Origin of the sequence: Thermus albus, from assembly GCF_022760855.1 — a bacterium.
GTDB lineage: Bacteria > Deinococcota > Deinococci > Deinococcales > Thermaceae > Thermus > Thermus albus.
This window is the reverse complement of record NZ_JAKTNR010000011.1, coordinates 1-54546: the sequence shown is the minus strand read 5'-3', so window position 1 is coordinate 54546 and position 54546 is coordinate 1. Positions and strand designations below refer to the sequence as shown.

At 65.0% G+C, this 54546-nt stretch carries 52 protein-coding genes and 1 pseudogene (1 of these 53 only partly in view); 23 read left to right on the top strand and 30 right to left on the bottom strand.

The window, feature by feature from the left end:
- From L0D18_RS10420 to L0D18_RS10385, 8 genes and pseudogenes are all read right to left on the bottom strand, one after another.
- Positions 1 to 156 (bottom strand): annotated as a pseudogene (locus tag L0D18_RS10420) (aminotransferase class I/II-fold pyridoxal phosphate-dependent enzyme) (it extends 842 nt beyond the left edge of the window).
- A 189-nt stretch (positions 157 to 345) separates the two neighbouring features.
- Complete coding sequence (gene paaZ, locus L0D18_RS10415) at positions 346 to 2349, bottom strand: phenylacetic acid degradation bifunctional protein PaaZ (protein WP_341474594.1); 2004 nt, start codon at positions 2347 to 2349, stop codon at positions 346 to 348.
- A gap of 76 nt (positions 2350 to 2425) precedes the next feature.
- Positions 2426 to 2881, bottom strand: a complete 456-nt coding sequence (paaD, locus tag L0D18_RS10410; protein WP_243028887.1) for a 1,2-phenylacetyl-CoA epoxidase subunit PaaD — start codon at positions 2879 to 2881, stop codon at positions 2426 to 2428.
- Entirely contained in the window at positions 2875 to 3633 is a 759-nt protein-coding gene (gene paaC / locus L0D18_RS10405; protein ID WP_243028884.1) for a 1,2-phenylacetyl-CoA epoxidase subunit PaaC, read from the bottom strand. The genes paaD and paaC overlap by 7 nt, the downstream gene beginning before the upstream one ends.
- Entirely contained in the window at positions 3626 to 4144 is a 519-nt protein-coding gene (locus L0D18_RS10400; RefSeq protein ID WP_243028882.1) for a phenylacetic acid degradation protein, read from the bottom strand. The genes paaC and L0D18_RS10400 overlap by 8 nt, the downstream gene beginning before the upstream one ends.
- A gap of 8 nt (positions 4145 to 4152) precedes the next feature.
- Positions 4153 to 5124, bottom strand: a complete 972-nt coding sequence (gene paaA, locus L0D18_RS10395; protein WP_243028881.1) for a 1,2-phenylacetyl-CoA epoxidase subunit PaaA — start codon at positions 5122 to 5124, stop codon at positions 4153 to 4155.
- The gene (locus L0D18_RS10390; protein WP_243028879.1) at positions 5111 to 5701 is read right to left on the bottom strand and encodes a TetR/AcrR family transcriptional regulator; all 591 of its coding nucleotides are present in this window, start codon (positions 5699 to 5701) and stop codon (positions 5111 to 5113) included. The genes paaA and L0D18_RS10390 overlap by 14 nt, the downstream gene beginning before the upstream one ends.
- 68 nt (positions 5702 to 5769) lie before the next feature.
- A complete protein-coding gene (locus tag L0D18_RS10385; protein WP_243028877.1) occupies positions 5770 to 7146 on the bottom strand; it encodes a PucR family transcriptional regulator in 1377 nt (458 codons plus the stop codon).
- A 144-nt stretch (positions 7147 to 7290) separates the two neighbouring features.
- On the opposite strand from L0D18_RS10385, the gene hpaI reads away from it, so the two are divergent.
- From hpaI to L0D18_RS10320, 13 genes are all read left to right on the top strand, one after another.
- Positions 7291 to 8178, top strand: coding sequence for a 2,4-dihydroxyhept-2-ene-1,7-dioic acid aldolase (gene hpaI, locus L0D18_RS10380; protein WP_243028876.1), 888 nt, complete (start codon positions 7291 to 7293; stop codon positions 8176 to 8178).
- Positions 8175 to 8915, top strand: coding sequence for a fumarylacetoacetate hydrolase family protein (locus L0D18_RS10375; protein ID WP_243028874.1), 741 nt, complete (start codon positions 8175 to 8177; stop codon positions 8913 to 8915). Before hpaI ends, L0D18_RS10375 begins: the two co-directional genes overlap by 4 nt.
- On the top strand, positions 8912 to 10462 hold the full coding sequence (hpaE, locus tag L0D18_RS10370; RefSeq protein ID WP_243028873.1) for a 5-carboxymethyl-2-hydroxymuconate semialdehyde dehydrogenase: 1551 nt from the start codon (positions 8912 to 8914) through the stop codon (positions 10460 to 10462). The genes L0D18_RS10375 and hpaE overlap by 4 nt, the downstream gene beginning before the upstream one ends.
- Before the next feature lie 4 nt (positions 10463 to 10466).
- A complete protein-coding gene (gene hpaB, locus L0D18_RS10365) occupies positions 10467 to 11918 on the top strand; it encodes a 4-hydroxyphenylacetate 3-monooxygenase, oxygenase component (protein WP_243028872.1) in 1452 nt (483 codons plus the stop codon).
- A gap of 17 nt (positions 11919 to 11935) precedes the next feature.
- The gene (gene hpaC / locus L0D18_RS10360; protein ID WP_243028870.1) at positions 11936 to 12400 is read left to right on the top strand and encodes a 4-hydroxyphenylacetate 3-monooxygenase reductase subunit; all 465 of its coding nucleotides are present in this window, start codon (positions 11936 to 11938) and stop codon (positions 12398 to 12400) included.
- Entirely contained in the window at positions 12388 to 13344 is a 957-nt protein-coding gene (hpaD, locus tag L0D18_RS10355; protein ID WP_243028869.1) for a 3,4-dihydroxyphenylacetate 2,3-dioxygenase, read from the top strand. Before hpaC ends, hpaD begins: the two co-directional genes overlap by 13 nt.
- A gap of 101 nt (positions 13345 to 13445) precedes the next feature.
- Entirely contained in the window at positions 13446 to 14618 is a 1173-nt protein-coding gene (locus tag L0D18_RS10350; RefSeq protein ID WP_243028867.1) for an ABC transporter substrate-binding protein, read from the top strand.
- 3 nt (positions 14619 to 14621) lie between these two features.
- A complete protein-coding gene (locus L0D18_RS10345) occupies positions 14622 to 15599 on the top strand; it encodes a branched-chain amino acid ABC transporter permease (protein WP_243028866.1) in 978 nt (325 codons plus the stop codon).
- Positions 15599 to 17353, top strand: coding sequence for a branched-chain amino acid ABC transporter ATP-binding protein/permease (locus L0D18_RS10340; RefSeq protein WP_243028864.1), 1755 nt, complete (start codon positions 15599 to 15601; stop codon positions 17351 to 17353). The genes L0D18_RS10345 and L0D18_RS10340 overlap by 1 nt, the downstream gene beginning before the upstream one ends.
- A complete protein-coding gene (locus L0D18_RS10335) occupies positions 17350 to 18078 on the top strand; it encodes an ABC transporter ATP-binding protein (RefSeq protein WP_243028862.1) in 729 nt (242 codons plus the stop codon). Before L0D18_RS10340 ends, L0D18_RS10335 begins: the two co-directional genes overlap by 4 nt.
- Positions 18075 to 18446: a hydroxyphenylacetyl-CoA thioesterase PaaI gene (paaI, locus tag L0D18_RS10330; RefSeq protein WP_423247905.1), complete on the top strand. Its 372-nt coding sequence runs from the start codon at positions 18075 to 18077 to the stop codon at positions 18444 to 18446. The genes L0D18_RS10335 and paaI overlap by 4 nt, the downstream gene beginning before the upstream one ends.
- The gene (locus L0D18_RS10325; RefSeq protein ID WP_423247904.1) at positions 18443 to 19783 is read left to right on the top strand and encodes a phenylacetate--CoA ligase family protein; all 1341 of its coding nucleotides are present in this window, start codon (positions 18443 to 18445) and stop codon (positions 19781 to 19783) included. Before paaI ends, L0D18_RS10325 begins: the two co-directional genes overlap by 4 nt.
- 2 nt (positions 19784 to 19785) lie before the next feature.
- Positions 19786 to 20214, top strand: coding sequence for a thioesterase family protein (locus L0D18_RS10320; protein ID WP_243028860.1), 429 nt, complete (start codon positions 19786 to 19788; stop codon positions 20212 to 20214).
- A gap of 21 nt (positions 20215 to 20235) precedes the next feature.
- On the opposite strand, the gene L0D18_RS10315 is transcribed toward L0D18_RS10320, so the two are convergent.
- Both L0D18_RS10315 and L0D18_RS10310 read right to left on the bottom strand, forming a co-directional pair.
- Positions 20236 to 22161 (bottom strand): cobyric acid synthase, encoded by a 1926-nt coding sequence (locus L0D18_RS10315; protein ID WP_423247903.1) that lies wholly within the window; start codon positions 22159 to 22161, stop codon positions 20236 to 20238.
- Between the two features lie 104 nt (positions 22162 to 22265).
- Positions 22266 to 23252 carry a pyridoxal phosphate-dependent aminotransferase gene (locus L0D18_RS10310; protein ID WP_243028858.1) on the bottom strand — a complete coding sequence of 329 codons (987 nt, stop codon included), beginning with the start codon at positions 23250 to 23252 and terminating at the stop codon, positions 22266 to 22268.
- Here L0D18_RS10310 and L0D18_RS11930 point away from each other — a divergent pair.
- Positions 23251 to 23382, top strand: a complete 132-nt coding sequence (locus L0D18_RS11930; RefSeq protein ID WP_279232342.1) for a hypothetical protein — start codon at positions 23251 to 23253, stop codon at positions 23380 to 23382. The genes L0D18_RS10310 and L0D18_RS11930 overlap by 2 nt on opposite strands.
- A gap of 53 nt (positions 23383 to 23435) precedes the next feature.
- Positions 23436 to 26054, top strand: coding sequence for a pyruvate, phosphate dikinase (ppdK, locus tag L0D18_RS10305; RefSeq protein WP_243028857.1), 2619 nt, complete (start codon positions 23436 to 23438; stop codon positions 26052 to 26054).
- Positions 26055 to 26213: 159 nt separating this feature from the next.
- Here the strand turns inward: ppdK and L0D18_RS10300 are convergent, their stop codons facing one another.
- The 12 genes from L0D18_RS10300 to L0D18_RS10245 form a co-directional block, all read right to left on the bottom strand.
- Entirely contained in the window at positions 26214 to 26966 is a 753-nt protein-coding gene (locus tag L0D18_RS10300) for a LamB/YcsF family protein (protein ID WP_243028856.1), read from the bottom strand.
- Between the two features lie 12 nt (positions 26967 to 26978).
- Positions 26979 to 27671 carry an MBL fold metallo-hydrolase gene (locus L0D18_RS10295; RefSeq protein WP_243028854.1) on the bottom strand — a complete coding sequence of 231 codons (693 nt, stop codon included), beginning with the start codon at positions 27669 to 27671 and terminating at the stop codon, positions 26979 to 26981.
- A gap of 1 nt (position 27672) precedes the next feature.
- The gene (locus L0D18_RS10290; RefSeq protein ID WP_243028852.1) at positions 27673 to 28974 is read right to left on the bottom strand and encodes a TRAP transporter large permease; all 1302 of its coding nucleotides are present in this window, start codon (positions 28972 to 28974) and stop codon (positions 27673 to 27675) included.
- Positions 28971 to 29456 carry a TRAP transporter small permease gene (locus L0D18_RS10285; protein WP_243028850.1) on the bottom strand — a complete coding sequence of 162 codons (486 nt, stop codon included), beginning with the start codon at positions 29454 to 29456 and terminating at the stop codon, positions 28971 to 28973. Before L0D18_RS10285 ends, L0D18_RS10290 begins: the two co-directional genes overlap by 4 nt.
- Positions 29453 to 30409 (bottom strand): TRAP transporter substrate-binding protein, encoded by a 957-nt coding sequence (locus tag L0D18_RS10280; protein WP_243028848.1) that lies wholly within the window; start codon positions 30407 to 30409, stop codon positions 29453 to 29455. Before L0D18_RS10280 ends, L0D18_RS10285 begins: the two co-directional genes overlap by 4 nt.
- Positions 30410 to 30432: 23 nt before the next feature.
- The gene (locus tag L0D18_RS10275) at positions 30433 to 31443 is read right to left on the bottom strand and encodes an ABC transporter substrate-binding protein (RefSeq protein WP_243028846.1); all 1011 of its coding nucleotides are present in this window, start codon (positions 31441 to 31443) and stop codon (positions 30433 to 30435) included.
- 13 nt (positions 31444 to 31456) lie between these two features.
- Positions 31457 to 32230 (bottom strand): ABC transporter permease, encoded by a 774-nt coding sequence (locus L0D18_RS10270; RefSeq protein ID WP_243028844.1) that lies wholly within the window; start codon positions 32228 to 32230, stop codon positions 31457 to 31459.
- A complete protein-coding gene (locus L0D18_RS10265; RefSeq protein ID WP_243028843.1) occupies positions 32217 to 32990 on the bottom strand; it encodes an ABC transporter ATP-binding protein in 774 nt (257 codons plus the stop codon). Before L0D18_RS10265 ends, L0D18_RS10270 begins: the two co-directional genes overlap by 14 nt.
- 161 nt (positions 32991 to 33151) lie before the next feature.
- Entirely contained in the window at positions 33152 to 33949 is a 798-nt protein-coding gene (locus tag L0D18_RS10260; RefSeq protein ID WP_243028842.1) for an ABC transporter permease, read from the bottom strand.
- Positions 33942 to 34877 carry an ABC transporter permease gene (locus tag L0D18_RS10255; protein WP_243028841.1) on the bottom strand — a complete coding sequence of 312 codons (936 nt, stop codon included), beginning with the start codon at positions 34875 to 34877 and terminating at the stop codon, positions 33942 to 33944. The genes L0D18_RS10260 and L0D18_RS10255 overlap by 8 nt, the downstream gene beginning before the upstream one ends.
- Positions 34878 to 36341 carry an ABC transporter substrate-binding protein gene (locus L0D18_RS10250; RefSeq protein ID WP_243028903.1) on the bottom strand — a complete coding sequence of 488 codons (1464 nt, stop codon included), beginning with the start codon at positions 36339 to 36341 and terminating at the stop codon, positions 34878 to 34880.
- Between the two features lie 37 nt (positions 36342 to 36378).
- The gene (locus L0D18_RS10245; RefSeq protein WP_243028840.1) at positions 36379 to 37581 is read right to left on the bottom strand and encodes a M20 family metallopeptidase; all 1203 of its coding nucleotides are present in this window, start codon (positions 37579 to 37581) and stop codon (positions 36379 to 36381) included.
- Between the two features lie 56 nt (positions 37582 to 37637).
- Here L0D18_RS10245 and L0D18_RS10240 point away from each other — a divergent pair, with 56 nt between their 5' ends.
- Complete coding sequence (locus L0D18_RS10240) at positions 37638 to 38432, top strand: SDR family NAD(P)-dependent oxidoreductase (RefSeq protein WP_243028838.1); 795 nt, start codon at positions 37638 to 37640, stop codon at positions 38430 to 38432.
- Between the two features lie 136 nt (positions 38433 to 38568).
- Here the strand turns inward: L0D18_RS10240 and nagA are convergent, their stop codons facing one another.
- Genes nagA through L0D18_RS10225 form a run of 3 tightly spaced genes read right to left on the bottom strand, consistent with a single transcriptional unit; the run spans position 38569 to position 41360 of the window.
- The gene (gene nagA / locus L0D18_RS10235) at positions 38569 to 39636 is read right to left on the bottom strand and encodes an N-acetylglucosamine-6-phosphate deacetylase (protein ID WP_243028837.1); all 1068 of its coding nucleotides are present in this window, start codon (positions 39634 to 39636) and stop codon (positions 38569 to 38571) included.
- A gap of 9 nt (positions 39637 to 39645) precedes the next feature.
- Positions 39646 to 40686, bottom strand: a complete 1041-nt coding sequence (locus tag L0D18_RS10230; RefSeq protein WP_243028836.1) for an anhydro-N-acetylmuramic acid kinase — start codon at positions 40684 to 40686, stop codon at positions 39646 to 39648.
- Complete coding sequence (locus tag L0D18_RS10225; RefSeq protein WP_243028834.1) at positions 40683 to 41360, bottom strand: GntR family transcriptional regulator; 678 nt, start codon at positions 41358 to 41360, stop codon at positions 40683 to 40685. Before L0D18_RS10225 ends, L0D18_RS10230 begins: the two co-directional genes overlap by 4 nt.
- 53 nt (positions 41361 to 41413) lie before the next feature.
- Here L0D18_RS10225 and L0D18_RS10220 point away from each other — a divergent pair, with 53 nt between their 5' ends.
- Positions 41414 to 42394, top strand: coding sequence for a serine hydrolase domain-containing protein (locus L0D18_RS10220; RefSeq protein WP_243028832.1), 981 nt, complete (start codon positions 41414 to 41416; stop codon positions 42392 to 42394).
- Entirely contained in the window at positions 42391 to 43260 is an 870-nt protein-coding gene (locus L0D18_RS10215; protein WP_243028831.1) for an N-acetylmuramic acid 6-phosphate etherase, read from the top strand. Before L0D18_RS10220 ends, L0D18_RS10215 begins: the two co-directional genes overlap by 4 nt.
- Here the strand turns inward: L0D18_RS10215 and L0D18_RS10210 are convergent.
- Positions 43257 to 43943, bottom strand: a complete 687-nt coding sequence (locus L0D18_RS10210) for a gamma-glutamyl-gamma-aminobutyrate hydrolase family protein (RefSeq protein WP_243028828.1) — start codon at positions 43941 to 43943, stop codon at positions 43257 to 43259. The genes L0D18_RS10215 and L0D18_RS10210 overlap by 4 nt on opposite strands.
- Positions 43944 to 44033: 90 nt before the next feature.
- Here L0D18_RS10210 and L0D18_RS10205 point away from each other — a divergent pair, with 90 nt between their 5' ends.
- Positions 44034 to 46172 carry an alpha-amylase family glycosyl hydrolase gene (locus tag L0D18_RS10205; protein WP_243028826.1) on the top strand — a complete coding sequence of 713 codons (2139 nt, stop codon included), beginning with the start codon at positions 44034 to 44036 and terminating at the stop codon, positions 46170 to 46172.
- Between the two features lie 356 nt (positions 46173 to 46528).
- Positions 46529 to 47470, top strand: a complete 942-nt coding sequence (locus L0D18_RS10200) for an AI-2E family transporter (protein ID WP_243028901.1) — start codon at positions 46529 to 46531, stop codon at positions 47468 to 47470.
- Here L0D18_RS10200 and L0D18_RS10195 read toward each other — a convergent pair.
- The 4 genes from L0D18_RS10195 to L0D18_RS10180 all read right to left on the bottom strand — a co-directional run bounded on the left by L0D18_RS10195 (position 47467) and on the right by L0D18_RS10180 (position 52153).
- Positions 47467 to 49344: an amino acid transporter gene (locus tag L0D18_RS10195; RefSeq protein ID WP_243028825.1), complete on the bottom strand. Its 1878-nt coding sequence runs from the start codon at positions 49342 to 49344 to the stop codon at positions 47467 to 47469. The genes L0D18_RS10200 and L0D18_RS10195 overlap by 4 nt on opposite strands.
- A complete protein-coding gene (locus L0D18_RS10190; RefSeq protein ID WP_243028823.1) occupies positions 49341 to 50459 on the bottom strand; it encodes an ABC transporter permease subunit in 1119 nt (372 codons plus the stop codon). Before L0D18_RS10190 ends, L0D18_RS10195 begins: the two co-directional genes overlap by 4 nt.
- A gap of 330 nt (positions 50460 to 50789) precedes the next feature.
- A complete protein-coding gene (cbiB, locus tag L0D18_RS10185) occupies positions 50790 to 51638 on the bottom strand; it encodes an adenosylcobinamide-phosphate synthase CbiB (protein WP_243028821.1) in 849 nt (282 codons plus the stop codon).
- On the bottom strand, positions 51635 to 52153 hold the full coding sequence (locus tag L0D18_RS10180; protein WP_243028820.1) for a histidine phosphatase family protein: 519 nt from the start codon (positions 52151 to 52153) through the stop codon (positions 51635 to 51637). Before L0D18_RS10180 ends, cbiB begins: the two co-directional genes overlap by 4 nt.
- Before the next feature lie 26 nt (positions 52154 to 52179).
- Here L0D18_RS10180 and cobT point away from each other — a divergent pair, with 26 nt between their 5' ends.
- The 3 genes from cobT to cobO are packed head-to-tail and all read left to right on the top strand — an operon-like array spanning position 52180 to position 54438.
- A complete protein-coding gene (gene cobT, locus L0D18_RS10175; RefSeq protein WP_243028819.1) occupies positions 52180 to 53193 on the top strand; it encodes a nicotinate-nucleotide--dimethylbenzimidazole phosphoribosyltransferase in 1014 nt (337 codons plus the stop codon).
- A gap of 4 nt (positions 53194 to 53197) precedes the next feature.
- Positions 53198 to 53896 (top strand): adenosylcobinamide-GDP ribazoletransferase, encoded by a 699-nt coding sequence (locus L0D18_RS10170; RefSeq protein WP_243028818.1) that lies wholly within the window; start codon positions 53198 to 53200, stop codon positions 53894 to 53896.
- On the top strand, positions 53875 to 54438 hold the full coding sequence (gene cobO / locus L0D18_RS10165) for a cob(I)yrinic acid a,c-diamide adenosyltransferase (RefSeq protein WP_243028817.1): 564 nt from the start codon (positions 53875 to 53877) through the stop codon (positions 54436 to 54438). The genes L0D18_RS10170 and cobO overlap by 22 nt, the downstream gene beginning before the upstream one ends.
- Positions 54439 to 54546: the final 108 nt, after the last annotated feature.

The window sequence follows — 54546 nt, the reverse complement described above, 5'->3', positions numbered from 1 at the left end:
GAGGGGATCGGGGTAGCGGCTTGGGTCAACTTTTTGGAGAAAGTCTAGAATTACAGAGTTAGGCCCGAGGGCGTTGGCGTTGGTGGAAAAGTCGTACACGGGTTCAGGCCCCCCGTCGGGGCCGCCGTGGACGGGTTTGAGGACGTCGTCCAGCATACCTACCCCAACTCTAGGACTTTAGGCCACAGGGAACAGGGGTCTGGCTTCCTTTCCGGACCGGCCGGGGAAGAACCGGCCCGGCCATCGGCCCCGGCTGCCGATATCCACCCCGGTGAAGCGGGTGGTCTCCTTGAGGGCTGGGGGGGTCCGGGTACCCCAGTTGGGTTTCAGCCTTTTTCCTATTTCCTAGGGGCCCGGCTTACGGGCTACCAAGGTGAGAAGGGTGTAGGTGGCCACCTGTTTCCCGTCCTGGTTCTGCACCTCCACCGCCCACTCCACCACCCCTGTTTTCTCGTCTCGTGGGCGCTTGGACTTGACCGTTAGGCGGGCTTCCAGGCTGTCCCCGATCCCCACGGGTTCGGTGAAGCGGAGGCCCTCCAGGCCGTAGTTAGCCAAGACCGGCCCCGGGGCAGGGTCCACGAAAAGCCCTGCCGCCGCCGCCAGGACGAAGTACCCGTGGGCCACCCGCTTACCGAAGAGGCTCTCCCTGGCGGCGATCTCGTCGGTGTGGGCGTAGAAGTGGTCCCAGGATAGGTGGGCGAAAAGGGAGATATCTGCTTCCGTCACCGTGCGCCGGTGGGTCTTGAGGGTCTCGCCGATTTCCAACTCCTCATAGTATTTGCGGAAGGGGTGGACCTGGGCGGGCTTTTCCGCCCCCTTGGCGTACTCCCCGGTGAGGACCTGAAGGGTGTGGGGATCGGCCTGGAGCGCCACCCTGGCCAGGTGCCGCTTTACGGAAAGAAGCCCCCCGAGCTCCTCCCCGCCCCCGGCCCGTCCCGGCCCCCCGTGGAGGAGGCGGGGCAAGGGGGAGCCGTGGCCGGTGGAGGCGGCGCTGTTCCTCCGGTTAAGGATGTGCAACCGCCCCACTTCCCCGGAAAGCCCCAGGAGGTAGAAGCGGGCCTCCGCGGGGTCCGGGGTGGCCACGGTGGCCACCAGCATCCCTCCTCCCATGCGGGCTAAGCGCAGGGCCTCTTCCCGGTCCCGATAGGGGAAGAAGGTGGCCACGGGGCCGAAGGCCTCCACCCGGTGTAGGGCCTCGGCATAAGGGTTCTCGGCCAGGAGGAGGGTGGGAGGAAAGAAGGCCCCGTCCTGCCTTCCCGGATGCTTCCAGTACACCCGGGCTCCGGCTTCCAGGAGGCTCTGCACCGCCTTTTCCACCTCCGCCTTCTGCCCTAAGGAGGCTAAGGGGCCCAGCTCCACGCCCTCCTCCCTGGGGTCGCCCAGCTTGAGCTCCTCCAGGTGCCTGCGGGTGGCCTCGAGGAGGGCTTCCAGCCGCCCTCCCGGAACCAGGACCCGCCGGATGGCCGTGCACCGCTGCCCCGCTTTGATGGAAAGCTCTTGGGCGATCTCTTGAGCCAGCCTAGCCAGCTCCTCTTCTCCTGCCTCCTCCCCCAGGATGGCAGCGTTTAAGGAGTCGGTCTCCGCGTTGAGAAGGACGCCCCTTTCCATGAAGGCGGGATGGCGCCTCAGGGTGTCGGCGGTGGCTTTGGAGCCGGTGAAGTACACGCTATCCCGGTAGTCCAAGGCTTCTAAGGTATCCCCCAGGCTTCCTGCCAGGAACTGGAGGCTCCCCTCCGGCAACACCCCGGACTCCAGCATGAGCCGCACCAGCCCTTCGGCCACGTGGGCGGTGGGGGTGGCCGCCTTGGCCAGGGTGGGCACCCCCGCCAAGAAGGCAGGCGCAAACTTCTCCAAAAGGCCCCAGACGGGGAAGTTGAAGGCGTTGATCTGCACGGTGATCCCCCCCTTGGGCCCTAGAAGGTGACGCCCCTGGAAGGAAAGGTCCCGGCTTAAGGGGATGGGGTCTTCCTCCAGCAGGAAGTTGCCTTCAGGGAGGTTCCGGGCCAAGGAGCTGTAGGCGTAAAGGACCCCGATCCCCCCATCCACGTCGTACCAGGCATCCCGCCTCGTGCCCCCGGTGGTGGCGTAAAGTCGGTAGAGCTCCTCCTTCCGCTCGCTCAAGTACTGGGCCAAGGCGCGAAGCCTTCTTCCCCTTTCCGGGAAATCCAAGGCCAGGAGGGCCTTTCCTCCCACCTCCCTCCCCCAGGCCACCGCCTCCTTAAGGGGCAGCCCTTGGGCGGTGACATGGGCCAGCACCTCCCCCGTGGCGGCATCCCGCAGCGGTACCCCTTCCCCCTGGCCTTCCCGCCATTCCCCCATGAGGTAGCTTCTAACCTTTTTTCCTGGCACGAACTCCTCCCCGTGTGGTCTAGGCTCTTGAGGAGCCCTTCTGCCCTCCTACTTGGAGGGGAGGGGCTCCCCTCTATCAGACGGTCTTGAAGGCCTCAAACACCTCCCCACAGGCGGCGCACTGGTAGAGCATCTTGCACAAGGTGGCCCCAAAGGGGTTTTTCAGATCCACCCGCTGGCTCCCGCACCGGGGGCAGAGGGGGGGGTTATCCATAAGGGGCAAGGGCATGGGAGGGGCGATGCCGTAATCCCGCAGCTTGGCCTTGGCCTCCTGGCTCATGTCCTCTGTGCTCCAGGGGGTCTTGGTCTCCACCACCTCTACCTCTTTGGCCCCTGCTTCCCGCAAGGCCTTCGCTATCTCCTCCCGGATGAGCCTAAGGGCGGGGCAGCCGGAGAAGGTGGGCCGGAAGCGGACCCTGACCCTTTCCCCTTCCACCTCCATCCCCAGCACCATCCCCATCTCCACGATGTTGAGGACGGGGATCTCCGGGTCTTTTACCCCCTTTAGGGCCTCCCAGTACCGCTCTACCATGCCTTGGCCTCCGGATCCCAGCGGGCCACGGACTGCATTTCCGCCAGGAGGGACCAAAGGTACTCCGTATGCTCCTGACGGCTTTTGGGCACGTACCCACCCTGAGGAGGTCTGAGCCCTACCCTCTCCAGCTTGGTCCCCACCTCCTCTAGATAAGGGGCCTCCAAGGCGCGCAGGTCTGGCAGGATACCCACCTCCACCAAGGCCTCATCCGTGGGCAGGGGCTTGAAGAGCTGGCGAACGTAGGGGAAAAGGATGTCTAGGGCCTCCTGGGCGCGGCGGTGGGACTCCTCGGTGCCCTGGCCTAACCGTTCTAGCCAAAGGGAGCTGTGGCTCAGGTGGAAGCGTTCCTCCTTTAGGACGCGGCTTGCCGCCTCAGCCAAAGGGGAATAGCCGCTTTTTACGGCCTCCTTGAGCCACAGGTTTTCGTAGGCATCAAATAGGTATTGGCGCACCATGGTGAAGGCCCAGTCCCCTTTGGGAAGCTCCACCAGGATGGCGTTTTGGTACTCCAGGGGGTCGCGGAAAAAGACCAGGCGGTCGGGGTCGGAGCCATCCAGCTCCTGCCTGAGTTCCAGCCAGACCTTGGCGTGGCCCAGCTCGTCTTGGGCCAGGTTGGCGATGGCGATGTCCTCTTCAAGGATGGGGGCATGCCCCACCCACTCGGAAAGGCGTTGGGCTAGGACCACCTCGTCATCGGCCCAGGCGGTAAGCCGGGCTATGAGGGCATCCTTCAGGTAGGGATCAAGCATCCTCCACCCCCTTGGCGGTGATCAGGCCATAGTAGCTCTGCAGGCGGTAGGTTTTCTCCCTGGCCGGGGCGAACCAGCTCTCCACCACCTCCTCCGTGGGTTCCGTGCCCACCACCAGGCGTTCCGGGACCGTCCAGAAGGCTACCCCTTGGACCTGGAGCAGGGCTTGGACCACGGCATCCTCGGGGCTTTGAGCCAGAAAGCGGCCCACCAGGTCCCCATAGACCATGCTCCGGCGGTGGCTGCGCTTGGCAAAGACCCAGTAGGCCTCCTCGGGTCCGCTTTCCCTACCAGGGGCGAGATCCTTTAGGCCCTCCTGGGAGACGTGGAAAAAGGCGTCCGCGGGGGCCACGAAGAGGGCATAGGCGGAAGGCCGCCTTACGAACACGTGCCGGGCCACCAGGAGGGCATGCTGGGGATCGGCGGCGTGCACCGAGCCCACCATCTGTGGGGGGCTATTCCTGGTGTCCTGCTTGATCACCTCAAACCGGGGCCACTCGGTTCCCCACATGCCTCCTCCTAGTCGGCGGCCTGGGCCAGCTGCCGCCTGCCAAAGGCCTCGAGGGCTTCCCGCACCCAGCGGCCTTCCTCGTGGGCCCTTCTGCGGGCCAGAAGCCGATGCCGGTTCATGGGGCCTTCCCCGTTGATGACCTTCCAGAACTCGTCCCAGGGGATAGGACCGTGGAGCCAGTTGCCCGTTTTTTCGTCGTAGCGAAGGTGAGGATCGGGAATCTTCAGGCCCGCCTCCAGGAGCTCCGGAACGTGTTCGTTCAAGAATTCCTGGCGCACCTGGTCGTTGGTCTTGGTCTTGATGCCCCAGCGGAGGAGGAGGGGGGTGTGGGGGGAGTCGGTGTCGTGGGGCCCGGCCATCATCAGGGTGGGCCACCACCAGCGGTTTAGGGCGTCTTGGACCATCTGGCGCTGCTTCCTGGAACCCTTAGCGTAGAGGAGAACCGCCTCCTTGCCCTGCTTGTGGTGGAAGGTTTCCTCGGCGCAGATGCGCACCATGGCTCGGGAGTAGGGACCGTAGGAGCACTGGGCCAGCATGGTCTGGTTCTTGATGGCCATCCCATCCACCAACCAGCCAATGATGCCCACATCCGCCCAGGTCAAGGTGGGGTAGTTGAAGATGTTGGAGTACTTGGCCTTTCCGGAGAGGAGGGCCTCCACCATCTCCTCCCGGGTGATGCCCAAAGTTTCCGCGGCGTGGTAAAGGTACTGGCCATGCCCGGCCTCGTCCTGGACCTTGGCCAACAGGAAGAGCTTCCGCCTTAGGGAAGGGGCCCGGGGGATCCAGGCGCCTTCGGGAAGCATGCCCACCCATTCGCTATGGGCGTGCTGGGAGATCATGCGGATGAGCTGGCGCCGATACTCCGCGGGCATCCAGTCCCCGGGCTCGATCTTCTCCCCCCGGGCGATGCGGGCCTCAAACTCCTCTAGCCTCTCCCCGTAGTCGGGGTCCTCCGGGTAGCCGATCCTAAGCTTCACCATCCGCGCCTCCTTTGTTGCCTAACTCCACGCCAAGGGCCCTCAGGATGAGGGTGGCGTAGGCTTCCGAAAGTTTCTCCAGGGATAAGGGTCCATCGGGTCGGTACCACTGGTACGTCCAGTTGAGGGCGGAGAGCACAAAGAGGGTGGCCAGGCGCACGCTGGGCACGTGGAAAACCCCTTGCTCCACCCCTTCTTGGATGATCCCTTGCACCCCTTCCTCGTACTTCCGACGCAGGGCCTTGGCCTCCTCCAATAGGGGAGGGGAGAGGTGCTTCCACTCGTGGAAGAAGACCGTGGCCCGGGGGAGCTCTTCGGCAATGACCCTCAGGTGCCCCTGCACCAACCCCTTAAGCTTGGCCACCGGATCGCCCTCCAGGGAATCCAGGACCGCTAAAAACCGCTCTGCCGCACGGCGCACCACCTCTATGAGGAGCTCCTCCTTGGAGGCGATATGGGCGTAGAGGCTTCCCCCCTGGAGGTTCAGCTCCTTGGCCAGGTCCCGCATGCTGGTGGCATGGTAACCCCGCTGGCTGAAGAGGTGGCTGGCTATGCTGAGGATCTGCTCGCGCCGTTCCATGGCTAACGGTCGTTTGTTAGGTTAGCACACCCAAAGGGAAGGGACAAGTGTCCCGAAACACAATTTCCCTAGCCGGCCAAGAGGCTTCTGGCCCTCAAGGCCAGGTGCACCTGAGCCAGGATCTCGGGCCGGGACAAAGGGCCAAGGGTTTCTTCCAACCGTTTCAGCCGATAGCGCAGGGTGTTGGGGTGGATGTGGAGGGCCCGGGCGGCCTCCTCCACGCTTCCCGAGGCCATGTAAACCTCGAGGGTCCGCAAGAGCTTTGGAGGCAAGGGAAGATAGCGTTCCACCAAAGCCCTTAGATCCTCGGGGGACTGCTGCAGGAGGACAAAGGCCACCGGATCCAAGCTGGAAAAGGACAAGGCCTCGCCTCCCCGGGCCGCCTTGAGGGCGATGAGGGCTTCCCGGTAAGCGTTTTGCACCTCTTCTCCCGTCGCATGAACCGCGGAATACCCCAGGCGGCTTCCCGCAGGCAGGGCGGCCAGGAGGCTTTCCGCTTCCTTCTTGGGATTGTGCACCTGCCACATGGCCACCAAGCGGTTTCCCCGGGTGGTGAGGAGGTAGGGGACCCCAAGCCGGTCAAGAAAGGTGCCGGCACGGCGTCGCAGCTCTAGGGTGGCCTCGCGCCTTCTCTCTTCCGCCAAACGGTGGCGCCCGGGAACCCCGGGGGGCTCCACCAAGGCCAGCACCCACTCCACCCCTTCCGTGAAGCCGAAGGCAAAAAGCCTCTCCGGCTCCGCCTCCCCCAGGATTAACCCCTCCAGCAAAGCCCCGCCCAGGGACTCTTCCCGCATTCTGTCTAAGGAGCGCTCCAGTCCCCTTACCCGAAGGATCCGGGCAGCCACCTCTAGAAGGCCGCGGGCTTGTCGCAAAGCCTCCGTCTCCCCATAGGCCACCAGCACCCCCTCCCCCGCTTCCAAGGCCACCCACCCTCGGCCTTCCCCCGGCTCCCTGGGGTGTTGGGGGGGCACGGGACCGGCGAATCCCAGCACCTCTCCCCAAGGGGCTACCCGGGCCAAGGGGAGGTTGGTGGCTTGGTAAAGGATCTCTAGGAAAGGGCGTTCCGGAAGCTTCACCAATAGGTCCAAAACCCCCACCAGGCCCATCCCCCCGCCCAGATGGAAGAGGCGCAAGGCCAGGGCCTTGGCCAACTCCTCCCGGCGAAGCCATGGGGGATGGGCCGCAACCCCAAGCCCCTCCCGGCGGGCATAGTCCAGAAGCTCAGGATCCGGGGAAGGGATGAGGAAGCCCGAGGCGGTGCGGTAGCGCCAGAGGTTCCCTTCGGGGCGGAAGAGGACCAGGGCTCCCTCCAGGGGTAAAAGGGGGCGGGGTTCCTCCAGGAGGTAGAGCACCGGCCGCTCTGCGGGGACCAGGACCTCGAGGCCCAGGTCTTGAACCAGGGCTTGGAAAGCAATGGAGGTTTTGCCAGATTCAAGGGTTGCCATTGTCTATTCCCACAATAGACCCCCCAGGCCACCCGGGAAAGAGGGTGGCCTTTGGGCCTCTGTACAAATCCAAGCCCATAATTGGTTTTTCCCCCAGTTGGCCCCACCCCCTCGGCCCCGCATCCTAAAGGGGAAAGGAGGGCCATGTTTCAAGGTTCCATTCCCCCTTTGCCCACGCCCTTCCGTAAGGGCCGCCTGGACGAGGAAGCCTTGCGCCGCCTCGTGGAGAGGGTTATCCAAGGGGGTTCCCACGGCCTCAGCGTGGGGGGGACCACCGGGGAGCCCGGAACCTTAACCTTGGAGGAGAGGAAGCGGGTCATAGAGGTGGCCCTGGACCAGGTGGCGGGCCGGGTTCCCGTCATCCCGGGGACCGGGGCCCTCAGGCTGGAGGAAACCCTGGAACTCACCCGCTTCGCCCAGGAGGCCGGGGCCCAGGGGGCCATGGTCATCGTCCCCTACTACCTGAAGCCCAACCAGGAGGGGCTATACCGCTACTTCGCCGAGGTGGCGAGGGCGGTGCCTGACTTCCCCTTAATCCTCTACAACATCCCGGGCCGAACCGGGGTGGAGATCGCCCCCAAGACCGTGGCCCGCCTGAGGCGGGAGTTTCCCCACATCGTGGGGCTCAAGCACTCCTCCAAGGACCTGGAGTACCTATCCCAGCTCTTCCAGGAGGCGGGCCGGGACTTTCTCGTTTTTTGCGGCCTGGAAAGCCTCACCCTGCCCATGATGAGCCTGGGGGCGGTGGGGACCATCGCCGCCACCGCCAACTGGCTGCCCCAGGAGGTGGCGCGGCTCACGGAACTGGCCCTCAAGGGGGATTACCAGGGGGCGAGGGAGCTCCACTACCACCTCCTCGAGGCCAACGAGGCCATTTTCTGGGATACCAACCCCATTCCTCTAAAGACGGTGCTTTCCTGGATGGGCCTCTTGGAGAAGGAGTGGCGCCTCCCCTTGGGCCCCACCACCCCCGAGGTGGAGGCCAGGCTAAGGGCCATGGCCCAGCGCTACGGGCTTTTGGAGGGGGCATGAAGCTTTGCCGCTTTATCAGCAAGGGCCGGGTCCACCAGGGGGTCTATCGGGATGGCCTCCTCCTGGACGAGGCAGGGGAGGCCCACGACCCCGAGGGGGTCACCTGGCTCCTTCCCTTTACCCCCGGCAAGGTGATCGGGGTGGCCCTGAACTACGCCGACCATGCGGAGGAGCTGGGCCTATCCCGCCCCGAGGAACCGGCCCTTTTTTGGAAGCCCAATAGCAGCCTCCTCCCCCACAAGGGGGTGGTGCGCTACCCCAAGGGGGTAGAGTTCATGCACTACGAGGTGGAACTGGCGGTGGTGGTGGGCCGGCCCATGCGCAAGGTAAAGGTTAAGGATGCCCTGGACTACGTCCTGGGCTATACCATCGCCAACGACCTGGTGGTGCGGGACTATGTTTCCAACACCTTCCGGCCTCCCATCCGGGCCAAGGGGCGGGACACCTTTGGCCCTCTTGGACCCTTTCTGGTGGTGGGGGGGGTGGAGGACCCTCAGAACCTCACCTTAAGGGCCTATGTGAACGGGGAGCTTCGCCAGGAGGGGCACACCTCGAGGATGCTCTACTCCGTGGCCGAGCTTTTGGAGTACATCTCGGAGTTCATGACCTTGGAACCCTACGACGTCATCCTCACCGGCACCCCCAAGGGCATAAGCCGGGTGGGGCCAGGGGATGTGATGCGGCTGGAGATCGAGGGCCTCGGGGCCCTGGAAAACCCCATTGAGGAGGAGGCATGAGGTACCAGGACCAGGTGGCGGGTATCCCTTGGGAGCGGATTGAGGCGATCAGGGAGGCCCTAAAGGGCTATACCGCTCTCCATTTCATCGGCGGGAAGTTCGTTCCTTCGGAAAGCGGCGAGACCTTCCCCACCCTAGACCCCTCCAACAACCAAGTCCTCTCCCGGGCGGCCCGGGGTGGGGAAAGGGAGGTGGACCGGGCGGCCAGGGCGGCCCACGAGGCCTTCCCGAAATGGAGCCGCACCCCAGCCCGGGAGCGGAAGCGCTACCTCCTGAGGATCGCGGAACTTCTGGAGAAGCACGCCGACGAGCTCGCCGTGGTGGAAGCCCTAGACGCCGGGCAGGCCTTGCGCATCGTGAAGGCCCAGGTGGCCCGCTCCGCGGAGAACTTTGCCTTTTACGCCGAGTATGCGGAGCACGCCATGGAAGACCGCACCTTTCCCGTAGACCACGACTGGCTCTATTACAGCCTGCGGGTCCCGGCGGGGCCGGTGGGGATCATCACCCCTTGGAATGCTCCCCTTATGCTTTCCACCTGGCGGATCGCCCCCGCCTTGGCCTTCGGGGACACGGTGGTCCTGAAGCCTGCGGAGTGGAGCCCCTTAACCGCCAGCAAACTGGCGGAGATCGTGCAGGAGGCGGACCTTCCCCCTGGGGTCTTCAACCTGGTGCAGGGGTTTGGCGAGGAGGCGGGGGCTGCCCTGGTGGCCCATCCCCTGGTTCCCCTCATCACCCTCACCGGGGAGACGGAGACCGGGAAGGTGGTGATGCAAAACGCCGCTAAGCACCTGAAACGGCTTTCTTTGGAGCTTGGCGGGAAGAGCCCGGCCTTGGTCTTTGCCGATGCTGATCTGGAGCGGGCTTTGGATGCGGTTGTGTTCCAGATCTACTCCTTCAATGGGGAACGGTGCACGGCCAGCTCCCGCCTCCTCGTGGAGGAGGGCATCTTTGAGAACTTCGTGGAAAGGGTGGCGGCAAGGGCCCAGGCCATCCGGGTAGGCCATCCCCTGGACCCTGAGACCGAGGTGGGGCCCCTGATCCACCCCGAGCACCTGGAGAGGGTCTTGGGTTACGTGCGCTCGGGCCTCGAGGAGGGGGCCAGGCTCCTCGCGGGGGGGAGAAGGGCCACCTCCTCCTTCCGCGGGGAGGACCTCTCTTTGGGGAACTACCTGGAGCCCACCCTCTTCGTGGGGGAAAATCACATGAAAATCGCCCAGGAGGAGATCTTTGGCCCCGTCTTAGTGGCCATTCCCTTCAAGGACGAGGAGGAGGCCCTTAGGAAGGCCAACGATAGCAGGTATGGCCTTGCGGCTTATGTCTTTACCCGGGACCTGGAGAGGGCCCACCGCCTGGCCCTGGAGCTTCAGGGGGGCCTCGTTTACCTGAATAGCCACAACGTGCGCCACCTTCCCACCCCCTTTGGCGGGGTTAAGGAGAGCGGGGACCGGCGGGAAGGGGGGTTGTACGCCCTGGAGTTCTACACCGACCTCAAGGCCGTGGGGCTTCCCTTAAAGCCCCCCCACGTGCCCCAGTTCGGAAAGAGGTGAGAGGATGGCGAGGACAGGAGCGGAATACCTAGAGGCCTTAAAGGAGCGCCCCCCAAACCTCTGGTACAAGGGGGAGAAGGTGGAGGATCCCACCACCCACCCGGTTTTCCGGGGAATCGTGCGCACCATGGCGGCCCTTTATGACCTCCAGCATGACCCTCGGTACCGGGAGGCCCTCACCTACGAGGAGCAGGGCAGGCGGCACGGGATGAGCTTCCTCATCCCCAAGACCAAGGAGGACCTCAAGCGCCGGGGCCAGGCCTACAAGCTTTGGGCGGATCAGAACCTGGGGATGATGGGCCGCAGCCCCGACTACCTCAACGCTGTGGTCATGGCCTATGCGGCCAGTGCCGAGTACTTTGGGGAGTTTGCGGAAAACGTGCGGAACTACTACCGCCACCTGCGGGACCAGGACCTGGCCACCACCCACGCCCTCACCAACCCCCAGGTGAACCGGGCCAAGCCCCCTTCCGCCCAGCCCGACCCCTATATCCCCGTGGGGGTGGTGCGCCAGACGGAAAAGGGGATCGTGGTGCGGGGGGCCAGGATGACCGCCACCTTCCCCCTGGCGGACGAGGTCCTCATCTTCCCCTCCACCCTTCTAAAGGAGGGGCCGGGCAGCGAGAAGTACGCCATCGCCTTCGCCCTGCCCACCTCCACCCCGGGCCTCCACTTCCTCTGCCGCGAGGCCTTGGTGGGGGGGGATAGCCCCTTTGACTACCCCCTTAGCAGCCGCCTCGAGGAGATGGACTGCCTGGTGATCTTTGACGATGTCCTGGTGCCTTGGGAGCGGGTCTTCATCTTGGGGAACGTGGAGCTATGCAACAACGCCTATGCCGCCACAGGCGCCTTAAACCACATGGCCCACCAGGTGGTGGCCTTGAAGACCGCCAAGACCGAGGCCTTCTTGGGGGTGGCGGCCCTGATGGCCGAGGGGATCGGGGCCGATGCCTACGGCCACGTGCAGGAGAAGATCGCGGAGATCATCGTCTACCTGGAGGCCATGCGGGCTTTCTGGACCCGGGCGGAGGAGGAGGCTAAGGAGAACGCCTTTGGCCTCTTGGTGCCTGACCGGGGGGCCCTGGATGGGGCAAGGAACCTCTACCCCAGGCTCTACCCCCGTCTTAGGGAGATCCTGGAGCAGATCGGGGCCAGCGGCCTCATCACCCTGCCCTCGGAAAAAGACTTCCAGGGGCCTCTAGCGCCTCTGTTGGAGAAGTACTTGCAAGGGGCCAGCCTGGAGGCTAAAGAGCGGGTGGCCCTCTTTCGCCTGGCGTGGGACATGACCCTCTCGGGGTTTGGGGCGCGGCAGGAGCTTTACGAGCGCTTCTTTTTCGGCGATCCGGTGCGCATGTACCAGACGCTTTACAACGTCTACGACAAGGAACCCTACAAGGAGAGGATCCGCACCTACCTTAAGGGCGCGCTTTCCGTGTTTGCCGAGGTGGGTGCGTGAGGGAAAGGGGCTTGGTCATGCGCGGGGAGGACCTTAGGGAAGCCTTCAAGGAGGCCTTGAGCCGCTTTGCCGCTGGGGTCACGGTGGTCTCGGCCCGCTTAGGGGAGGAGGAACGGGGCATGACCGCCACCGCCTTCATGTCCCTTAGCCTCGAGCCTCCCCTGGTGGCCTTGGGCATCCACGAAAAGGCGAGGCTTCTGCCCATCCTGGAGGCCTCCCGGGCCTTCACCGTCAGCTTTCTGAGGGAGGGGCAGGGGGCGGTTTCCCAGCACTTTGCCGGCAGACCCCAGGAGGGGGTGGGCTTGGTGGAGGGGAGGGTGGAAGGGGCCCTGGCGGTTTTGCGCTGCCGGTTGGAGGCGGTCTACCCCGGGGGAGACCACCGGCTTGTGGTGGGCCTTGTGGAGGCCATTGAGCTGGGGGAACCGGGCCTTCCCTTGGTGTACTTCGGCCGTGGCTACAGGAGGTTGGTATGGCCATCGTGAGGGTAGGGTTCATTGAGCTTTGGGTTAAGGACCTGGAGAGGAGCCTGGAGTTTTACCAGGGGCTTTTGGGTTTCCGCCTGGAGCATAGGGAGGAAAGAAGCGCCTACCTGCGGGGTTACGAGGAGCGGGAGTGGAGCCTGAAGCTCACCCAAGGGGCCTTCCCCGCCGTGCGCAGCCTGGGCTTTAAGGTGGACGAAGAGGGGGTGGACCAAGCCCTGGCCTGGGCGGAAAGGGAGGGGCTTCCCCACCGTTTGGAGACCGACTGGGGAAGGCCCAGGATGCTCCGGGTCCAGGACCCCTTTGGCTACCCCTTGGTCTTCTACCATGGGGCGGAGAAGCTTCCCCGCATCCTGCAGGAGTATCACCTCTACCGGGGGCCGGGGATTTTGCGCATAGACCACCTAAACCTCTTTTCCCCCGAGGTGGAAAGGGCTACCCGCTACTACCAAGAGGCCATGGGCTTCCGCCTCACCGAGTACACCGAGGACGAGGAGGGAAGGCTTTGGGCGAGCTGGCTTCACCGCAAGGGGAACGTTCACGACGTGGCCTTCACCAACGGGGAAGGCCCCAGGCTCCACCACTTCGCCTACTGGCTTCCCGACCCGATGGCCATCCTTAGGGCGGCCGACATCCTGGCGGGGGCCCGGAGGACGGACCAGATCGAAAGGGGTCCGGGGCGGCATGGGATATCCAACGCCATGTTCCTCTACCTTAAGGACCCGGACGGGCACCGTATAGAGCTTTACACCTCCGACTACCTCACCGTGGACCCCGACCTGCCCCCTGTGCGCTGGAGCCTGAACGACCCCAGGCGCCAGACCCTTTGGGGGCACAAGACCCCAAGAAGCTGGTTCCTGGAGGGCAGCGCGCTTCTGGACCTCGAGGACCGGCCCTTGCCCACCCGTCCCTCTCCGTTGGCCGGCATCCCCGAGCACGTGACCTAGTTGACGGGACAGATGTCCCTAGGTAGACTGAAAGGCAAACGGTCGTTAGTTAGACCCAATCCGGGCCTTGCCCGGTGGGAAAGGGACAAGGAGGGAAAAGCATGAAACGATGGTTGGCAGCCCTGTTGGTGTTGGCCCTTTCGGCCATGGCCCAGGAGGTTCTGAAGGTGGGGGTGGTGGTTTCGGCCACCGGCCCGGCAGCTTCCTTGGGAATCCCCGAGCGCAACACCTTCCTCATGCTCCAGGAGATGCTGGACCGGACGGGAGGTGTGGCCGGGCGCAAGGTGCAGTTCATCATCCTGGACGATGCCTCCGACACCACCCAGGCGGTGCGCAACACCCGGCGGCTGGTGGAGGAGGGCGTGGTGGCCGTGATTGGGACCACCACCACCCCGGCCTCCTTGGGCATGATCCCGGTGGTGGCCGAGGCCAAGGTGCCCATGATCTCCCTGGCAGCCAGCAAGGACATCATCCACCCCGTGGACGCCCAGCGCTTCTGGGTCTTCAAAACCCCCCAGACGGAGGAGCTCATGGCCCGGGCCATCGTGGCGGACATGGTGGCCCGAGGGGTGAAGACCGTGGGCTACATAGGCTTCAACGATGCCTATGGGGAAGGCTGGGCCCGCTTCTTTGAGGCCGAGGCCAAGGCTAAGGGCCTCCAGGTGGTGGCCAGCGAGCGCTACGCCCGCACCGACACCTCGGTGACCGGCCAGGCGCTGCGCCTTGTTGCTCGTCGGCCCGATGCTGTCCTTATCGGGGCCAGCGGCACGCCCGCCGTTTTGCCCCAGCGCACCTTGAAGGAGCGGGGGTACGCAGGCCTCATCTACCAGACCCACGGGGTGGCCAACCCCGACTTCCTGCGGGTGGGGGGTAGGGACGTGGAGGGCACCCTCCTGCCCGCTGGCCCCATCCTGGTGGCGGAGCAACTTCCCGGCACCTTCCCCAGCAAGCGGGTGGCCCTGGACTACATCCAGCGCTATGAGGCCAAGTACGGCATCGGCAGCTACTCCACCTTCGGGGCCCACGCCTGGGATGCCTGGCTCATCCTAAAGCCTGCCCTGGAGCGGGCCTTGAAGCGGGTGGATCCCGCCAAGGACCTGGCTTCCTTCCGCGCGGCCCTGCGGGACGAGATCGAAGCCACCCGGAACCTGGTGGCCAACCACGGGGTTTTCACCTTCAGCAAGGAGGACCACCTGGGCCTGCGCTTTGAGGACGCTGCGGTGATGGTCCGCATTGAGGGAGGCCGCTGGAAGCTGGAGCGCACCTTCCGCTAAGCCATGGACGTCACCATCCTCAGCTTCCTACTTCTGGACGGTCTGCAAAACGGGGTGGTCTACGGCCTTTTGGCCCTTTCCCTGGTCCTGGTCTTCGCCGTCACCCGGGTGATCCTGGTGCCCATCGGGGAACTCCTCATGTTTGCTCCCCTTTCCCTGGTGTGGCTTTTGGAAGGGGAGCTTCCCGGTACCCTGTGGCTGGCCCTGGCCCTGGGGGGGGCCTGGGCCCTCATGGCCCGGGGCCGGGGGGCCCTTCTGCCCCTTTTGGGAGGGGTGGGGCTTTTCCTCCTTTTCCTGGTAGCCCAGGGCAGGCCCTTTTTGGCCCATGGGGCGGTGGTGCTCCTGGTGGTCTACCTGGGGGTGGCCACCTATAGGGTCTTCTTCCAGCCCATGCGGGGGGCCACGGTGCTTTCCCTCCTCATCATGGCCGTGGGCCTGCACGTGGCCTACCAAGGCCTGGGCCTGGTTTTCTTCGGCCCCGAGCAGTTCCGTCCCGCCCCCCTCCTTTCCGGGGAGGTCATGGTGGGCCTTTCCTGGCAAGGGGTACTGGTCCTCCTCTTCGCCGCCTTGAGCCTGGCGGGCCTTTACCTCTTTTTCCGCCTTTCCCTCTTCGGTAAGGCCCTTTTGGCGGCAGCAGAGAACCACCTGGGGGCCAGGCTGCTGGGGATTCGCCCAGAGGAAGCGGGAATGGTGGCTTTTGCCATCGCCAGCATGTTGGCGGCCCTTTCCGGACTCCTTCTGGCTCCCCTTATCAACGCCGCCTACTTCATGGGCTTCATGCTGGGGCTTAAAGGGTTCGTGGCGGCCATCCTGGGGGGGCTTGCCAGTTACCCGGTGGCCTTCTTGGGGGCGCTTCTCGTGGGACTATTTGAAAGCTTTACCAGTTTCTACGCCAGCGCCTACAAGGAGGCCTTGGTCTTCCTACTCCTGGTGCCCGCCCTTTTCTACCAGAGCCTGAGGGCTAGGACGGTGGAGGAGTGATGCGCTACCTTTGGTTTTTGTTGCTCCTTTTGCCCTTGGTACTCTCGCCCTTTCCCTACTACCTCACCCTGCTGAACTTTTTCGCCCTCTCGGCCATGGTGGCCCTTTCCCTTTACGTGCTCACGGGCTTGGCGGGGATGACCAGCTTCGCCCAGGCGGCCTTCATGGGGATGGGGGCCTATGCCACAGCCCTTTTTACCCTTAAGCTGGGGCTTTCTCCATGGCTGGGACTTCTGGCGGGGTTGTGGTCGGCGTTTCTGCTGGCTTTGGTCCTGGGGGGGCTTACGGTGCGGCTGAAGGGCCACTTCCTGCCCCTTTCCACCATCGCCTGGCAGGTGGCCCTGTACATTCTGGCGGGGAACCTGGTGGGGCTTACAGGAGGGCACACCGGGCTTACCGATCTCCCCCCGTTGGGCCTCTTCGGCATCCCCCTGGACACGGGCCTTCGCTACGCCTTCCTTACCCTTTTCCTCTTGGTCCTCCTGATCCTGGCCCTCTACAACCTGCGCCATAGCCGCATAGGCCGGGCCCTTTTGGCCCTGAGGGGGGATGCCCTGGCGGCAGCCAGCTTCGGGGTGGATCCGGCAGCCCTCAGACTCAAGGCCTTTTTGCTCTCCGGGACCATCGCTGGCCTGGCTGGTTTTCTTTACGCCCACTTCCTGCGCTTTGTCAATCCCACGCCCTTTTCCCTCGAGGCCTCCATCAAGTACCTGGTGATGGCCGTGGCGGGAGGGGTGGGGAGCATTCCCGGAGTGCTTTTGGGAGCAGCTTTTTTCACCGGCCTCGAGGACTGGCTGAAGGACCTCCTGCCCCTTTTTCTGGGGCGGCAGGGGAACTACGAGACCATCGCCTACGGCCTCATCCTGGCCCTGATCCTCATCCTGGCACCCAAGGGCCTTTGGCCTATGCTGGAGCGGTTTTTACCCAAGAGGGGCCTCGGGGTACCCAAGGCGGAACCCTTTCCCTTGAGGAGCCCGGGTGGTCCCAGGGGTGAGGTGGTCTTGGAGGTGGCGGGTCTAACGAAGGCCTTTGGCGGGCTTTTGGCCGTGGCTGGCGTTTCCTTCGCCTTAAGGCGGGGAGAGATCCTGGCCCTTATCGGCCCCAATGGGGCGGGGAAGAGCACCACCTTCAACCTGGTGGCCGGGGCGTTGGTCCCCGACCGCGGCCGGGTTCGGCTCTTCGGTCGGGACATCACCGGGCTTCCCCCCCACGCCATCCACGCCTTGGGCTTGGGCCGCACCTTCCAGCACCCGCACCTTTTCCCCGAGCTCACGGTGCTGGAGAATGCCGCCTTGGGCACCTATGGGAGGACCAAGGCCGGGTTTTTCCAGGGCCTTTTGGGCCTCTCCCGCAAGGAGGAGGAGCGGGCCTTGGCCACCGCCTATCGGGCGCTGGTGCGGGTGGGGCTTGAGTCCTTGGCCCTGGAGAGGGCCGAGCGCCTTTCCGTGGGCCAGCAGCGCCTTTTGGAGATCGCCCGCCTCTTGGCCTCAGGGGCGGAGGTGCTCCTTTTGGACGAGCCGGGGGCGGGTCTTAGGGCGCGGGAAAAGCAGGAGCTCGCCTCCTTGCTCCGCTCTTTGGCCCAGGAGGGCTACACGGTGCTCATCGTGGACCACGACATGGACCTCATCATGGGCCTCGCCGATCGGGTGGTGGTGATGAACTACGGGGAGAAGATCGCGGAGGGTCTGCCCAGGGAGGTGCAGAAAAACCCCTTGGTGCGGGCGGCCTACCTGGGGGAGGAGGAGGCGGCATGAGCCTGCTTGGGGTGGAGGGTCTTACCGTGCGCTATGGGCCCCTCGAGGCGGTGCGGGAGGTCAGTTTTTCCTTGGAGGAGGGGGAGGCCCTTACCCTCATCGGCCCCAACGGGGCGGGGAAGACCAGCGTGCTAAGGGGGCTTCTGGGCCTGGCCCAGGCCGAGGGGAGGGTCTTGCTGGACGGGGAAGAGCTGAGGGTGCGCACCCCGGAGGCCCTCCTTGCCCGGGGTCTGGTCCTGGTGCCGGAGGGCCGGGCCCTGTTCCCGGGGCTTTCCGTGGAGGACAACCTCCTCTTGGGGGGCTTTACCCGCTTCCGCCGGCGGGAGAACCTCAGGCCGGACCTGGAGAGGGTCTATGCCCTTTTCCCTAGGCTTCTGGAGAGGAGAAGGCAGCTTGCCGGTACCCTTTCCGGTGGGGAGCAGCAGATGCTGGCCATTGGCCGCGCCCTCATGGCGAGGCCCCGCCTCCTCCTCCTGGACGAGCCCTCCTTGGGCCTGGCTCCCCTGATGGTGCGGGAGATCTACCGCATCCTTAGGGAGCTTAAGGGCGCGGGGACCACCCTCCTTTTGGTGGAGCAAAACGCCAAGGTGGCCTTGGCCCTGGCGGACCGGGGGCTGGTGCTGGAGGCGGGGGAGGTGGTCCTCGAGGGTCCAGCCCAAGCCTTAGGGCAGGATCCACGGGTGGTGGAGGCCTATCTTGGCCTGGCCCGGGTGGAGGAGGGATGAAGGAGGATGCCTTCATGCGTACCCTGGGCCTGACCCTGGAGCGCCTGGCCCCGGGGGAGGCGGTGGTGGCCGGGGTGGTGGGGGAGGAGCACCTAAACCTCCACGGCACCGCCCACGGCGCCTTTCTCTATGCCTTGGCGGATAGCGCCTTCGCCTTGGCCAGCAATGCCCGGGGGCCTGCGGTGGCCCTTTCCTGCCGCATGGACTATTTCCGACCCCTCTCACCTGGAGCCAAGGTGGAGGCGGTGGCCCAAGAGGTGAACCTTTCCCGGCGCACCGCCACCTACCGGGTGGAGGTGGTTTCCGAGGGCAGGCTGGTGGCCCTGTTCACGGGCACGGTGTTTCGCCTGGGAGGTGAGGCAGAATGATATACCAACCGGAACTGGAGACCTTGCCTAGGGAGAAGCTTAGGGCTTTACAGGAGGAAAGGCTTAGGGCCGTGGTGGCTTACATCTATGAGAGGGTGCCCTTTTACCGGCGCCTTCTGGACGAGGCCGGGGTGGACCCCAAGGGGGTGCGGACCCTGGAGGACCTCCCCAAACTCCCCTTTACCAAAAAGGACCACCTAAGGGAAAACTACCCCTTTGGCCTCTTCGCCGTGCCCCTTGCCGAGGTGGCCCGCATCCATGCCAGCAGCGGCACCACGGGAAAGCCCACGGTGGTGGGCTACACCAAGAAAGACCTGCAGGTCTTCGCGGAGGTGGTGGCCCGTTCCCTGGCCGCCGCCGGGGCCAGGCCGGGGATGATGCTGCACAATGCCTACGGCTATGGCCTCTTCACCGGGGGCTTAGGCCTGCACGGGGGAGCCGAGGCCTTGGGGATGGCGGTGGTGCCGGTATCCGGGGGCATGACCGAGCGGCAGCTCATGCTGATTCAGGACTTCCGCCCGGAGGTGATCTCCTGTACCCCCTCCTACGCCCAGACCTTGGCGGAGGAGTTCAGGAAGCGGGGAGTATCCCCGGAGGAGCTCCCCTTGGAGTATGCGGTCTTGGGGGCAGAGCCTTGGACCGAGGCTATCCGGAAGCAGGTGGACGAGGGCCTTGGAGTGCGCAGCACCAACATCTACGGGCTATCCGAGATCATCGGTCCTGGGGTTGCCAACGAGTGCGTGGAGGAACGCCAGGGAAGCCACATCTGGGAGGACCACTTTCTTCCCGAGGTGGTGGATCCCCAAAGCGGTGAGCCCCTTCCCGAGGGCCAGGTGGGGGTCTTGGTCTTCACCACCCTTACCAAGGAGGCCATGCCCCTACTGCGCTACTGGACGGGGGACCTGACCTTCCTCACCTATGAGGCCTGTTCCTGCGGCCGAACCCACGTGCGCATGGGGCCCATATTGGGGCGCACCGACGATATGCTCATCATCCGCGGGGTGAACGTCTATCCCACCCAGGTGGAGGCGGTGCTCCTGGGTATCCCCGAGGTGGAGCCCTACTACCAGATTGTGGTGCGGCGGGAAGGAACCTTGGACGAGGCGGAGCTTAAGGTGGAGGTCTCGGAGGCCTTCTTCCAAGAGATCGGCCGCAAGGCCCTCTCCGATGAGGTCATAGAGGCGGACCACCGCCTCCACGCCCTTAGGGAGAAGGTAGCCCACAAGATCAAGGACACCATAGGCGTAAGCATGAGGGTGACCCTCCTGGCCCCGGGAGAGGCCCCCAGGAGCGAGGGCGGAAAGCTGAGGCGGGTCTTGGACCTGAGGAGGCGGTAGCCATGCGGTCCATCCCCATTGGCTTTGAGGCGGTGTTTGAGACCGTGGTGACCCCGGAGATGACCGTGAACTTTGAGGAACTTGGGCCGGTCCACCCCGTTTACGCCACTTACTGGATGGCCAAGCACATGGAGCTGGCCGGGCGCAAGATCATCCTGCCCTTTTTGGAGGAAGGGGAGGAGGGCATCGGAAGCTATGTGGAGGTGCGCCATTTGGCGTCGGCCTTGCCGGGGATGCGGGTGCGCATCCTGGCCCGCCACGAGCGCACGGAGGAAAACCGGGTCTACGCCAGCATGGAGGCCTACAACGAGCTGGGGGACCTGATCGGCCGGGGGCGCACGGAGCAGGTGATCCTGCCCAAGGAAAAGGTGAAGGCCCTTTTTGCCCGCTTGCGGGAGAGGTGGGAGGCCTATGGCCACTCCCGGGGTTAAGGCCACCTGGGACCCCGTTTCCTAAAGCCGCAGGGGCTTGCCGGCCACTATGAGGTAGACGGCCTGGGCGGCTTCGGCCAATAGGGCGTTCACCTGGCCCAAAAGGTCCCGATAGCGCCGGGCCAGAGGGTTTGCCGGGACAATCCCCATCCCTACCTCGTTGGAAACGGCGATGACCCGCTTGCCGCTGGACCCCACCACCTGGAGAAAGCGCCGGGTCTCCGCCACGGGGTCCAGGCCCTTTTCCAAGAGATTGGCCACCCAAAGGGTAAGGCAGTCCACCACCACCGTGGGGTGGCGGGCCTGTTCCAGGGCTTCCGCCAGATGGAGGGGTTCTTCCAGGGTCTCCCAGGTGGGAGGGCGTTCTGCCCGGTGGCGGGCGATCCTTTCCTGCATCTCCGCATCCCGGGCTTCCGCGGTGGCGATGAGGGTGGCATAGGGACCGGCTAGGCTTTGCGCATAGCGGCTTTTACCGCTTTTGGCCCCGCCCAGGAGCAGGACCAGGCCGGGCGGAGGCGGGGGGTCCGGATCCCTTCCTCTTGCCGCTTCCTTGGGCCCAGAAGGGATGCTATGGCCTAGGACAAGCCCCAGGCCCCGGTGGAGGCGGTTTAGGTCCAGGTGCTCCTCCAGGGCGTCGGCGAGATGGTCTAGGGCTTCCTCCAATCCCCTGGCCTCCCGGCCAAAGAGGGCTCGTTGGACCCCGGGGTTTTCCAGGAGGCCGTGGAGCCAGGTGGCCAGGAGGGGGCCTTCCTGATGTACCAAAGGAAGCCCCTGGCCGTGGTGGATCTCGTAGCCCTCCACCTCGAGGCCGTTAAGCCTGGCCCAAAACCCCTCGAGCCCGCTGAGCCGGATCTGGCTTCGGCGCACGGTCTTCTCCCTGGCCATCCGTACCCGGAAGGGGAGGAGGCCAAGGCCCGGGAACACCCCCTGGGCCTCCACGCCCGCTTCATCCCAGAGGAGCTCCGCCAACATCTCCGCCCCACCGCAGAGGGCCAGCACCGGCTTGCCGGCGTCTAGATGCGCCTGAAGGAGAGGGAAGAAGGGGCGAAGCCAGGCCAGGTCCTTGGCGGGCAGGCGGCTACCCGGCAGGATGAGGAGTTCGGCGCCCTCGGCTTCCTCTAAGGTGCGGGCGTACACGGGGCGGGCCAGCTCCGAAAGGGGCCAGAACTCGTCCAGGTTGGAGGCGTGAGGGTAGCGCAGGATGGCCACCTTGGGGCCTGGCCCCTTTTGGGGCACGGGGCGGAAGCCATCCTCCTCGGGCAAAGCCACGGAGAGCATGGGCAAGGTGCCCAGGACGGGTATCCCCGTCCAGCCCTCGAGGAGACCATAAGCCGGTTCCAAAAGGCGGAAATCGCCCCGGAACTTGTTGAGGACGAAGCCCAAAAGCCTTTCCCGGTGTTCCCCCAGTAGGGCCCAGGTGCCGTAGAGGGCGGCCAGTGCCCCACCCTGGTCCACGTCCGCCACCAGGAGGGCCCTGGCTCCCGCCCACTCCGCCACCTGGAGGTTGGACAGGTCGGGCCAGAGGTTTCGCTCCACCGGGCTTCCCGCCCCTTCCAGGACCAGGAGGTCAAACTCGCCTCCTAGGGTTTCCAAGGCCTCGCGCACAGGCCTTTCCAGATGGGGTCGGCGTTCCGCCCAAGGGAGCCCCGAAAGGAAGGGGTCCAGCTGGCCCAGGACCACCACCTGGCTTCCCATCTCGCCCAGGGGCTTGATGAGGACAGGGTTCATGCGGGGATCGGGTTCAACCCCCGCTGCCAGGGCCTGTAGCCACTGGGCGCTGGCCATCTCCCCGCCGCCCACCACCCGGGCGTGGTTGGACATGTTTTGGGCTTTAAAGGGCGCCACCCTTAGCCCCTGGCGCCGGAAGTGGCGGAGGAGCCCAGCGGTAAGCAGGCTTTTCCCCACGCCGCTTCCCGTGCCCCAGACCATGAGGGCCTTAGCCTGCACCCAGCACCTCCGGGACCCTATCGGGCAAGACCCAAGGAGGCATGCCCTCCCGTAGCCTTCCCGCCGCCTGGGTAAGGGAGGCAGCGGGTGCCTTCACCTCCTCACTATACTTGGGACAACATGGACACCAGGGCCTCGATGGCCTCCTCCCTTTGGGCGGAAAGCCTCAGCCACTCCGGCAGGCCGAAGCTGGTGGCGTCCCGCACCCTTATCCCCTTTTCCCGAAGTTTCCGGGCCACCTCCGTGGCCTGGCCCACCCGCACCAGGAGGAAGTTGGTGGGGCTTTCCCGCACCTCGAGGCCCAGTTCCCGAAGCCTCTGGGCCAGGAGGCGCCGCAAGCGGTGGAGCTCGGCCTTAGCCCTGTCCAACCACGCCTGGGCCTCGGGGTCCAGGTGCCCCTCTAAAAGGGCCTCCCCATACACGGAAACCGGCCAGGAGGGGGCCAGGTTACGAAAGGGGGTAAGGTCCAAGGCGGCCACCAGGTACCCCGCCCGCACTCCCGTGAGGCCATGGGCCTTGTTGGGGCTATAGAGCCGCCAGGCGTTTTGGGGTAGGGGAATAGGGGTTTCCAACAACGGGTAGTAGGCCAGGTCCAGCACCAGGGCTCCCCCGGCCCTGGTTGCGGCCTCCTCCAGAAAGGGGTAGACCTCCCCCGTGGGGTTGTTGGGCACGCAGAGGAAGGCCAAGGAGCTTCTGGGTAAGAGCCGAAGGAACTCCTCGGGGCTTTCCGTTTCCCAAAGGGGCAGGTCCAAGGCCCGGGCGGCCCGGGCGTACTCGCTGAAGGTGGGCTGAAGGAGGAGAATGGGGCCTCTTAGGAAGTTCCAACGGACCAGGCGGTGGATGAGTTCGCTGGTGCCCGTGCCCACGGCCACGTGGGTTTCCGGGACCCCGTGGCTTTCCGCCAGCAGGCGGTGGAGCCTCCTGTAGAGGGGGTCCGGGTAGCGGCTGGGATCGGCCCGCCGTAGGTATTCCAGGATTACCGGATTGGGCCCTAAGGCATTGACGTTGGTGGAGAAGTCGTGGAGGGGCTCGGGGCCTCCATCGGGTCCCCCGTGGATAGGCGTTAGCACGTCTCCCAGCACGCCTTCCATGCTACGCCTTTCTGCCGTAAAGACCGTGGCCCTGGCCCTGTTCCCACTGCCCGCCCCTTGGGAAAAGGGGTTATGGCCGCCCAAGGCGGTCACCTGCGGGGTAGTGTGGGAAAGGGGGAGGCTGGTGTAGAGGACCGGCGCTTACACTTTCCACGTTTCCACACCGGAAGGGAAACTGGGGGCGTGAAGGGGACACGGGTGTATCTGCTTTCCGAGGCCCGGGGCCTTTCCCGGGACCTCTTGGGGGGAAAGGGGTTTGGGCTCGTGGAGATGGCCCGGGCGGGGCTTCCCGTTCCCCCGGCTCTCATCATCACCACGGAGGCTTGCCGCCTTTTCTTGCGGGAGGGGGCCGTCCCTGGTCTATGGGAGGAGGTCCGGGCTAAGATGGCGGCCCTCGAGGGCCTGGTAGGGAAACGCTTCGGCAAAGGGGAGGGGAATACCCCTCCCCTTCTGGTTTCCGTGCGGAGCGGGGCCCCGGTGTCCATGCCCGGGATGATGGACACCATCCTCAACCTGGGCCTGACCCTGGAGGGGGTGGAAAGCCTGGCCCGGGCTTCAGGGAACCCCCGCTTCGCCTGGGACACCTTCCGCCGGCTGCTTGCCATGTATGGGGAGGTGGTCTTGGGGGAAAAGGCCGAGGTGTTTGAGGGCCTGCTTTCCGCCTTAAAGGAGAAGCGGGGCGTGCAAAGCGACGCCGAGCTTACCGCCGAGGACCTCGAGGCCCTTTCCTTCCGCTACCTGCGCCACCTGGAGGAACGGGGTACCCCCTTCCCCCTGGACCCCTGGCTCCAGCTAGAGGGGGCTATAGAGGCGGTCTTCCGTAGCTGGTCCAACCCCAGGGCCAAGGCCTACCGCCGTATCTACGGCATTCCGGAGGACCTAGGCACCGCGGTGGTGGTCCAGGCCATGGTCTACGGGAACCTGGGGGAGGACTCGGGGACGGGGGTGGGCTTTACCCGTAACCCCGCCACCGGGGAAAAGGGCCTTTACGGGGAGTACCTGAGGAACGCCCAGGGGGAGGATGTGGTGGCGGGGATCCGCACCCCCGAGCCCCTTAGCCGCTTGCGGGAATATGCCCCCGAGCTCTACCGGGAGATTGAAAGGGTAGCGGATCTTTTGGAACGCCATTTCCGCGACATGCAGGACTTTGAGTTCACGGTGGAGCGTGGGCGCTTGTACCTTCTCCAGACCCGCTCGGGCAAGCGCACGGCCCAGGCGGCGGTCCGTATCGCCGTGGAGATGGCGGAGGAGGGTCTCATCAGCAAGGAAGAGGCCGTGCTTCGGGTGGAAGCCAACGCCCTCCCTGGCCTCCTCAAGCCTGCGGTGGACCGGAATAACGCCCCAGAGCCCATCCTAAAGGGGCTTCCCGCCAGCCCTGGGGCCGCGGTGGGGCACGTGGTTTTCAGCAACGAAGGGGCGGAGCGCTACACGGCCCAGGGGTTGCCCACCATCCTGGTGCGCCCGGAAACCACCCCCGAGGACATCACCGGCATGTACCTTTCCAAGGGAATCCTCACCGCCCGGGGGGGCCTCACCTCCCATGCGGCGGTGGTGGCCCGGGGCCTGGGGGTGCCGGCGGTGGTGGGGGCGGAGGGCCTGAGGGTGGCCCCGGAGGAGGGCCGGGCCTGGGTGGACGGTCTTGAGATCCGGGAGGGGGACCTCCTCACCCTGGATGGAAGCACCGGGGAGGTCTTCCTGGGGGCGGTGCCCTTGGCTGAGGCGGCGGGTGAGGAACTTTTGCAGAAGCTCCTTTCCTGGGCTGAACCCCACCGCACCTTGGGGGTTAGGGCCAACGCTGACACCCCTTCGGATGCGGAAAGGGCCCGAGCCTTTGGGGCTGAAGGGATCGGCCTCTGCCGCACGGAGCACATGTTCTTTCAGGAGGAGCGCCTGCCCTGGGTGAGGCGGCTTATCCTGGCCCGTACCCCGGAGGAGGAGGCCGAGGCCTTAGAGAGGCTTTATGCCTTCCAAAAGGAAGATTTTAAGGCCATCTTGAGGGCCATGGATGGCCTGCCTGTGACCGTGCGCCTTTTGGACCCTCCCCTCCACGAGTTCCTGCCACCCTTAGAGGAGCTTCGGGAAAGGGCCGAGGCCGGGGATGAGGAGGCTAAGGCTCTTGGGGAAAGGGCCAAGGCCCTATCGGAGCAGAATCCCATGCTGGGCTTCCGGGGAATCCGCCTTCTCCTCCTGAGGCCCGGTATTTTCCGCATGCAACTCAAGGCCCTCTTGGAGGCGACCAAGGAGCTGAGGGAGGAGGGTTTTGACCCCCGGCCCGAGGTCATGATTCCCCTGGTGGCCGACCCCAAGGAGGTGGAACGGGCTAGGACCTTGGCCGAAGAGCTTTTCCAGGAGTACGGCCCCATCCCCTTCGGCACCATGATGGAAACCCCAAGGGCCGCCCTTCTGGCCTCGGAGATCGCTCCTTTGGTGGACTTCTTCAGCTTCGGTACCAACGACCTCACCCAGATGGCCTTTGGCCTCTCCCGGGACGATGCCGGCAAGTTCCTGCCCCAGTACGTGGAAGAAGGCCTGTTTCCCTTTGACCCCACCGAGCGCCTGGACGAAAAGGGGGTGGGAAGGCTGATAAGGATGGCCGTGGAGGAGGGAAGGCGGGCTAACCCCAGGCTCAAGGTGGGCCTTTGCGGGGAGCATGGGGGGGAGGCCCGGAGCGTGGCCTTTGTGGTGGATTTTTTGGACTACACCTCGGCAAGCCCCTTTAGGGTGCTCACGGCCCGCCTGGCGGCGGCCCAGGAGGGGCTTCGGACCTCGAGGGCCGAGGCGGGTGAGGCGTTTGCTCCTTAACGTTTAGGTTTGGAGTTGGGCTGGTAACTAACCGGGGTTGGGTCCCAGGGGGGTGGCCAGCACCCCCTTGGGCTCGCGGGCTCCTTAAATATCCAGGACGTAGCCTGGGGAAGGGATTTGCCGGTATTCCCACTTTGGCGAAGCCAAGGTGGGGCGGGTTCAAAAGGCCCTAACCTCTATCCCCGCCTCCTCCAGGGCCCTGCGCACGGCCTTGGCCACCAGGGGGGCGTTGGGGTTGTCCCCGTGGATGCAGAGGGTTTCCGCTCGGACCTCCACCTCCCCGCCGTCTAGGGCTTCCACCTTCCCTTCCAAAACCATCCTGAGGGCTCGCCGGGCAGCTTCTTCTGGATCGCTGATCCAGCTTCCTGGCAGGGAGCGGGGGGCCAGCTGGCCGCTTTTCAGGTACGCCCGTTCGGGGAAGGCCTCGAGGACCACCCTTAGCCCCGCCCCCCTGGCCTCTTCCTCATATACGGTGCCGGGAAGCACCACCAGGGGAACCTCCGGGTCAAAGGTCTTCACCGCCTCGGCGATGGCCCGGGCAGTTTCCCGGTCCCGGCAGGCCTTGAGGTAAAGGGCTCCGTGGGGCTTCACGTGGTGAAGCCTTAGGCCCTCCGCCCGCAGGAAGGCGTAAAGGGCCCCCATCTGGTAGAGGACATCCGCGTACACCTCCTCGGGGCTTAGGGCCATCTCCCTGCGACCGAAGCCCACCAGGTCCGGGAAGCCCGGGTGGGCGCCCACCGCCACCCCGTGGGCCTTGGCCAGGGCCACCGCCTCCCGGATGCGGGCGGGGCTTCCCCCATGGAAGCCGCAGGCCAGGTTCACCGAGGTTACCAGGGGGAAGATCTCCCGGTCGTGCCCGTAGGTGAAGGCCCCGTAGGACTCTCCGGCATCCGCGTTGAGATCGACGAACACGTTACACCTCCTTCACAGGGAAAGCTTAACCTCCCCTTCCCCGTGGAAGAGGCTAAGCTCAGCCCTGGCTTCCGGTACAAAGGAGTTCCCCTTCCGTACCAAGGGGACGTCATGCCCAGGAAAGAGGCGGTGGTACCGAAGAATACGCGCCCGGCTCTCAAGGGCTAGTTGGGGGTTCCAACAGGGGAGCGCCGGAGGGCCTTCCAGGTCAAAGCGGCTTTTAACGGCATCGCTTGCTAGGACACCCACGCCCTCCACCTCGAGGCCCACCAGCCCAGGGGTGTGTCCAGGAAGGTGAATAAGGCGAAGGCCAGGAAGGATCTCCCGTTCACCCGACACCACCTTTAGGTGGAAATGGTCAAGAAGATAGAGGGAACTATATAGGCAGGCGGGGTCCGCCATGGGGTTCTTGGCCACCTCTTCTGCGTGGGCCAACTCAAGACGGTGAAGGACCACCTCCGCCCAGGGGAAGAGGTCTAGGTTAGCTGCATGGTCAAAGTGCAGGTGGCTTATGACCACTACCTCCACGGTTTCGGGAGGTATGCCGAGGGCCTCGAGGCGCCCATAAAGCCCTTCCCTCTCCGCAAAGCCCAGGGTATCGTAGAGGACGGTCTTCGCGGCCTGGACCACGTACGCACTGGAGGCGCCCAGGTAGCCGCGCTGGGTTTTCCCAGGAAATCCCGTCCAAAAAGGGATAACCTCCATCCTATCCCCCCGTCATGGTGCGGGGTAGCCAAAGGGCCATCCCCGGAAAGGCCACCAGGAGGACCACCACCAGGAGAAGTACTCCCATGAAAGGCAGGGCGTAGCGGGCGATGTGGAAGAGGTCCTCCCCGGTTAGGGACTGAATGACGAAGAGGTTGAAACCCACCGGGGGTGTGATCTGGGCCAGTTCCACCATGATGACCAGATAGACCCCAAACCACAAGGGGTCTACCCCGATGGCCTTCACCACGGGCAGGATCACGCTGATGGTGAGGACCACTATGGAAATGCCGTCCAAGAACCAACCCAAAACGATGTAGACCAGGCTCAGGAAGAAGATGAGGGCCACGGGGGTAATCCCTGCCTCCACCGCCCAAGCGGCCAGGGCCCGGGGGATGCCGGTGAAGCCCATGGCCAGGGTCAGGACCCCCGCGCCCGCCAGGATCAGGCCGATCATGCTGGTGGTGCGGATGGCCCCCATTAGGCTTTCCCAAAACATCCTGGGGGACAGTTCCCGGTTTAGCCCCGCCAGGAGGAGGGACCCCGCCACACCGATGGCCGCTGCTTCCGTGGGGGTGGCTACCCCTAGGTAGATGGAGCCTAAGACCAAGAGGATGAGGAAGAGCACGGGAAAAACACCCAGGAGGCCGGCCAGGACCTGGGCCAGAGGTTTCCGGGGCTCCCGGGGAAGTTCCTTGCGGTGGCGAAGGGCCATAATGGCTACCAGAAGCATAAAAAGCAAGGTTAGGACCGCTCCCGGTACCACCCCCGCCATGAATAGGCGGGCTACGGAGACCTCGGCCATAACCCCGTAGACAATCATGATGACGCTGGGAGGGATGAGGAAGCCCAGGGTTCCGGCCCCCGCCAGGGAACCCAGGGCCAGGGGCTTGGGATAGCCGCGGTGTAGCAGCTCCGGTAGGGTGAAGCGGCCCACGGTGGCGGTGGTGGCGGCGGAGGAGCCGATGACGGCGGCAAAAAGGGCGCTGGCCACCACGTTCACGTGGAGAAGCCCTCCCGGGAGGCGGGAAAGAAGGGGGCTAAGCCCCTGGAAAAGCCCCTGGGCCAGCCGGGAGCGGTAGAGGATTTCCCCCATCCAAACAAACAGGGGTAAGGCGGCTAGGCTCCAGCCCGAGGTGGAGGTCCAAAGGGCGGTGGCCAGGTTGGGTCCCACCGGGGCGGAGGTAAAAAAAGCCAGCCCAGCCATTCCCACCAGCAGGAGGGTCAGGCCCACATGGACGCCCAAGGCCAGGAGAAGCAAGAGAAGGCCCACCAGGATGAAACTCTCCCCTAAGAGGTTCATCCCTCCTCTCCCTTCCACGTTTTCAGACCCAACTCCAGGAGGGCTAGGGTGAAGAAGGTGAGGCCCACTGCCAGGAAGCTTTGCGGCAGCCAAAGGGGTAGGGGAAGGAGTCCCGGGGCCAGGTCCCCGTAGCGGTAGCTTTCCCCCACCCTAAGCCAGGCTTGCCAGGTGGCGTAAAGGGTGGCGAGAAACCCGAGCCCCAGAGCCATGGACTCCGCCCACCGCTTTGCCGGCTTCGGCAACTTCTCCAGCAAAAGCCGCACCCGGATATGCCCCCCGGCCCTCAGGGTGGGGGCAAGGCCCAGGAAGATGAGCCCAGCCGTGGCGAACCCTGCCATCTCCAAGGCCGAGGGCACCACGAAGCCCACATACCGCCCCGCCACCTGGGCCAGGATCACCAGGAGGATGAAGAGCCCCATAAGGGCTGCAAGGAGCTCGGATAGGCGGAAGAGGCCCTCGAGGACCTTCCTCAACAGGCTCATCGCCCCAGGTACTGCCGGTAGACCTTTACCCCCGTGGCCCCGGCCTGCCTTTGCCATTCCAGGATCATGGTCTGTCCTACCTTCTTGAGGTCGGCCAGCAGGGCAGGGGAGGGCTTGACCACCTGCAGACCCCGGCTCGCCAGGGTCTGAAGGGCCTTTTCCTCCTGTTCCTGGCTCAGCCGCCAGCCCCGCTCCTCTGCCCGCTTGGCCGCCTGCAACAGGGCTTCCCGGTCTTGGGCGGAAAGGCTTTCAAAGGCCCTCCGGCCGATGACCACCATGTTCTTGGGTATCCAGGCCTTCACGTCGTAGAAGTAGCGGGCGAAGTCCCAGGCCTGGCTATCTACCCCTGTTACCGGGGAGGTGATCATGGCTTCCACGATCCCGGTGGCGAAGGCCTGGGGGATGTCGGCGGCCTCCACCTGGACCGGGGACATGCCAAGAAGCTCCGCCAGCCGGGCGGTGGCCGGGTTGTAAGCCCGGAAGCGCATGCCTTTCAGATCTGCCCCTGAGTTTACAGGCCGTTTGGTGTAGAGCCCCTGGGGTGGCCAGGGTACCGCGTAAAGAAAGACCACGCCCCGTTGCGCCAGCCACTTCTCCACCTCCGGACGCTGGGCCTGGTAGAGCCGGCGCGCCTCCTCGTAGCTGGTGGCCACGAAGGGGATGGAGTCCAGGTTGAAGAGGGGGTTTTCATTGGCCAGAAGGGACATGAGCACCTCCCCCATCTGCACCTGCCCGTTCCTCACCGCCGGCAGGATCTGGGGATGGGGGAAGAGGGAACCGCCGGGGTGGACAGTGATCTTTAGCCGCCCTCCCGTGGCTTCCTCCACCTCCTTGACGAACTGCTGGATGTTTTGCGTGTGGAAGTTGGCCGGGGGATAGGGGGTGGCCATGTTCCAGGTCTGGGCTTGGGCCGCTACTACCCATACGACAAGGCCTACCAACAGGCTCCGCATACCTATACACCTCCTATCGCATTCTAGCGCTTGGGCACCCGGTCCACGAACTCGTTGGTGTAGGTGCGCTTGAGGTCGATCTTGGCCCGGGCCACGTTGGGGTCAAAAGCGGAAAGTACGGTAAGAGGCCGTAGGGGAGCAGTATCGCTGAACCGCCCCGTGGGCGAGAAGGCTTCCAAGGAGTTTTTGAGGACCTTGAGGTACAGGGCCCGGTCGCCCAGGAAATACTCCTCCGGCAGTACGGCGGCGATTTCCTCAGGGGTCTTGCCCTGCATCCACCTCAGGCCCCGCACCATGGCGTTTACCAGGCGCTGGGCGGTGTCGGGGTTGCGCTCCAACCATGCCCGGGTGGTGTAGAGGACGGCGGCAGGGTATTCTCCTCCCAGTACCTCCCGCGTACCCTTGGTGCTACGGGTATCCGCCAGCACCTTGATGAGGCCCCGTTCCTCTAAGAGGGTTATCGCGGGCTCCACGTTGGAGATGGCATCCACCTGGCGGTTTTGCACCGCTGCCACCGCCTGGGCGCCCACGGAAACCCCGATCGCCGATATATCCGTGGGCCTAAGCCCGTTTTTTACCAGGAGGTAGTTGAGGAAAAAGTGCGTGGAGCTACCCGGGGCCGTGACCCCCACCTTCCGGCCCTTGAGGTCGGCGATGCTCCGCACCTGGTCTGCCAGGTCCGTACGCACCCCGAGGACGATGGCCGGGTACCGCCCCACCTGAACGAAGGCCACGATATCCCGCCCCTGGGCCTGCATCTGGATGGTGTGGTCGTAGAAGCCCATCACCACCTCCACGCTCCCTCCCACCAGGGCCTGGAGGGCCCTCGAGCCCGCCTGCAGGTCCTGGATCACCACGTCCAGGCCCTCCTCCTTGAAGAAGCCCAGGCGTTCCACCACGGTGAGGGGTAGGTAAACCACCGCCGTCTTTCCCCCCACCCCCAGGATCACCCGCTTGGGGCCCGTCTGGGCCCCAGCCAAGGGTGAAGCCAAGGTCAACAGGCTTACCAACGCCGTCACCAACGCCTTTCGCATAAATCCCCCCTCCTTATCCTTGTCCTCCTTCCGCCTTGGGGTGCCAGCGGACCAGCCGTTTTTCCACCTGGCCCACCAGGGCATCCAAGACCAGCACGAAAACCATCAGCACCACCATGCCAGCGAACACCCCCGTGGTGTCGAAGACCCCTTCCGCCTGGGCGATGACGTAGCCTAAGCCGGCGGCGCTCCCCAGGTACTCCCCCACCACGGCCCCGATCACCGCGAAGCCAATAGAGGTTCTCAGGCTGGAGAAGATCCAGCTGGCTGCGGCCGGGAGGTATACGTGGGCAAGAAGATGACCAGACCGGGCCCCGAGAAGCCGAGCATTCTGTAGGATTACGGGGCTCACCTCCTTGACCCCCTGGTAGGTGTTGAAGAAGGCCACGAAGAAGACCAGGGTGATGCCCAAGGCCACCTTGGAGAGCACCCCTAGGCCGAACCAGAGGGTGAAGATGGGGGCCAGGACCACCCGGGGAATGGCGTTCAAGGCCTTGATGTAAGGGTCCAGGACCGCGGCCACGCTGGGGGCCAGGGCCAGCCAAAGCCCTAGGACCACCCCAAGGAGGGTTCCGAAGAAAAAGGCCAAGACCATTTCCAGGGTGGTGATGTAGAGGTGGGGGTAGATCTCCCCTGTGCTGAGCCAGCGCCAGATCCTTCCAGCAATATCCGAGGGTTTTGAGAAGAAGAAGGGGTCCAGGCGGTCGGTCCTCGAGGCCCACTCCCACCAAACCAGGAAGATAAGGAGCAAGCCTGACTGCCAAAGCTGTAGCCTAAGCCCCCGCATGGGCCCGCATCACCTCCCCCCTCAAAAGCTCCCAGATCTCCCGGTGTACCCGCAAAAACTCGGGTGTGAGCCGGATTTCCGCCACGTCCCGGGGCCGGGGCAGGGGGATGGGAAACTCCCCTATGACCCGGGAGCGGGGCCCCGCGGACATCACCACCACCCGGTCGGAGAGGGCGATGGCCTCCTCGAGGTCGTGGGTGACGAAGAGCACCGTCTTGCGGTCCTCCTGCCAGAGCCTCAGGAGCTCGTTTTCCATGAGCTGCCGCGTCTGCACGTCCAAAGCGGAAAAGGGCTCGTCCATGAGGAGGAGTCTGGGATTGGCGATAAGCACCTGGGCCAATCCCACCCGCTTGCGCATCCCCCCGGAAAGCTGGTGGGGGTAGTGGCGGGGAAAGCGGCCCAGGCCCACTTTCTCCAGCCAGGCTTGGGCCCGTTCCCGGGCTTCCCGCCACGGCACCCCCCGGAAGACCAGGGACAGGGCGACATTGTCTAGGGCCGTCTTCCAGGGGAGGATGGCGTCCTGTTGGAAGAGGTAACCAGCAACGGGGTTAAGCCCCCGAAGGGGTTTCCCGTTCAGGAGCACCTCCCCTTCGCTGGGAGCGAGAAGTCCTGCTGCCACGTTGAGGAGGGTGCTTTTGCCACAGCCCGTGGGGCCCACTAAGCTCACGAACTCCCCAGGGGCAAGGCCCAGGCTCACCCCTTCCACGGCTACATAGGGACCAAAGCTAACGGAGACCTGGCGGAGCTCCAGAAGCCTCATGCGTAGTATTCGGGGTTGGGCTTTACGCCCAGAGCGTTCAAGAGCCGGTTGGTGAAGTTGAACATGGCTGCCACCTCCACCGCTTCCATTACCAGAGGAGCGCACATGCTGGCCTCCCTTCGGGCAAAAACTACCACATTCCCGCAAAGGTATGCAAGTGTCTAGCGCCGGGGGTCAAGGCGGTCACGAAGCCCATCCCCGAGGAGGTTAAAGCCCAAGACGGCCAAGGATAGGGCCACTCCTGGGACCAGGGCGGGGTATGGGGAAAGGGGGAGGAAGCTCTGGGCCTCCCTTAGCATGCGGCCCAGGCTAGGGTTAGGGGGTTGGACGCCTAGGCCCAGGTAGGAAAGGGCGGCCTCGGCCAACAAGGCAGCGGCGAAGGCCAGGCTGGCCTGGACCAGGAGGGGTCCTAGGAGGTTGGGAAGGAGATGGCGGAAGACCACCCGCCCTGGGCCGGCTCCCAAGGCCAAGGCGGCCTCTACGAAGGGGGTGGTTTTTAAGCTCATGGCTCCCGCCCGGGCCACCCGGAAGAAGGCAGGCACCATGGAAAGCCCCACCGCCAGCATGCTGCTAACCGTGCCAGGCCCCATGAGGGCGGCGAAGAGGAGGGCGAGGAGCAAGCCGGGGAGGGCGTAGAGGGCCTCCATGAGAAGGCTTAAGATGCCGTCCCAGTAACGGCCTAGGTACCCCGCAAGAAGGCCCGAGACCACCCCTAGAGCGAAGCCCACGGACACGGCGATGCTCCCCACCAGAAGGGCACTCCTGGCTCCGTGAAGAAGCCGGGCCAGAAGGTCCCGGCCCAGGGGGTCGGTGCCCAGGGGATGGCTGGGGGAGGGGGGAGCAAGGCGGTGGAGGAAGTCGGGGGCGTTGGGGTCCACGGGGTAGAGGTAGGAGGCCAGGGCCATGAGGAGGAAGAGGCCCACCAGGAGGCTGCCTATAAAGAGGCTTGGGCTACGCATACGCCACCCGTGGGTCCAAGAGGCCGTAGAGGAGGTCCACCAGGAGGTTGAAGAGGACGATGAGGGCCGCCATGACCAAAACCAGGCCCTGGAGAAGGGGGTAGTCGCGGGCCTCGAGGGCGGTCAGGGCCAGGCTCCCCATCCCCGGCAAGGCGAAGACCACCTCCACCACCACCGCTCCCGTGAGCAAAAACCCTCCCTCCAGGCCCAGCACGGTGATCAGGGGAAGGCTTGCGGGTCTCAGGGCGTGCTTGAGGAGCACCCATCCTTCTGAAATCCCCTTGGCCCGGGCGGTGCGGATGTAGTCCTGGCCCATCACCTCCAGAAGGCTCCCCCGGGCCATGCGAAAGAGGATGGCCGCCCGGGAAAGGGCCAAGGTGAGGGCGGGGAGGAAAAGGTGGCGCAGGGCTTCCCATGGACTGGAAAACCCTGGGAAGCCGCTGGCGGGGAAGAGGGGCAGGTGCACCGCCAGGGCGTAGAGGAGGACCACCCCCAGGAAGAAGGTGGGTACGGATTGCAAGAGGGCCATGAGGCCGGTTAGGGCCAGGTCCCAAAAGGGAAACCTAAGGGCCAACAGGGCCAAGGGTAGGGCGAGGAAAAGGGCGCCACCAAGCCCCAGGAGGACGAGGCCCAGGGTGAGGGAAAGCCTTTCTTCCAGAAGCTCACCCACGGGCTTTCCGTAGCGGATGGACTCCCCAAGGTCTAGGCGGAGGGTGCGGGTGAGCCAGTCCGCATAGCGTTCCCAGGGAGGTTTGTCCAAGCCGAGGGCCCGCTCCAGGGCCTGGCGAGCGGCTGGAGACGCCTCCAGGCCCAGGATGGCCTGTACCGGGTCCCCCGGGAGGAAGAGGAGAAAGAGGAAGACCAGGCTGGAGGCCAGCCACAAGGTGGCCAGGGCTAGGAGGACCCGCCTCAGGAGAAAGCTTCGCATCTAGCGGCTCAGGTAAACCCGGGTCACGTTGAGGCTCGGGGTGGGCTGGTTCTGCCACCAGCCCACGACCTCCTTGCGCATGGCGGCGATGTAGGGGGCGTTCATCACCCAAAGGTTCACCGCATCCTGGGCCAGGAGACGTTGCATCTCCTTCATGATCTCGCAGGCCCGTTTGGGATCGGGGGTGCGCAGGTACCGGGTGTAGAGCTCACGGAAGCGGGGCGAATCATAGCGGAAATAGTAGTTCGGGTTGGCGTAGATGCCAATATCGTGGGGCTCGGAGTGGCCGATGATGGTCATCTGGTAGTCGGCCCCCCGGAAGACCCGAGAAAGCCAGGTGGCCCACTCCACCACCTCCAGCCGGGCCTGGATCCCGATCTGGGAGAGCTGGCCGGCGATGGCCTCGCCAAGCCGCCTCTCGTAGGGGTAGGGGGCGGCCAGGGTGAAGGTGAAGCGCAAGGGGTTGTTGGGTCCATAACCTGCCTCTTGCAACAGGGCCCGGGCCTTTGCCGGGTCGTAGGGGTAATAGCCGGAGAGGTCCTCGTAGCAACTTTCCCCGGGAGAGCGGTGGCTGCCAATGGGGGTGCCATAGCCCAGCATCACCCCCTCCACCAAGGCCTTCTTGTCCACGGCGTGCTGGATGGCCCGCCGCACCCGGAGGTCGTTGAAGGGTGGGCGGCCATTGTTCATCCCCACGGTGATCTCCGTGGTGGTAAATCCCGTGACCACCTTGAAGTTGGGGTCTCGCTGGAGCACCAAGGCGGCTTCCGGGCTCACCCCCAGGCCGATTACCTGGATGTCCCCGGCCCGCAAGGCGGCGAGCTGGGCGTTTGGATCGGGCAGGAAGCGGAAAAAGACCCGGTCCAGGTAGGGGAGGCCAGGTTCATAGTAGCCCTCAAAACGTTCCAGCCGCACCCCTACTCCCCGTTCCCAGGCCACGAACCGGAAGGGCCCGGTGCCGATGGGCTGGGTCCTCTGTTCCTCCACCCGGCCCTTGGGGCCGATCACCGAGTCCGGCCGGGCCAGGTTGAAGAGGAAGTCCTGGTTGGGCTGGCGCAGGCGGAAGACCACGGTGTAGGGGTCCCTGGCTTCCACGGTTTGGATGTCCTGGTAGTACTCGGGGTGGGTGTGGCCGGACCTGGGGTCCCGGGCGCGGTTGAACTTGAAGACCACGTCTTCGGCGGTGAAGGGGGCACCGTTATGGAAGCGCACCCCCCGGCGCAGGTGGAAGGTCCAGGTGAGGCTGGAGGGGCTTCCCTGCCAGCGCTCCGCCAGGGCGGGGACGATCTCCCCCTTCTCGTTGAACTTCACCAAGCCTTGGAGGACGTTATCGTAAAGCATACGGGGAATTTCCTGGCTGGTGGAGGCCGTGGGGTCCAAGACGGGAGGCTCGGCCAGAATGGCCACCCGAAGCTCCCCGCCCCTTGGCTGGGCCAAGCCCAGACCTAGACCGATCAATAGCATCACTCCCAACCGCTTTTTCACGTTCCCTCCTCCTTTCTTATCCTACGGCCACGGAGTGTGGTCCTGATGGAGGCCATTCCAGATAAAGCACTGCCAGGGCGGCGTAGACGCGGGCGGCTTGGACCACTTCCTCCAGGTCCACCCACTCGTCCACCTGGTGCGGTAGGGTCTTGCTTCCGGGGCCCATGACCACCACCGGAAGGCCGGCCCAAGCCCTAAGGAAGGTTCCGTCCGTGGCTCCCGGTACCCCGCCATGGCGCACGGGGAGGCCAAGAAGCCTCAAGGCCTCCTCCGCTGCCTGCACCAGGGGATCTTCCCTTGGGGTTTCCACGGGAGGGCGGTCCTCCAATACTTCCAATACCCCGGCCTGGGTCCCGGCCAGGGCCTGGAGTCTCGCCACCAGCTCCCCGTGGTCCAACCCGGGTACGGTGCGCACGTCCAAGGCCACCTCGGCCTGGGCAGGGATCACGTTCAACTGGCCTTCCCCGGCGCTGGCCAGCACCTGGGTGGGGGTGAGGTAGGGAGGACCGAGGAAAGGATGGGAAAAGGTTTCCTGAAGTTCTATTTGTAAGGCTTCTAGCTCCAAGATGAATCGGGCAGCCTTGGGAATAGGGTTCTCCCCCGCGTAGGGCATGGCCCCGTGGGCCATCTTACCAGGGAAGAGGGACCTCAGGCGCAAGGCGCCCTTCTGAAAAAGGCAGATCTCCATCTCCTCAGGCTCGGCCACCAAGGCCCCCCGGAAGCCACGGGCGAGGCCTTCCCTTATAAAGGCCTTTACCCCCAGCATCATCCCCTCCTCGTCGGCCAGGGCGGCTAGGCGCAGGGGGCGTTTTAGATGGCCTAAGGCCCGCTTCACCGCCAATAGGGCCCCCACCAAGGCGGCTAAGCCCCCTTTCATGTCGCAGGCCCCTCGGCCGTAAAGCCGTCCTCCCTCCACCATCCCGGCGTAGGGAGGGTAGCGCCAAGCTCCTTCCTCCCCGGGGGTCACCACATCCGTATGGCCCTCCAGGATCAGCCCTCCTTCCCCTTCCCCCAGGTCCGCTACCAGGTTGGGCCGGCCCGGGGCTACCTCTTGCCGGAAGGGGTGGAAACCCCTTTCTTTCAAAAAGCTATCCAAGAAATCCACTACCTTTGCCTCCCCCGGCCCCGGGTAGTGGCTGGGAATCCGCACCAGGTTGCGGAGGAGCTCCACCACCTCCCTTTCCTCCACCGCTTCGGCTGCCAGGAGGGCCTTTTCCATAGGCTTCAGACCGATTATACCGCGGTATGCTGGGGTTAAGGAAAGGAGGAAAAGGCATGAAGGACTACCGGAACCTCTTTAACCTCGAGGAGCAGGTGGCCTTGGTGGTGGGGGCAGCCTCCGGGATCGGACGGGCCTCGGCGGAGGCCTTGGCGGCCTTCGGGGCTAGGGTGGTGTTGGCGGACCGGGATGAGAGGGGCTTGGAGGAGGCCTTGAGGGCCATCCATGACCAAGGGGGTAGGGCGGAAGCGCACGTTCTAGACCTGATGGATAGGGAAGGGGCCAGGCGGCTGGTAGAGCAGGTGTACCAGAGCCATGGCCGGTTGGACACCCTGGTTTCCACCCCGGCCATCAACGTGCGCAAGCCCCTTTTGGACTACGCTGATGAGGAGGTGGACCGGGTGGTGGACCTCAACCTAAAGGGGACCCTAAGGCTTCTGCGGGCTGGGGGGCAGGTGATGCGGGAGCAGGGCGGAGGGAGCCTCATCGCCTTCGCTTCCATCCGCGCCGTGGTGGTGGAGCCAGGACAGGGGGTCTACGCCGCCACCAAGGCGGGGATCCTCCAGATCATGCGTACCTTGGCCGCCGAACTTGGGCCCTTTGGGGTGCGGGCCAACGCTGTGGCCCCTGGACCCATAGAAACCCCCCTTACGGCCCCCATCCAGGCGCACCCGGACTGGTACCAGGCCTATGCGGAGAAGACGGCCCTCCGGCGCTGGGGAAAGCCCGAGGAGGTGGCCATGGCCGTGGTGTTCCTGGCCTCCCCGGCCTCCAGCTACGTCACCGGGACCCTCTTCCTGGTGGACGGGGGGTGGACAGCGGTGGATGGGCGGTTCACCCCGCCCCTTTGATACCACCCCCCAAGGTGGGGACCGGTGCATTCCTCCTCCGGGCCCCGACCTCGAGCACCTATGGAGCAAGGTATAGCGAGAAAGAGCATGGCCTTCTGAGGGACGAACCAAGGGATGCGTTGTACCCAAGGGGACGCTAGAGCAGCCTTTGTCCCCCCAAGTAGACCTCCAGCACCTTAAGCCCCTGGTCCAGCACCACCAGGTCCGCCCGCTTGCCAGGGGCGATCTCCCCTCGGTCAGAAAGGCCCAGGTAACGGGCTGGGTACAAGGATAACCTCCGGGCGGCTTCTTCCAGGGGTATCCCCCAGGCCACCAGGTTCCTTAGGGCCTGGTCCAGGGTGAGGGTGCTCCCCGCCAGGGACTCGCCCAGCCAGACCCCCTCTTTCCGCTTCTCCACCCGGTGGGCTCCCAAGGGATAGGTGCCGTCCGGCATCCCCGCTGCCGCCACCGCATCGCTCACAAAGTAGAGGCTAGGGATAGCTTTTAGGGCCACCTTTAAGGCAGCGGGGTGGACGTGGAGGCCATCGGGAATGACTTCCGCCCACTTGCCTCGTTCCAGGGCCAGGCCCACCACCCCAGGGGCGCGGTGGTGGAGGCCGGTCATGGCGTTATAGAGGTGGGTGAAGCCCATGGCCCCGGACTCTAGGGCTGCCAAGGCCTCCTCGTAACCGGCTTCCGTGTGCCCCAGCTGGACCCGCACCCCCCTTTCCGCCAAGAAGCGGACGAGCTCCAGAGCCCCGGGAAGCTCCGGGGCCAGGGTTACCACCCGTACAGGGGCCAGGGAGAGGAAGAACTCGGCCACCTCCCTATCTGGGGGGAGAGGGAAGGGGGGCTGGGCCCCCAGGCGGCCTGGGCTGAGGAAAGGACCTTCTAAATGGGCTCCCAAGATGGCTTCCCCCAGGGGTCCCTCCATGGCCCCCCGGATGCCCTTTAGGGCCCTCTCCAAGTCCGGAAGGGGAGCGGTGACCGTGGTGGCCAAAAGGCCCGTGGTGCCGTGGCGGAGGTGGAAGCGCACCGTGGCCTCCACGCCCTCTTGTCCCTCCATCACCTCCCTGCCTCCTCCCCCGTGCACGTGGAGGTCCAGGAAGCCGGGGAGGATGAGGGGGCCGTCCACGGGGGCCTCTTCTATGGCCTCAATGCCCTCGGAAAAGTGGAGGCGGCCACGCAGCAAGCCCTGAGGGGTAAGGATGTAACCTTGCAGCATGCCTTTCTCCTAGCCTGGATACACCACCTGGCCGGCCCTTAGGTTACGGCCACCTGTAGCCCGGCCCAGGACGTTGACCTCTCCTTGGGCATAGAGATAACCCAAGAGGGCGAAGGCCAAGGCCTCCCGTACCTTGGGGTTCCCCATGACCTCCACGGGAAGCTCTTGGGAGAGAAGCCCCACCAGAACCCGGTTCCTGGCCCCGCCCCCCGCCAATAGGACCCGGTCCACCCTGCCCACGAACCGGTGGTAGGCTAGGAGGATGCTTCTGGCGGTTAACTCCAAAAGGGAGCGGAGGAGGGCCCCGGTTTCCTGGGGGAGGGGAGAGAGGTTCCCAAGCCGCCAGACCTCCCGCCCCGTGGTCTTGGGAGGCGGAAGGGAGAAATAGGGATGCCGGAGCCACTGGGCCAGGGCTTCCTCGTCGGGGGTGGCCCTTTCCGCCAGGCCCACGGCTTCTTCCAGGGAGAGGCCCAGGGTCTGGACCCCCTCATCAAAGAGGCAGATCCCAGGGCCGGTGTCAAAGGCCAACAGGGAGTCCGGATCCTGCCCCTGGAAATAGGTCAGGTTGGAGATTCCCCCGAGGTTGTGCACCGCCTTGCGCTTGCCCGCCTCCCCGTAGAGGAGGAGGTCTGGGTAGGCCACCAGGGGAGCCCCTTGGCCCCCTGCGGCCAGGTCCATGCTTCGGAAGCCGTAGACCACAGGCACGCCTAGGCCCAGGGCCAGGTGGCTGGGCTCCCCAAGCTGGAAGGTGGCCTTCGGGGGCTCGTGCCACACGGTCTGGCCCGACAGGGCTACCAGCTCGGCTTTGCCCTTGAAGGGCAGGGCGGCCTCCAGGTAGAACCGGCCCAGGTCGTGGTGGAGAAGGGCGATTTCCCGGGTGTCGGCCTGGCGCATGGCCCGAAGCACCCGGGCCCGTAAGTCCTGGGGGTAGGCCACCTCCCGGTGGGCTAGGACCCGGTGGGCCACCTCTGGAGGGGAGCCGGAAAACTCCGCCAGGACCAGGTCCACCCCGTCGGCGCTGGTTCCCGACATGAGGCCCAGTACCCTCATGAAAGCTCCACCAGGAGTTCGTACCGATCCGCCCGGTACCAGCTCTTCACCCGTTCTACGGGCCTACCGTCCTCCAGATAGCTTACCCGCTCCAGGTGGAGCAGGGGGCTTCCCGGCTCCACTCCAAGAAGCCTAGCTTCCTCCCGGGCGGCCACCGCACGCAGGCGTTGGAGGGCCCGCACGGGTCTCAACCCTTTGGCCTCGAGGGCCCGGTACAAGGAGCCCTCCGGCGGTTCCGCCAGGGCCCAAGCGGGCAAGGTGGCCCGCTCCAAGGCCATGGGTTCCCCGTCCGCAAGCCTCAGGCGGAGGAGGCGGAGCACCTCCTCCCCCGGGGAAAGCCCCAGGGCCATGGCCTCTTCCGGGGCCGCGGGACCTTTTTCCACCCCCAGGACCTCGGTACTGGGCTTCATGCCCAAGGCTTCCATCTCCTCGCTAAAACCCCTAAGGCGGGTGCGGAAGGTGGCCCTTTTGGCCACGAAGGTGCCGCTCCCCTGCCGGCGCACCACCAAGCCCTCCTCCTCCAGAAGGTCCAAGGCTTTGCGCACGCTATCCCGGGAAACCCCGAAGGCCTCGGACAGGGCCCGTTCCGGCGGAAGGGCGTCCTTGAAGTTGCCCTGAAGGATACCCTCCCTTAGCCGCCGGGCCAGTTCCAGGTACAGGGGACCGTGGGCCATGGCCGCATTGTACCACTTGCCTACCAATAGCAGACCGTTATACACTTGGGGCTATGCGGGCCAGGGCCCTCGTGGAGGAGGCCGTAGCCAGGGGTATGGTTCCTGGGGCGGCCCTCGGGGTGGTCCATGCCGATGGCCGAAGGGAGATCCTTCACCTGGGGTGGGCCCAAAGGGTACCCGAACCGGTGGCCCTGGAAGAGGGCTTCTACTTTGACCTGGCCAGCCTCACCAAACCGCTTTTCACCTTGCGGGAGGTGCTGCGCGCGGTGGAGGAGGGGCTTTTGGATCTGGATGACCTCCTTTCCCAGCATCTTCCCGAGATGCTTTGGCTCAAAGACCACCCCCTCAAGGGGGTGAGCGTGCGGGCGCTTTTGGCCCATGCGGCGGGCCTCCCGGCCTGGGAGGCCTTGTACACCTGGGGGGCAGGGGAGGGTTTAAAGGCCCGGGTGCTCCAGCATCCTTGGCCCCTGGGGGAACCGGGGTACTCGGACATCGGGTATATCCTCCTAGGTCTTCTCCTGGAACGTTTGCGGGGTAAGCCCCTTGCGGCTTTTCCCTTACCCGAGGGTCTTAGCTTCTCCCCGCCTCCCGAGCGGAGCGTGGCCACGGAGCTTTGCCCTTGGAGGAAGCGGGTGCTCCGGGGGGAGGTGCATGATGAAAACGCCTTTGCCCTTGGGGGTACGGGGGGCCACGCGGGGCTTTTCGGCACCCTGGGGGGCGTTCTGGACCAGCTCGCGGCCATCCTCCAGGGCACCTGGCTTTCCCGGGCCGCCTTGGAGGAGATGCAAAGGCCCCACGGGGAGCGGCTTCTGGGCTGGGAGAGGAAACGGCCTGGTTGGCAGGGGGGAAGCCTGGCGTCGGAAAGGGCCTTTGGCCACACGGGCTTCACCGGGGTGGGGGTGTGGATAGACCCTGAGCGGGGGTATGCCTGGGCCCTCCTCACCAACGCCATCCACCCCACCCGCCACCGCCCTTCCCTCGCCCCCTTGCGCCGGGCGGTGGGGAATGCCTTGGCGGCGGAGGTGAGGGGATGACGGAGCAGGTGGCCCGGCGGTACCAAGACCTGGACCTATGGCCGGCGGAGGAGGTCCTCGAGGCCCTCTTTGAGGCCCAGCTCCGGGCCGTCGCCGCCTTAGGGCCAGCCCTCACCGCCCTGAGGGAAGGGGCGGCGGCTGCGGCAAAGCGGCTTCGGGCAGGAGGCGTTTTGGCTTACGCCGGGGCTGGGACCAGTGGACGACTGGCCGTGCTGGACGGGGTGGAGTTATGGCCCACCTTTGGTTTTTCCCGGGTGCGCTTCTTGCTGGCCGGAGGGGAAGAGGCCCTTCTTAAGGCGGTGGAAGGGGCCGAGGACCGGTATGAGGAAGGCCTAGCCCAGGGCCGAAGCCTGGGGAGGGAGGACGTCATGGTGGCGGTGGCGGCGAGCGGCCAGACCGCCTTCACCCTGGGGGCCCTACGGGGGGCCAAGGAGCGGGGGGCCTTGACGGTGGCCCTGGCCAACAACCCCCAAACCCCCCTCCTCCTGGAGGCGGACCATCCCGTCCTCCTCAACACGGGGCCCGAGCCCATCGCGGGGAGCACCCGGCTTGGGGCCGGCACCGCGCAAAAGGCGGCCCTCAACCTCTTCTCCACCTTGGTCATGGTGCTCTTAGGTAGGGTTTACGGAAACCGCATGGCCCGGATGCGGGTGCAGAATCAAAAGCTCCGGGAGCGGGGGGTGGGCATGGTGCGGGAGATGGCAGGGGTAGGGGAGGAGGAGGCAAGGGCGCTCCTCGAGGCCTACCCCGACCCGGCCTTGGCGGCCCTGGTGGCCTTGGGAGTAGAGCCCGAAAAGGCCTTGGCCTTGCTGGAGGAAAAGGGGGTCCGGGGGGCTTTGGGAAGGGGAGGAGGTTTAGGAGGTTAAACCTTTAGGAAGCCAAAGAGGGGCCAGTGCCCCCTGAGGAGTTCCGGGTGCCACTGCACGCCCAGGAAAAGGGGGTGCCCTTCCAGGGCTAGGGCCTCCACCAGGCCGTCAGGGGTCACCGCCAAAGGCTTTAGGCCCGCGCCCAGGCCCTTGATCCCCTGGTGGTGGTAGGAGTTCACCCGAAAGCTTGGGGGAAAGATGCGGGAAAGGGGATCCTCGGCCACCAGGCTTACCCGGTGGGCTAAGGCAGGGGGCGGGCTCTTTTGATAGTGCTGGACCTCCGTAAAACCCTGGGCCTCGAGGTCTTGGTAAAGGCTTCCCCCTAAGGCCACGTTCATCACCTGGATGCCCCGGCAAATCCCCAAGGCGGGAAGGCCCTTTTCCGCGGCGTACCGGGCCAGGTAGATCTCGTGCTCATCCCGCTCGGGAAGGATCTCGCCAAGCCTTGGCTGGGGTTCTTCCCCGTAGCGATCCGGGTCCACATCCCCCCCTCCGGGAAGAAGAAGCCCATCCAGGTGGGGCAGGATTCTTTCCAAGGCCTCCGGGTCCTGGGGTGGGAGGAGCACGTAGGCCAACCCCTGCGAGGCCAAGGCCTCCAGGTAAAACTCCAGAAGGCCCCAGAACCGTTTGCCCATGGGGCCCTCGGCCATGCGGTGCTGGGTAGCGATGCCAATGAGGCGCATGGCCTCATGCTACTCCGGGCGGAGGGTTACCCACGGGTATGGGGGTCGTATGATGGAAGCGCTTCTATGCGGGTGGGAAAAGGAGGCAGCATGGGAAGAATCCTGGCGGTGTGGCTATGGCTTAGCCTGGCCCTGGCGGTACCGGTTACCTTCCGCTACACCCCTCCCTCCGGGTTGGAGGTGCGGTCGGTAAGCCTGCGGGGTTCCTTCAACGGCTGGGGGGAAACCCCCATGCAGAAGGAGAACGGGTCCTGGGCGGTAACCGTGGACTTGGACCCCGGGGAGCACCAGTACAAGTTCTTCATCAATGGCCAGTGGCCTAAGGATATGTGCCACGACCCCACCTTTGGTACGCCCATGGTGGACCCACAGGCGGCAGGCTGTGTGGACGATGGCTTCGGGGGTCAGAATGCCTTGATCGTGGTCCAAGCCCCGGTGGCTTCCACCCCTCCAGCGGGGCCTGTAGCCCTGGACTTCGTCCACGATCCAGCGGACGCCCAGTATGTGTCCTTTGCCGATGGCAAGCTTTCCCTGCGTTTTCGGGCAGGGGAGGGAGCGGTGGCCGCTGCTTGGGTGGAGGTGGGAGGGGAGAGGTTCCCCATGCACCTTCAACTGGGTTTCCCGGGAAGCGAGGTTTGGCGTGGAACCCTGGCCAAGGGCCTGGGGGCCTACCGCATCCGGGTGCGGACCCAGGACGGGAAGGAAGAGGTGTTCGGCCCCTTTGACCCTCCGGGAAGCCCGTTCGCCGAGGTGGCTTGGGTGGGCGAGGGGGTGGGTTACCAGATTTTCCCGGAGCGCTTCTACAATGGGGATCCCGGCAACGACGCCCTGGCCCTGGAAACCGATGAGTACCGCTTCAACCAGGTATGGCAGCGCTCTTCTGGGCCCAGACCCCATCTTTCCCGCTGGACCGACCCCCCCTCGCCCTTGCACTGCTGCCACCAGTACTTCGGTGGGGATCTTGCCGGGGTGCTGGCCAAGCTTTCCCACCTGGAGGCCTTGGGGGTAACCCTCATCTACTTCAACCCCCTATTTGACTCCGGTTCGGCCCACGGCTACGACACCCACGACTATCTGAAGGTCTCGCCCAAGTTTGGCGACAACGCCCTTTTGCGAAGGGTTTTGAACGAGGCCCACCGCCGTGGCATGCGGGTGATCTTTGACTTCGTGCCCAACCACACCGGTTTGGGCTTTTGGGCTTTCCAAGACGTGGTGAAGCGGGGTCCACGCTCCCGGTACTGGAACTGGTACTTTGTCAAGCGGTGGCCCTTCCTGCCGGGCGATGGATCGGCCTACGAGGGGTGGTGGGGGTTGGGAAGCCTTCCCAAGCTGAACACCGCCAACCCGGGGGTGAAGCGCTACCTGATGGAGGTGGCCAAGTACTGGATCCGCTTTGGTTTTGACGGGGTACGGGTGGATGTGCCCGGGGATGTGCTGAACCCCCAGGCCTTCTTTAGGGAGCTGCGGGCCGAGCTTAAGGCCATAAAGCCCGATGCCTACCTGGTGGCGGAGGTTTGGCAGAGGGACTCGAGCTGGCTTCAGGGGGACCAGTTTGACTCCCTGATGAACTACGGCATCGGCAGGGATATCCTCCTCCGCTTCGCCAAGGGGGGCAGCCTGGCCCTCTACAACGGGCGGCGGGCCCTGGCAGACCTGGGTCGGGTTTATGCAGAGTACCCCGAGGCTGTGGCGGGCATGGGCTTCAACCTCATCACCTCCCACGACACGGCCCGTTTGCTCAGCGAACTTGGGGGTGGGGGCCTGCGGGACACCCCAAGCCCGGAGTCCCGGGCCCGGGGGCGGTTGGCGGCGGCCATGCTCTATGCCCTTCCCGGGATTCCCGTAACCTTCCAAGGGGACGAGTGCGGCTTCACGGGGGAAAGGCCCGCCGAGCCCCCCCACGAACTCAACCGCTATCCCCTCCAGTGGGAAAGCTGCCATGGGGAAACCCTGGATTTCTATAAGACCCTGGCCGCCCTGCGTAGGGAGTTGCCCGCTTTGAGGAGTGCGGTTTTCCGCACCTATCACGGGGAGGGTTCCCTGTTGGCCTTCCTTAGGGGAGAGCCGGGGGAAGGGGAGGTCTTGGCTGCCTTCAATAACGGCCTCGAGGCGTCCACCCTAGCCCTGCCCCCAGGGGGATGGTGGGATCCCCTGGAGGGGCGGACCTATCGCAAGGAGGTGGCGGTACCGCCTTTGGGTTTTCGCTTTCTACTCCACCTGGACCGTTAAACCCCTGGTATGGTCCCCCTAGGCTCGTGGCTGGCCCCGTTTGGAGGGGAGCGGTTTGTCAGGGCTGGCCCAAGCCAGGGTGGGGCCCCGGGAAGGACCTTGGATAGGCGCCATCTCGATGAGGCTTGGAGAGCGAAACAGGGGGAAAGGGTTAGAGGCCATCGGGTAAGCGTGCCCAGGGCCCAGCCCTAGGCGGGGATGGGTTCCACGCCTTCCTCTACCCCCGGCCGGTTCCGCGGGAACTATGTAGGGGAGGGCATCGAGTGACCTCCTCCCACCCCTAAAGGGGTGGGCTTCCCCGGCGGATTTTCGTAAGTTGGGTAGCTGGGTTTTACCCTAGGAGGGGGTTGGATCGGATGGAAACCTTGCCGGTTAGCCGCTGGTTCATAAGCTTGGCCCTTTTCCTTCTCACCCTTTGGGCCTTGGGTAAGCTTTATGGCCTTTTGCTTTGGGTTTTCCTGGCCTTTACTCTGGCTGGGGCCTTAGATCCCCTGGTGGGGTTTCTTAGCCGAAGGCTTCCCCGGCCTTCCGCGGTGTTTCTCACCTATCTCCTGGTCCTCGGGGTTATGGGTTTGGGGTTTTATCTGGCGGCCCCCCTTTTGGTCATGCAATTCCACCATCTTGCCGAGCTTCTACCCGAGGTGCTTCGCTGGTTGGAGGAAAACCTGGGCCTTACCCTTCCCAACCTGGCCACGTCCCTGGCCTCCTCCGCCCATCTGGCAGGGGATCTCCTCTTGGGGTTGGGGGAGACGGTTACCGAGATGGTTTTGGCCTTGGTTTTGGCGGTGATGATCGCCCTCGAGCCTCACCTGGTGGCCCGGGTTGCGCCGTACCTTCCGGGAAGCGGCTGGACCGAGGTGTTGGAGGACACTTGGAAGCGCATGGGCTACTGGGCCCGGGCCCAGTTCCTCATCGCCCTTTCCTTCGCCCTTCTCTTCGGGGGGTGGCTTTTCTTCCTGGGCGTTCCCAGCCCCTTCGCCCTTGGGGCGTTGGGCGGGGTTTTGGAGGTGGTGCCCTTTGTGGGGGGTATCGCCACCGCCTCCTTAGCGGCCTTGGTGGCCCTTTCGTCTAAGGGCCCGCTGGCGGCCCTCCTGGTGCTCGCGGGCTACGGGGGGATCGCCCTCCTGGAGGGGAAGGTGCTCATCCCCTACATCTACGGCCGCACCGTGGGTTTCCATCCCGCCCTGGTGCTCCTTTCCATCTTCGCCTTTGGCCAGCTCTTCGGCTTCCTGGGCATTTTCCTGGCGGTGCCCATGACCATCCTGGGGGCGGGGATTCTCAAGCACTGGCGGCGCTAGCCGCCCACGTGCACCAAGGGGCGTTGGCTCCTATCCGGTTCGGTGCGGCGCAGGATCTCATGGGTCAGGGTGGGCACATCCCCCTCGCCAAAGAGGAGGAAGTCCAAGGCGGCCTGCAAGGGCCCTTCGTCCGACCACTCAAAGTAAATGTGGGGGCGCCGGCCCGTGCGGTTTCTCAAGTAGAGCAAGAAGGCGGCCAGGGTGTTGGGTGCTGCGGTGCCCAGGATGCGGAAGATGCGGGCCTCGGGGCGGTCCACACCCCAGACCCGGCCTTGGGCGGTGAACTCCGAAGGATCCTGCACAAAGACTTCCACAAAGTAGATGGGATCCCCCGCGGGGATGTGGGTGGCCTCACGGATGCGGCGCTCCTTTTCCCAGTACACCCTGAGGCCTCCCCGCTCCGGCCGGTGGGCCACCAGGCGGATGGGGGCCTCCTGGGATTTCAGCTGGGCCACAAAGCGCTCGGCCATCTCGTCTAGCTGAAAGCCCTCCACCCTCAGTTCAAAGGCCCGCAGGGTCCGGGAGAGGAGGGAGATGAGCAGGGTGGCCGCGATGAAAAAGGAGGCGATCTTCACCCCATCAGGCCGCTCCAGGATGTTGGCCAGAAGCACGTAGGTAAAGAGGGGGAGGAGTAGGCGGTAGAACCCGCCTTCGCGGCGCTTTTCCCGCTCCGCCAGAAGGGCCGCCGCCAGGGCGGCGGAGGTCATGACCACCAGCACGCCGGTGGCGTAGGCCGCTGCCTGGGCCTCTACCCGGGCCTGAAAGACCATGGTGATGCCAAAGCCAACAGCGGTGAAGAAGAGGACCATAGGGCGTTGTTGCCTTGCCCACTCCGGGGCCATGCCGAAGCGGGGAAGGTAACGGGGGACGATGGTGAGGAGGCCCGCCATGGCGCTGGCCCCGGCGAACCAGAGGATGACGATGGAAAAGAGATCGTAAAGGGTGCCGAAGTCTTCCCCCAGGTAGCGATGGGCCAGGAAACTTAGGGCTCTGCCGGAAACCTCCTCGCTGCCCCATAGCTCTTGGGGAATGAGGAGGGTGGTGGCGAAGCCCGCCCCCAGGAGGAAGAAACCCATAATGAAGGCTGCGGCGAAAAGGAGGCGGTGGGTTCCCCGGATGCGGCCCCAAGGGCGCTCCGGGGTATCCCCAGGCAGGCCCCGGATCAGGGGCATGACGGCCACCCCGGTCTCATAGCCGGAAAGGCCCAGGGCCAGTTTAGGGAAAACCAAAAGGGTGACAAGAACCAAACCCAGGGGGTCGGGTTGGCTGGTGAGGAGCCTTTGCCACCACCTTTCCAGGTGCTCGAGGCGCACGTGGGGCAGGGTGGCCAGGAGAACCATTCCGTTGAGGAGCAGGTATCCCAAGGTGATGGGCACCGCCAGGCCAATGGCTTCCCTGAACCCTAGGTAGAAGACAACGCCCAAAAGGCCGATGAGCAAAAGGGTAAGGCCCATCTGGTGCCCCTGGAGCCAGGAGGGGGCCAGGGGGTTTCCCAGAAGGTGAACGGCGGCGTCGGCGGCGGAGAGGGTGATGGTGATCATAAAGTCCGTGGCCATGAAGCCCAGGACCACCAAAACCAAAAGTTTGCCCCGCCAGCCGGGGATCAAGCGGGTGAGAAGCCCGATGGATCCCTCGCCGTGGGGGCTCTCCTCCGCCACCCGGCGGTAGACGGGGTAAACCGCCAAGAAGGCGAAGAGGACTAGGGCCAGGTTGGCTAAAGGCGAGAGGACACCCGCAGCCAGAAGGGCGATTCCCGGTTGGTAGCCCAAGGAGGAGAAGAGGTCCACGCCTGTGAGGCAGAGAACCTTCCACCATGGGTAGCGCCCCTCGTCTTCCGAGTGCCTGGCATCAGGGGGAGGGGTTGGGGATTTCATAGACCTTGGAGGATAGCGGCCACGCCACGGGGTACATGGCCATAGACCCTGTAGAGGGCATGGGCCTCGAGGAGCAGGGACTTAGCCTCCGTCCCCTTCCTCTCCTTTACCAGGGTTAGACCAAGGAGATACCGAGCCAGGGGGTTTTGTGGATCCAGGGCCACGGCCCAAAGGGGAAGGGTGAGGCGGCGGGGAGGGCGCCTCCGCTCCAGCTGGAAGAGGGTCTCCAGGGCCCAGGAGTAAAGGGCTTCGGCGATTCCCCTTAGGATATGGGTCCGCCGCAGGAGGTCCAGCACCCAGCTTTGCGCTAGCTCGCCTCCGGGCCGTTCCTCGTACTTGAAGCGCTGGCTCCAGGCTACCAGGGGCCGGAAGAGGAGCTGGTCGTAGGCCAGGATGGCCACCAGCATGCTCAAAGCGGCGAGAAGCACCGCCTGCCCATTTCCCTGGGCGATGGCGGTGGCCAGGTAGGACCCGATGCCGGGAAGCTCCACCTGGGTCTTGCCCACGGCTATGGCCTCTGAGGCCACCACGAAGAACCATCCCCCCGACATGGAGATCATGGCGTTCCAAACCAGGCCCGGCAGGGCGAAGGGAAGCTCGAGGCGCAAGAAACGTTGCCAGGGGGAGAGGCGAAACAAGGTGGCCACCTCCTCCAGTTCCCGGGGCAGGGTCTTCAGGGATTGGTAGAAGCTGAAGGCCATGTTCCAGGCCTGGGAGGTGAAGACCGCAAAGATGGCCGCCAGCTCGTAACCCAGGGCCCTGCCAGGGAACAGGGCGGCGAAGGCGCCTGCGGTGGCCGCCAGAAAGCCCAAGATGGAAACGGATTGCAGGATATCCAGCAGGGCAATAAGGAAGGGTTCCAGCCGGGTCTTGGCCGCCAAGGGGGCATAGATCAGGGTAAAGAGGAAGGAAGACAGAAAGGCCACCCCCATGCGGAAGGTGGTGCGCAGGGTGTACTCCGGTAGCTTGGCAGGGTCCAGGGAAATGGGGCTCGGGTGGAAGGGGCCCACCGCTTCCCGGGAAGCCTCTAGGAAGAGGGCCAGGAGGCCTAGGGTTAGCAGGAGGGCTAGGAGGTCGTGGCGGTTGGGACGTTCAAGGATCCGGGTCAGGGCCATGGAGGTTTTCCTTTCCCGATGAGGAAGGGGCTGTCGGGTTGAGCTTGGGGCAGGACTAGGTCCGGTTGAGTTGGGGTTGTGCGCCTGTTCCACCCCCCTTGGCGCATGGCGGACGCCCTTCCACGTTATACTCCTTTCCTTAAGACCCGGGGTGCGGGCCAAGGGGCTGGCTCCCCTGCCCGGGGGTTGGGCTGAACCGTTTGGGCTCCAGGCTGGCAACAAGGTGAGTTCGCCAAGAAGGCCGTACGCCGGGGAAAACCTACACCTCCACGGTCAGGTGGCGGTGGTTATCCACCACCTGGTGGAGGCGGATCCCCTAGAGGGTATGCCTTAAGGTCTCCATAAGAGGATTCCTAGCGCCACGCCCACCCCGTAGCCTAGCGAACCCACCAGGAACAGCGCCCTCGGCATGCTCTTGTGGGTGGGGGAGGGGGCCTGGCCGTTTAAGGCGTAGGCCCCTCGTTTGCGCAGGCGTACCCCAAGCCTTAAGGCCAAGGCGGCCATGGGAAAGCCGGCGTTGGGGGAAGGGGTCTTTTTGGCCTCCACCAGAAGCTGGGACCAAAGCCGGGGAGGGCAGAGGAGAAGGCCAGTGATCCGTGCCGGGACCAGGTTTAAGAGGTCGTCAGCCCTTGCGGCAAAGGCTCCTCTTTTCCCATTCTCCCGGTAGCCCCACATGGCGTCCGCGGTGTTGGCATAGCGGTAAAGGGTAGCTCCCGCAAGCCCAAAGAGGGCGTAGTAAAGGAGAGGGGCCAGGAAGCTATCCGAGAGGTTTTCCGATAGGCTTTCCAAGGCCGCCTCCCGCACCTCCTCCGGGGAGAGGTCCTGGGTGGGCCGGCTCACGATCCGGGAAAGCCTGGCCCTGGCTTCCTCCAGATCCCGGGCTAAGGAGGCTTCCACCCCCCACGCCTCTTCCAGGAGCATCCGCAGGCTGAAGAGGGGCTTGAGGAAAAGGCCTATGAGCACGAAGCCCCAGGCCATGGGTCTAAGGAGGAGGTCCAGAAGAAGGGCAGGTAGGGTGAAGAGGAAGGCGCCAAGGGCCCAGTAGAACGCTCCTCCCCAAAAGCCTTGCACCCGGGGCCAGGCCCAGGCCAGGTAGCGGCCCATGAGGACCACGGGGTGGAGGCGGGCCGGGGGTTCTCCGAGGAGGGCGTCCAAAAGGAGGGCTAAAAGAAGGCTCATGGGCCTGGATCTAGGCGGTCTAGGAGGCGCCTCGGCCAATCTAGAACCAAGGCGCTTCCCGGTAGAGGGAGGGTGTCCTCTCCAAGGGCCCGGAGGGCTACCCGGATCACCCCCCCGTGGGTGAAGAGGAGGCTAGGAGCTTTAAGCTCTTCTAGATAGCGAATAACCCTTTCCTTAAAGGCCTCGAGGCTCTCCCCCTCTGGGGGAGCGAAGCCTTGAAACTGGAGAAGGGCCTCCCGGTACCTCGGATCCAGCTCTTCCCATCTCATGCCCTCGAGGGTCCCGAAATGGATCTCCCTTAAGGCGTGGGTAAGCGTGGGCTGGAATCCGGCAAGAAGGGCGGTGTGATGGGCACGCTTCAGGTCGGAGCTGTAGGAGGGAAGGAGGGGAAGCCTTCCCTTAAGGCCCAGGGCCTGGGCCTCCCCCAGGGGGGTGAGGGGGAGGTCTGTCCAGCCCAAGAGCCGTCCCTCCCGGTTCCAGAGGGTTTCCCCGTGGCGGACCAGCCAAAGCTCCATGCTCCAGAGCTTATACTTCCTCCCATATGGGATACCAGGAGGTTTTGCAGGCGGCCAAGCAGCGCATGGAAAGGCTCACCAAGCCCCCCAGCTCCCTGGGCCACCTGGAGGAGGTGGCGGTACGCCTGGCCGCCATCCAGGGAAGGCTAAAGCCGGAGCTGGGCCCTGGGGCGGTGGTGGTGGCCGCTGCCGACCACGGGGTGGTGGTGGAAGGGGTGTCCGCGTACCCCCAGGAGGTCACCTACCAGATGGTTCTGAACTTCCTGAGGGGTGGGGCGGCCATCAACCAACTGGCCCAGGCGGCGGACTGCCGGGTTTATGTGTTGGACGTGGGGGTTAAGGGGGAGCTTCCAGACCACCCCCAGCTCCTTAGGCGCAAGGTACGGCCGGGAACGGGGAACCTGGCCCGGGAGAGGGCCATGAGCCTGGATGAGGCGGAAAGGGCCCTCTTGGCGGGTCAGGAAGCAGCCCGTTTGGCCATCACCCAAGGGGCCACGGTGCTGGCGGCAGGGGATATGGGCATTGGGAACACCACCGCGGCGGCTGCCCTAACGGCGGCCCTTTTGGACCTCCCTTCCGATGCCGTGGTGGGGCGGGGTACAGGGATAGGGGAGGAGGGCCTAAGGCGGAAGCGGGAGGCGGTGGCCAGGGCCCTGTCCCGCCTACGCCCGGGGATGGAGCCTTTGGCCGTGGCGGCAGAGGTGGGGGGCTTGGAGCTTTTGGCCATTGCTGGGATGTACTTGGAAGGCTACCGGCAGGGCCTGCCCTTGGTGCTGGATGGCTTTCCCGTTTCCGCAGGGGCCCTTTTGGCCTACCGGCTAGAGCCCAGGCTTAAGGACTACCTGTTTGCGGGCCATAGGAGCCGGGAGCCCGGGCACCGGTACATCCTCGAGGCCCTGGGCCTAAGGCCCCTCCTGGACCTGGACCTGGCCCTGGGGGAGGGGACGGGGGCGGTTTTGGCCATGCCCCTTTTACGGGCTTCCGCCCGCATCCTGCACATGGCCACCTTTGCGGAGGCGGGGGTTTCCGACCGCACCTAGGCCCATGCTCCGCGCCCTGCGCCTGGCCCTGGGCCTTCTCACCGTGTATCCCCTGGCCCCCCAGGGGACCAGTCCGGAGGATTTTCGGCGAAGTACCCTGTTCTTCCCCCTGGCGGGCTATGCCCTCGGGCTTCCCCTATCGCTCTTGGCCCTTCTCCCTCTTCCCGAGGGGCTCTTGGCGGCCTTGCTGCTCGCCTGCCTTTTGGGCCTCACGGGGTTTTTGCACCTGGACGGGCTTCTGGACTCCGCCGATGCCCTTTTGGCCTCGAGGTCCAAGGAGGAAAGGCTTCGCATCCTCAAGGACCCCTACCTGGGTCCCTTCGCCTTTGGGGTGGGGGGGCTTTACCTCCTCCTCCTTTGGCAGGCCTTGGCCCTGGTGCCCGAACCCCTTTTCCTCCTTCTATTCCCCGGCTTCGCCCGCTTCGCCATCCTGCCCTTCCTGAACCGGTATCCCCTCTTGCACCCGGGCATGGCTGGCCTAATCCGGGGAGGTCCTTTGGGAGGGGCTTTTCTCCTGGCCCTTCCCTTCCCCATCCTCTACCCCTGGCCGGCCCTTTTGGCCTTGGGCACCGCTTATGGGGTGGCCCGTTTCGCTGTGGCCCGCCTGGGGGGGTTGAACGGGGATGTCCTCGGGGCCATGATCGCCCTCTCGGAGCTTGGGGGCTTGTTAGGCTATGCCCTATGGAAAGCCCTAGGCGGATGAAGCCGTACGCCAAGCCCGAGGGGGAGCGGCGGGGCCTCCTTTTGGTCTACACCGGGGACGGGAAGGGCAAGAGCACCGCCGCCTTTGGCCTGGCCCTACGGGCCCATGGCCGGGGCTTGAGGGTAAGGATTTTCCAGTTTATCAAGCACCAAGGGGCCCGCTTTGGGGAGCACCGGGCCTTAGCCCAGCTGGGCATCCCCGTGGAGGGGTTGGGGGATGGGTTCACCTGGAAAAGCCGAGACCTGGAGGCTTCGGCCCGGCTGGCCCAGGGGGGTTGGGAGCGGGCCAAGGAGGCCATCCTCTCGGGGGAGTGGGACCTGGTGGTCTTGGACGAGGCCACCTATCCCTTGCGGTACGGATGGGTTTCCCTGGAGGAGTTCGTGGATGTCCTGAACCACCGGCCCTCCCAGGTGCATGTGGTGGTTACAGGCCGGGGTGCCCCCGAGGCCCTTGTGGCCTTGGCGGATACGGTGACCGAGATGCGCAAGGTCAAGCACGCCTTTGACCAGGGGGTTCCGGCCCAACGGGGCATAGAGCATTAAGGGGGGTTGGGGCCTTATGCTGGTGTCCATGACGGACAAGAGCCTCGCCCGGTTTTACGCCTTGGCCCAGGAGTTTTGGTCCCAGCTTCCCCCTCAGGCCCGGTTCCG

Bases quoted from the DNA above. Each gene is read 5' to 3' on its own strand.
- paaD (WP_243028887.1), bottom strand. From the start codon at position 2,881: ATGGTAGAGCGGTACTGGGAGGCCCTAAAGGGGGTAAAAGACCCGGAG.
- paaC (WP_243028884.1), bottom strand. From the start codon at position 3,633: ATGCTTGATCCCTACCTGAAGGATGCCCTCATAGCCCGGCTTACCGCC.
- L0D18_RS10400 (WP_243028882.1), bottom strand. From the start codon at position 4,144: ATGTGGGGAACCGAGTGGCCCCGGTTTGAGGTGATCAAGCAGGACACC.
- paaA (WP_243028881.1), bottom strand. From the start codon at position 5,124: ATGGTGAAGCTTAGGATCGGCTACCCGGAGGACCCCGACTACGGGGAG.
- L0D18_RS10390 (WP_243028879.1), bottom strand. From the start codon at position 5,701: ATGGAACGGCGCGAGCAGATCCTCAGCATAGCCAGCCACCTCTTCAGC.
- L0D18_RS10385 (WP_243028877.1), bottom strand. From the start codon at position 7,146: ATGGCAACCCTTGAATCTGGCAAAACCTCCATTGCTTTCCAAGCCCTG.
- hpaI (WP_243028876.1), top strand. From the start codon at position 7,291: ATGTTTCAAGGTTCCATTCCCCCTTTGCCCACGCCCTTCCGTAAGGGC.
- L0D18_RS10375 (WP_243028874.1), top strand. From the start codon at position 8,175: ATGAAGCTTTGCCGCTTTATCAGCAAGGGCCGGGTCCACCAGGGGGTC.
- hpaE (WP_243028873.1), top strand. From the start codon at position 8,912: ATGAGGTACCAGGACCAGGTGGCGGGTATCCCTTGGGAGCGGATTGAG.
- hpaB (WP_243028872.1), top strand. From the start codon at position 10,467: ATGGCGAGGACAGGAGCGGAATACCTAGAGGCCTTAAAGGAGCGCCCC.
- hpaC (WP_243028870.1), top strand. From the start codon at position 11,936: ATGCGCGGGGAGGACCTTAGGGAAGCCTTCAAGGAGGCCTTGAGCCGC.
- hpaD (WP_243028869.1), top strand. From the start codon at position 12,388: ATGGCCATCGTGAGGGTAGGGTTCATTGAGCTTTGGGTTAAGGACCTG.
- L0D18_RS10350 (WP_243028867.1), top strand. From the start codon at position 13,446: ATGAAACGATGGTTGGCAGCCCTGTTGGTGTTGGCCCTTTCGGCCATG.
- L0D18_RS10345 (WP_243028866.1), top strand. From the start codon at position 14,622: ATGGACGTCACCATCCTCAGCTTCCTACTTCTGGACGGTCTGCAAAAC.
- L0D18_RS10340 (WP_243028864.1), top strand. From the start codon at position 15,599: ATGCGCTACCTTTGGTTTTTGTTGCTCCTTTTGCCCTTGGTACTCTCG.
- L0D18_RS10335 (WP_243028862.1), top strand. From the start codon at position 17,350: ATGAGCCTGCTTGGGGTGGAGGGTCTTACCGTGCGCTATGGGCCCCTC.
- paaI (WP_423247905.1), top strand. From the start codon at position 18,075: ATGAAGGAGGATGCCTTCATGCGTACCCTGGGCCTGACCCTGGAGCGC.
- L0D18_RS10325 (WP_423247904.1), top strand. From the start codon at position 18,443: ATGATATACCAACCGGAACTGGAGACCTTGCCTAGGGAGAAGCTTAGG.
- L0D18_RS10320 (WP_243028860.1), top strand. From the start codon at position 19,786: ATGCGGTCCATCCCCATTGGCTTTGAGGCGGTGTTTGAGACCGTGGTG.
- L0D18_RS11930 (WP_279232342.1), top strand. From the start codon at position 23,251: ATGCTACGCCTTTCTGCCGTAAAGACCGTGGCCCTGGCCCTGTTCCCA.
- L0D18_RS10310 (WP_243028858.1), bottom strand. From the start codon at position 23,252: ATGGAAGGCGTGCTGGGAGACGTGCTAACGCCTATCCACGGGGGACCC.
- L0D18_RS10295 (WP_243028854.1), bottom strand. From the start codon at position 27,671: ATGGAGGTTATCCCTTTTTGGACGGGATTTCCTGGGAAAACCCAGCGC.
- L0D18_RS10290 (WP_243028852.1), bottom strand. From the start codon at position 28,974: ATGAACCTCTTAGGGGAGAGTTTCATCCTGGTGGGCCTTCTCTTGCTT.
- L0D18_RS10285 (WP_243028850.1), bottom strand. From the start codon at position 29,456: ATGAGCCTGTTGAGGAAGGTCCTCGAGGGCCTCTTCCGCCTATCCGAG.
- L0D18_RS10280 (WP_243028848.1), bottom strand. From the start codon at position 30,409: ATGCGGAGCCTGTTGGTAGGCCTTGTCGTATGGGTAGTAGCGGCCCAA.
- L0D18_RS10275 (WP_243028846.1), bottom strand. From the start codon at position 31,443: ATGCGAAAGGCGTTGGTGACGGCGTTGGTAAGCCTGTTGACCTTGGCT.
- L0D18_RS10270 (WP_243028844.1), bottom strand. From the start codon at position 32,230: ATGCGGGGGCTTAGGCTACAGCTTTGGCAGTCAGGCTTGCTCCTTATC.
- L0D18_RS10265 (WP_243028843.1), bottom strand. From the start codon at position 32,990: ATGAGGCTTCTGGAGCTCCGCCAGGTCTCCGTTAGCTTTGGTCCCTAT.
- L0D18_RS10260 (WP_243028842.1), bottom strand. From the start codon at position 33,949: ATGCGTAGCCCAAGCCTCTTTATAGGCAGCCTCCTGGTGGGCCTCTTC.
- L0D18_RS10255 (WP_243028841.1), bottom strand. From the start codon at position 34,877: ATGCGAAGCTTTCTCCTGAGGCGGGTCCTCCTAGCCCTGGCCACCTTG.
- L0D18_RS10250 (WP_243028903.1), bottom strand. From the start codon at position 36,341: ATGCTATTGATCGGTCTAGGTCTGGGCTTGGCCCAGCCAAGGGGCGGG.
- L0D18_RS10245 (WP_243028840.1), bottom strand. From the start codon at position 37,581: ATGGAAAAGGCCCTCCTGGCAGCCGAAGCGGTGGAGGAAAGGGAGGTG.
- L0D18_RS10240 (WP_243028838.1), top strand. From the start codon at position 37,638: ATGAAGGACTACCGGAACCTCTTTAACCTCGAGGAGCAGGTGGCCTTG.
- nagA (WP_243028837.1), bottom strand. From the start codon at position 39,636: ATGCTGCAAGGTTACATCCTTACCCCTCAGGGCTTGCTGCGTGGCCGC.
- L0D18_RS10230 (WP_243028836.1), bottom strand. From the start codon at position 40,686: ATGAGGGTACTGGGCCTCATGTCGGGAACCAGCGCCGACGGGGTGGAC.
- L0D18_RS10225 (WP_243028834.1), bottom strand. From the start codon at position 41,360: ATGGCCCACGGTCCCCTGTACCTGGAACTGGCCCGGCGGCTAAGGGAG.
- L0D18_RS10220 (WP_243028832.1), top strand. From the start codon at position 41,414: ATGCGGGCCAGGGCCCTCGTGGAGGAGGCCGTAGCCAGGGGTATGGTT.
- L0D18_RS10215 (WP_243028831.1), top strand. From the start codon at position 42,391: ATGACGGAGCAGGTGGCCCGGCGGTACCAAGACCTGGACCTATGGCCG.
- L0D18_RS10210 (WP_243028828.1), bottom strand. From the start codon at position 43,943: ATGCGCCTCATTGGCATCGCTACCCAGCACCGCATGGCCGAGGGCCCC.
- L0D18_RS10205 (WP_243028826.1), top strand. From the start codon at position 44,034: ATGGGAAGAATCCTGGCGGTGTGGCTATGGCTTAGCCTGGCCCTGGCG.
- L0D18_RS10200 (WP_243028901.1), top strand. From the start codon at position 46,529: ATGGAAACCTTGCCGGTTAGCCGCTGGTTCATAAGCTTGGCCCTTTTC.
- L0D18_RS10195 (WP_243028825.1), bottom strand. From the start codon at position 49,344: ATGAAATCCCCAACCCCTCCCCCTGATGCCAGGCACTCGGAAGACGAG.
- L0D18_RS10190 (WP_243028823.1), bottom strand. From the start codon at position 50,459: ATGGCCCTGACCCGGATCCTTGAACGTCCCAACCGCCACGACCTCCTA.
- cbiB (WP_243028821.1), bottom strand. From the start codon at position 51,638: ATGAGCCTTCTTTTAGCCCTCCTTTTGGACGCCCTCCTCGGAGAACCC.
- L0D18_RS10180 (WP_243028820.1), bottom strand. From the start codon at position 52,153: ATGGAGCTTTGGCTGGTCCGCCACGGGGAAACCCTCTGGAACCGGGAG.
- cobT (WP_243028819.1), top strand. From the start codon at position 52,180: ATGGGATACCAGGAGGTTTTGCAGGCGGCCAAGCAGCGCATGGAAAGG.
- L0D18_RS10170 (WP_243028818.1), top strand. From the start codon at position 53,198: ATGCTCCGCGCCCTGCGCCTGGCCCTGGGCCTTCTCACCGTGTATCCC.
- cobO (WP_243028817.1), top strand. From the start codon at position 53,875: ATGGAAAGCCCTAGGCGGATGAAGCCGTACGCCAAGCCCGAGGGGGAG.